The sequence below is a fragment of the Blastococcus sp. OS1-29 genome (genome assembly GCF_057628075.1).
The window spans coordinates 395,595-453,265 of record NZ_JBXXJK010000005.1; the positions used below are offsets into that span (position 1 = coordinate 395,595).

Annotated in this window: 48 protein-coding genes (2 of these 48 cut by a window edge); 19 read left to right on the plus strand and 29 right to left on the minus strand. The window is 72.7% G+C overall.

Annotation, left to right across the window (positions count from 1 at the left end; genetic code table 11):
* The 9 genes from AC2H4J_RS15515 to AC2H4J_RS15555 form a co-directional block, all read right to left on the minus strand.
* Nucleotides 1–1,488, minus strand: the 5' portion of a protein-coding gene (locus AC2H4J_RS15515; protein ID WP_487465769.1) for a glycosyltransferase. The gene continues 1,044 nt to the left of window position 1, outside the view; the window shows 1,488 of its 2,532 coding nt (coding positions 1–1,488); its start codon is at nucleotides 1,486–1,488; the stop codon falls past the left edge of the window.
* Nucleotides 1,488–2,726: an ABC transporter ATP-binding protein gene (locus tag AC2H4J_RS15520; protein ID WP_487465770.1), complete on the minus strand. Its 1,239-nt coding sequence runs from the start codon at nucleotides 2,724–2,726 to the stop codon at nucleotides 1,488–1,490. Before AC2H4J_RS15520 ends, AC2H4J_RS15515 begins: the two co-directional genes overlap by 1 nt.
* Complete coding sequence (locus AC2H4J_RS15525) at nucleotides 2,723–3,556, minus strand: ABC transporter permease (protein WP_487465771.1); 834 nt, start codon at nucleotides 3,554–3,556, stop codon at nucleotides 2,723–2,725. The genes AC2H4J_RS15520 and AC2H4J_RS15525 overlap by 4 nt, the downstream gene beginning before the upstream one ends.
* 88 nt (nucleotides 3,557–3,644) lie before the next feature.
* The gene (locus tag AC2H4J_RS15530; RefSeq protein WP_487465772.1) at nucleotides 3,645–5,588 is read right to left on the minus strand and encodes a class I SAM-dependent methyltransferase; all 1,944 of its coding nucleotides are present in this window, start codon (nucleotides 5,586–5,588) and stop codon (nucleotides 3,645–3,647) included.
* An 83-nt stretch (nucleotides 5,589–5,671) separates the two neighbouring features.
* Nucleotides 5,672–6,793, minus strand: a complete 1,122-nt coding sequence (locus tag AC2H4J_RS15535; protein ID WP_487465773.1) for a glycosyltransferase family 2 protein — start codon at nucleotides 6,791–6,793, stop codon at nucleotides 5,672–5,674.
* Nucleotides 6,794–6,802: 9 nt separating this feature from the next.
* Complete coding sequence (locus tag AC2H4J_RS15540) at nucleotides 6,803–7,768, minus strand: Gfo/Idh/MocA family oxidoreductase (protein ID WP_487465774.1); 966 nt, start codon at nucleotides 7,766–7,768, stop codon at nucleotides 6,803–6,805.
* Nucleotides 7,758–8,861, minus strand: coding sequence for a DegT/DnrJ/EryC1/StrS family aminotransferase (locus tag AC2H4J_RS15545; protein ID WP_487465775.1), 1,104 nt, complete (start codon nucleotides 8,859–8,861; stop codon nucleotides 7,758–7,760). Before AC2H4J_RS15545 ends, AC2H4J_RS15540 begins: the two co-directional genes overlap by 11 nt.
* Nucleotides 8,858–9,409 carry an acyltransferase gene (locus AC2H4J_RS15550; protein WP_487465776.1) on the minus strand — a complete coding sequence of 184 codons (552 nt, stop codon included), beginning with the start codon at nucleotides 9,407–9,409 and terminating at the stop codon, nucleotides 8,858–8,860. The genes AC2H4J_RS15545 and AC2H4J_RS15550 overlap by 4 nt, the downstream gene beginning before the upstream one ends.
* On the minus strand, nucleotides 9,402–9,803 hold the full coding sequence (locus AC2H4J_RS15555; protein ID WP_487465777.1) for a GtrA family protein: 402 nt from the start codon (nucleotides 9,801–9,803) through the stop codon (nucleotides 9,402–9,404). Before AC2H4J_RS15555 ends, AC2H4J_RS15550 begins: the two co-directional genes overlap by 8 nt.
* 375 nt (nucleotides 9,804–10,178) lie before the next feature.
* On the opposite strand from AC2H4J_RS15555, the gene AC2H4J_RS15560 reads away from it, so the two are divergent.
* The 5 genes from AC2H4J_RS15560 (at nucleotide 10,179) to AC2H4J_RS15580 (ending at nucleotide 16,970) form a co-directional block, all read left to right on the plus strand.
* Nucleotides 10,179–10,679, plus strand: a complete 501-nt coding sequence (locus AC2H4J_RS15560; RefSeq protein ID WP_487465778.1) for a hypothetical protein — start codon at nucleotides 10,179–10,181, stop codon at nucleotides 10,677–10,679.
* A complete protein-coding gene (locus AC2H4J_RS15565) occupies nucleotides 10,676–13,273 on the plus strand; it encodes a hypothetical protein (protein ID WP_487465779.1) in 2,598 nt (865 codons plus the stop codon). Before AC2H4J_RS15560 ends, AC2H4J_RS15565 begins: the two co-directional genes overlap by 4 nt.
* A 243-nt stretch (nucleotides 13,274–13,516) precedes the next feature.
* Complete coding sequence (locus AC2H4J_RS15570; RefSeq protein WP_487465780.1) at nucleotides 13,517–15,250, plus strand: LCP family glycopolymer transferase; 1,734 nt, start codon at nucleotides 13,517–13,519, stop codon at nucleotides 15,248–15,250.
* A gap of 65 nt (nucleotides 15,251–15,315) precedes the next feature.
* A complete protein-coding gene (locus AC2H4J_RS15575) occupies nucleotides 15,316–16,122 on the plus strand; it encodes a TIGR03089 family protein (protein ID WP_487465781.1) in 807 nt (268 codons plus the stop codon).
* Nucleotides 16,119–16,970: a DUF1028 domain-containing protein gene (locus tag AC2H4J_RS15580; RefSeq protein WP_487465782.1), complete on the plus strand. Its 852-nt coding sequence runs from the start codon at nucleotides 16,119–16,121 to the stop codon at nucleotides 16,968–16,970. Before AC2H4J_RS15575 ends, AC2H4J_RS15580 begins: the two co-directional genes overlap by 4 nt.
* Here AC2H4J_RS15580 and AC2H4J_RS15585 read toward each other — a convergent pair.
* Nucleotides 16,933–17,526: a DedA family protein gene (locus AC2H4J_RS15585; protein ID WP_487465783.1), complete on the minus strand. Its 594-nt coding sequence runs from the start codon at nucleotides 17,524–17,526 to the stop codon at nucleotides 16,933–16,935. The two genes, AC2H4J_RS15580 and AC2H4J_RS15585, sit on opposite strands and share 38 nt — an antisense overlap.
* Entirely contained in the window at nucleotides 17,523–18,128 is a 606-nt protein-coding gene (locus tag AC2H4J_RS15590) for a phosphatase PAP2 family protein (protein ID WP_487465784.1), read from the minus strand. Before AC2H4J_RS15590 ends, AC2H4J_RS15585 begins: the two co-directional genes overlap by 4 nt.
* 90 nt (nucleotides 18,129–18,218) lie before the next feature.
* On the opposite strand from AC2H4J_RS15590, the gene AC2H4J_RS15595 reads away from it, so the two are divergent.
* A complete protein-coding gene (locus tag AC2H4J_RS15595; RefSeq protein ID WP_487465785.1) occupies nucleotides 18,219–19,454 on the plus strand; it encodes an MFS transporter in 1,236 nt (411 codons plus the stop codon).
* A 16-nt stretch (nucleotides 19,455–19,470) separates the two neighbouring features.
* Here the strand turns inward: AC2H4J_RS15595 and AC2H4J_RS15600 are convergent, their stop codons facing one another.
* Nucleotides 19,471–20,400: a M56 family metallopeptidase gene (locus AC2H4J_RS15600; RefSeq protein WP_487465786.1), complete on the minus strand. Its 930-nt coding sequence runs from the start codon at nucleotides 20,398–20,400 to the stop codon at nucleotides 19,471–19,473.
* Entirely contained in the window at nucleotides 20,397–20,792 is a 396-nt protein-coding gene (locus AC2H4J_RS15605) for a BlaI/MecI/CopY family transcriptional regulator (protein WP_487465787.1), read from the minus strand. The genes AC2H4J_RS15600 and AC2H4J_RS15605 overlap by 4 nt, the downstream gene beginning before the upstream one ends.
* A 101-nt stretch (nucleotides 20,793–20,893) precedes the next feature.
* Between AC2H4J_RS15605 and AC2H4J_RS15610 the strand changes: the two genes are divergently transcribed.
* From AC2H4J_RS15610 to AC2H4J_RS15625, 4 genes are all read left to right on the plus strand, one after another.
* Nucleotides 20,894–21,559 (plus strand): DedA family protein, encoded by a 666-nt coding sequence (locus tag AC2H4J_RS15610; RefSeq protein ID WP_487465788.1) that lies wholly within the window; start codon nucleotides 20,894–20,896, stop codon nucleotides 21,557–21,559.
* A gap of 159 nt (nucleotides 21,560–21,718) precedes the next feature.
* Entirely contained in the window at nucleotides 21,719–21,895 is a 177-nt protein-coding gene (locus tag AC2H4J_RS15615; RefSeq protein WP_487465789.1) for a hypothetical protein, read from the plus strand.
* Entirely contained in the window at nucleotides 21,892–22,554 is a 663-nt protein-coding gene (locus AC2H4J_RS15620) for a cytochrome b N-terminal domain-containing protein (protein ID WP_487465790.1), read from the plus strand. Before AC2H4J_RS15615 ends, AC2H4J_RS15620 begins: the two co-directional genes overlap by 4 nt.
* Nucleotides 22,555–22,559: 5 nt before the next feature.
* A complete protein-coding gene (locus AC2H4J_RS15625) occupies nucleotides 22,560–23,558 on the plus strand; it encodes a hypothetical protein (RefSeq protein ID WP_487465791.1) in 999 nt (332 codons plus the stop codon).
* 22 nt (nucleotides 23,559–23,580) lie between these two features.
* Here the strand turns inward: AC2H4J_RS15625 and AC2H4J_RS15630 are convergent, their stop codons facing one another.
* Genes AC2H4J_RS15630 through AC2H4J_RS15640 form a run of 3 tightly spaced genes read right to left on the minus strand, consistent with a single transcriptional unit; the run spans nucleotide 23,581 to nucleotide 26,509 of the window.
* Nucleotides 23,581–24,735, minus strand: a complete 1,155-nt coding sequence (locus AC2H4J_RS15630; RefSeq protein ID WP_487465792.1) for an acyl-CoA dehydrogenase family protein — start codon at nucleotides 24,733–24,735, stop codon at nucleotides 23,581–23,583.
* Nucleotides 24,736–24,758: 23 nt separating this feature from the next.
* Entirely contained in the window at nucleotides 24,759–25,277 is a 519-nt protein-coding gene (gene purE / locus AC2H4J_RS15635) for a 5-(carboxyamino)imidazole ribonucleotide mutase (RefSeq protein ID WP_487465793.1), read from the minus strand.
* 26 nt (nucleotides 25,278–25,303) lie between these two features.
* Nucleotides 25,304–26,509, minus strand: a complete 1,206-nt coding sequence (locus AC2H4J_RS15640; RefSeq protein WP_487465794.1) for a 5-(carboxyamino)imidazole ribonucleotide synthase — start codon at nucleotides 26,507–26,509, stop codon at nucleotides 25,304–25,306.
* 60 nt (nucleotides 26,510–26,569) lie between these two features.
* On the opposite strand from AC2H4J_RS15640, the gene AC2H4J_RS15645 reads away from it, so the two are divergent.
* Nucleotides 26,570–27,058: a GtrA family protein gene (locus AC2H4J_RS15645; protein WP_487465795.1), complete on the plus strand. Its 489-nt coding sequence runs from the start codon at nucleotides 26,570–26,572 to the stop codon at nucleotides 27,056–27,058.
* A gap of 18 nt (nucleotides 27,059–27,076) precedes the next feature.
* On the opposite strand, the gene AC2H4J_RS15650 is transcribed toward AC2H4J_RS15645, so the two are convergent.
* From AC2H4J_RS15650 to AC2H4J_RS15665, 4 genes are all read right to left on the minus strand, one after another.
* Nucleotides 27,077–30,037, minus strand: coding sequence for an AAA family ATPase (locus AC2H4J_RS15650; RefSeq protein ID WP_487465796.1), 2,961 nt, complete (start codon nucleotides 30,035–30,037; stop codon nucleotides 27,077–27,079).
* The gene (locus AC2H4J_RS15655; RefSeq protein WP_487465797.1) at nucleotides 30,034–31,182 is read right to left on the minus strand and encodes an exonuclease SbcCD subunit D; all 1,149 of its coding nucleotides are present in this window, start codon (nucleotides 31,180–31,182) and stop codon (nucleotides 30,034–30,036) included. The genes AC2H4J_RS15650 and AC2H4J_RS15655 overlap by 4 nt, the downstream gene beginning before the upstream one ends.
* A 79-nt stretch (nucleotides 31,183–31,261) precedes the next feature.
* The gene (locus AC2H4J_RS15660; protein ID WP_487465798.1) at nucleotides 31,262–31,831 is read right to left on the minus strand and encodes a PH domain-containing protein; all 570 of its coding nucleotides are present in this window, start codon (nucleotides 31,829–31,831) and stop codon (nucleotides 31,262–31,264) included.
* Nucleotides 31,832–31,886: 55 nt separating this feature from the next.
* Complete coding sequence (locus AC2H4J_RS15665; RefSeq protein WP_487465799.1) at nucleotides 31,887–32,714, minus strand: biotin--[acetyl-CoA-carboxylase] ligase; 828 nt, start codon at nucleotides 32,712–32,714, stop codon at nucleotides 31,887–31,889.
* Between the two features lie 18 nt (nucleotides 32,715–32,732).
* Between AC2H4J_RS15665 and AC2H4J_RS15670 the strand changes: the two genes are divergently transcribed.
* The 4 genes from AC2H4J_RS15670 to AC2H4J_RS15685 all read left to right on the plus strand — a co-directional run bounded on the left by AC2H4J_RS15670 (nucleotide 32,733) and on the right by AC2H4J_RS15685 (nucleotide 37,077).
* A complete protein-coding gene (locus AC2H4J_RS15670) occupies nucleotides 32,733–34,361 on the plus strand; it encodes an acyl-CoA carboxylase subunit beta (RefSeq protein WP_487465800.1) in 1,629 nt (542 codons plus the stop codon).
* On the plus strand, nucleotides 34,358–34,567 hold the full coding sequence (locus AC2H4J_RS15675; RefSeq protein WP_487465801.1) for an acyl-CoA carboxylase subunit epsilon: 210 nt from the start codon (nucleotides 34,358–34,360) through the stop codon (nucleotides 34,565–34,567). The genes AC2H4J_RS15670 and AC2H4J_RS15675 overlap by 4 nt, the downstream gene beginning before the upstream one ends.
* A gap of 73 nt (nucleotides 34,568–34,640) precedes the next feature.
* On the plus strand, nucleotides 34,641–35,249 hold the full coding sequence (locus AC2H4J_RS15680) for a Maf family protein (RefSeq protein ID WP_487465802.1): 609 nt from the start codon (nucleotides 34,641–34,643) through the stop codon (nucleotides 35,247–35,249).
* A gap of 70 nt (nucleotides 35,250–35,319) precedes the next feature.
* Nucleotides 35,320–37,077 carry an acetyl/propionyl/methylcrotonyl-CoA carboxylase subunit alpha gene (locus tag AC2H4J_RS15685; RefSeq protein ID WP_487465803.1) on the plus strand — a complete coding sequence of 586 codons (1,758 nt, stop codon included), beginning with the start codon at nucleotides 35,320–35,322 and terminating at the stop codon, nucleotides 37,075–37,077.
* Nucleotides 37,078–37,087: 10 nt separating this feature from the next.
* Here the strand turns inward: AC2H4J_RS15685 and AC2H4J_RS15690 are convergent, their stop codons facing one another.
* From AC2H4J_RS15690 to AC2H4J_RS15700, 3 genes are all read right to left on the minus strand, one after another.
* Complete coding sequence (locus AC2H4J_RS15690; RefSeq protein WP_487465804.1) at nucleotides 37,088–41,080, minus strand: hypothetical protein; 3,993 nt, start codon at nucleotides 41,078–41,080, stop codon at nucleotides 37,088–37,090.
* A gap of 89 nt (nucleotides 41,081–41,169) precedes the next feature.
* Nucleotides 41,170–42,816, minus strand: a complete 1,647-nt coding sequence (locus AC2H4J_RS15695; protein ID WP_487465805.1) for a reprolysin-like metallopeptidase — start codon at nucleotides 42,814–42,816, stop codon at nucleotides 41,170–41,172.
* A 109-nt stretch (nucleotides 42,817–42,925) separates the two neighbouring features.
* Entirely contained in the window at nucleotides 42,926–44,332 is a 1,407-nt protein-coding gene (locus AC2H4J_RS15700; protein ID WP_487465806.1) for an NAD(P)H-quinone dehydrogenase, read from the minus strand.
* Nucleotides 44,333–44,458: 126 nt separating this feature from the next.
* Here AC2H4J_RS15700 and AC2H4J_RS15705 point away from each other — a divergent pair, with 126 nt between their 5' ends.
* Together AC2H4J_RS15705 and AC2H4J_RS15710 are read left to right on the plus strand one after the other, a co-directional pair.
* On the plus strand, nucleotides 44,459–44,914 hold the full coding sequence (locus AC2H4J_RS15705) for a gamma-glutamylcyclotransferase (protein ID WP_487465807.1): 456 nt from the start codon (nucleotides 44,459–44,461) through the stop codon (nucleotides 44,912–44,914).
* A 155-nt stretch (nucleotides 44,915–45,069) separates the two neighbouring features.
* On the plus strand, nucleotides 45,070–46,887 hold the full coding sequence (locus tag AC2H4J_RS15710; protein WP_487465808.1) for a CehA/McbA family metallohydrolase domain-containing protein: 1,818 nt from the start codon (nucleotides 45,070–45,072) through the stop codon (nucleotides 46,885–46,887).
* Nucleotides 46,888–46,908: 21 nt separating this feature from the next.
* Here AC2H4J_RS15710 and meaB read toward each other — a convergent pair whose 3' ends face one another.
* From meaB to AC2H4J_RS15740, 6 genes are read right to left on the minus strand one after another with little or no spacing between them, the layout of a single operon-like run.
* Nucleotides 46,909–47,940, minus strand: a complete 1,032-nt coding sequence (gene meaB, locus AC2H4J_RS15715; protein WP_487465809.1) for a methylmalonyl Co-A mutase-associated GTPase MeaB — start codon at nucleotides 47,938–47,940, stop codon at nucleotides 46,909–46,911.
* Complete coding sequence (gene scpA, locus AC2H4J_RS15720) at nucleotides 47,940–50,147, minus strand: methylmalonyl-CoA mutase (protein WP_487465810.1); 2,208 nt, start codon at nucleotides 50,145–50,147, stop codon at nucleotides 47,940–47,942. The genes meaB and scpA overlap by 1 nt, the downstream gene beginning before the upstream one ends.
* Nucleotides 50,144–52,096, minus strand: coding sequence for a methylmalonyl-CoA mutase family protein (locus AC2H4J_RS15725; protein ID WP_487465811.1), 1,953 nt, complete (start codon nucleotides 52,094–52,096; stop codon nucleotides 50,144–50,146). The genes scpA and AC2H4J_RS15725 overlap by 4 nt, the downstream gene beginning before the upstream one ends.
* Nucleotides 52,071–53,360: an amidohydrolase gene (locus tag AC2H4J_RS15730; protein ID WP_487465812.1), complete on the minus strand. Its 1,290-nt coding sequence runs from the start codon at nucleotides 53,358–53,360 to the stop codon at nucleotides 52,071–52,073. Before AC2H4J_RS15730 ends, AC2H4J_RS15725 begins: the two co-directional genes overlap by 26 nt.
* Complete coding sequence (locus AC2H4J_RS15735) at nucleotides 53,357–54,568, minus strand: glutamate--cysteine ligase (RefSeq protein WP_487465813.1); 1,212 nt, start codon at nucleotides 54,566–54,568, stop codon at nucleotides 53,357–53,359. The genes AC2H4J_RS15730 and AC2H4J_RS15735 overlap by 4 nt, the downstream gene beginning before the upstream one ends.
* A 54-nt stretch (nucleotides 54,569–54,622) precedes the next feature.
* Entirely contained in the window at nucleotides 54,623–56,650 is a 2,028-nt protein-coding gene (locus AC2H4J_RS15740) for a BTAD domain-containing putative transcriptional regulator (protein WP_487465814.1), read from the minus strand.
* Nucleotides 56,651–56,689: 39 nt separating this feature from the next.
* Here AC2H4J_RS15740 and AC2H4J_RS15745 point away from each other — a divergent pair, with 39 nt between their 5' ends.
* Nucleotides 56,690–57,499 carry a purine-nucleoside phosphorylase gene (locus tag AC2H4J_RS15745; RefSeq protein WP_487465815.1) on the plus strand — a complete coding sequence of 270 codons (810 nt, stop codon included), beginning with the start codon at nucleotides 56,690–56,692 and terminating at the stop codon, nucleotides 57,497–57,499.
* Nucleotides 57,496–57,671, plus strand: partial view of an NAD-dependent epimerase/dehydratase family protein gene (locus AC2H4J_RS15750; protein WP_487465816.1) — the 5' end (the start) only. Its footprint extends 682 nt past the window's final position; the window shows 176 of its 858 coding nt (coding positions 1–176); it begins with the start codon at nucleotides 57,496–57,498; its stop codon lies off the right edge, out of view. Before AC2H4J_RS15745 ends, AC2H4J_RS15750 begins: the two co-directional genes overlap by 4 nt.

Consider the following 57,671-nt stretch of genomic DNA (forward strand, 5'->3'; position numbering starts at 1 on the left):
TCGGGAACGGCGACCGCTCTCCTGCCCCCGGGTCTGCTCGAGCTGCTCCAGGTGCATCGGGTCGTAGATGTCGCAGACGATGATCTTCTTCGACTTGGCCAGCCACGGCGCCGACGCCATCGCGAAGCCCTGGAAGATGACGATGTCGGCCCACGCCTCGTGCGGTCGGAGCTGGTCGGGACCGCGGACCGCGGAGACCTCGACCCGCGGATGGGTGATGCTCGCTGCGCTGGTGGAGACCAGCCGGACGTCGTGCTCGTTTGACAGGTGCTCGGCGATCGCCCAGGCCCGCATGGCCGGCCCGGCCCGCTTCGCCGCCAGCGGATCACCGGTGATGACCACGATCCGCCGCCGGGTGGCGAACAGGTCGCCGATGCCGAACAGCTTCACCAGCTCCTCGTGCGCCGCCAGGTAGCGCGGCAGCGGGAACGCCGGCTCCAGCGCCTGGCGGAACAGCGGGGCCAGCTCGAGGTCGCTGCGACTGCGCTGCGCCTGCAGCCGTTCCCGCTCGGCCCAGACGCCCGCGACGTCGTCGGCGACGTCGGCGATCGCGAGGACGCCGGCCATCGTCACCTTGGGCACGGGCATCTCGCCGACGTCGTCCCCGCCGGGCGACCGCTTGAGGTCCAGCGCCCCGGGGTCGATCTCGCCGCGCTCGACCGCACGGCGCACCGCCAGCAGCAGCGCGGGGGCCAGGGTGCGGGCCAGCGCGTCGTCGCCGTAGTTCTTGATCATGCTGAACAGGGCGTTGCGCTCCAGGAGGAAGGTCTCCCGGTAGCTGCCGAACTTGTTCATCGAGGCGTGGTGCTTGTGGAACGCCACCGACGCCGGCTCGTACCGGACCCGCCAGCCCAGCAGGTTCAGCCGCCAGCCCAGGTCGACGTCCTCGTAGAACATGAAGAACCGCTCGTCGAACCCGCCGACGGTCTCGTACACGTCCTTGCGGACGAACATCGCCGCTCCGGTGCCGAAGAGCACGTCGCGCGGCGTCTCCCACTCGCCGCTGTCGGGGCGCTCGACCTCTCGCTTGTAGCCCATGCCGAACCAGGTCAGCGAACCGTCGACGTAGTCGATGTGCGTGCCGTCCCAGTCCAGCACCTTGCTCGCGACGGCGGCCACCGAGCGATCCCGCCGGAGGGTGTCGACGGCGGCGCGCACCCACTGCGCCGCCGGCCTCGCGTCGTTGTTGATGAAGCCGACGATCTCGCCCCGTGCATGCCGCACGCCGGTGTTGCAGCCACCGGCGAAACCGCTGTTCTCGCCGGCCTCGACGACGACAGCGCGCGGAACCTCGCGGCGGATCCGCTCGACGTCGTCGCCACCCGAGTCGTTGTCGACGACGATCAGTTCCAGCGCGCCGGCGGGCCAGTCGACGGCGTCGAACGACCGGAGGCACGTGATCGTGTCATCGGCGCCCTTGTAGTTGACGAGGACGACCGACACGAGCGGCTCGGTGGACGAGTCCGCGGTCGGCAGGTCGGTGGGCATCAGACAACGGCCTCCGAGGCAGGGCTGGGGATGTCGGCGGCCCAGCGGCCGCCCAGGGCGACCACTCCACCGGACTCCCTGAGGTCACCGGTCTCGACCACGAACCGGTAGCAGTGCCGGCGGAAGTCGTAGGTGTGCGTCAGGGTGTGGTCGAGGATTCGCGCGCTGAGATCGATCGTGTACGGCTGGAGGGTGAGGGCGGGCACGACCAGGTCGACGTGCCCGGTGCCCTCGATGTACGGCAGTTCGAGTCCGCCGTCGCGGGTGTGGTGCGCCCAGAAGCGCATGCCGTCGACGGTGTCCATGGCCAGAGCGAACGCCGGCCGCTCGACGCGCTCCGTGCACTCGTAGCCAAGGCGGATGGTCACCGGATCGCCGGTGCGGAAGCTGGTGGTCCGCTCCCCCGAGGCGTCGAGCATCTCGACGGTGGTGAGCCGCGCCTCACCCGAGCCCACCCGGACCTGGGCCGGCGCGCCATCCGCCGTGGCGGGCGAGACCTCCTTCTCGTGGCCCTTGTCCACGTAGCGGTCGACGATCGCGTCCGCCCGGCCGATCTCGAGGACGGTGCCGTGGTCGAGCCAGGCGGCCTGGTCGCAGAGGGTGCGCATCGAGCCCATGGCGTGGCTGACGATGACGACGGTCTTGCCGGCGCGGCGGAAGTCGACGAACTTCTCCATGCACTTGTCCTGGAACGCGGCATCGCCGACGGCGAGGACCTCGTCCACGAGCAGGATGTCGGGGTCGACGTTGATCGCCACGGAGAAGCCCAGGCGCATGTACATGCCGGACGAGTAGTTCTTGACGGGCTGGTCGATGAAGGGCTCGATGCCCGCGAAGTCGACGATCTCGTCGAACTTGCGCTCCAGTTCCCGCTTGGTCATCCCCAGGATCGAGCCGTTGAGGAAGACGTTCTCCCGGCCGGAGAGCTCGGGGTGGAAGCCCGAGCCCAGTTCCAGGAGCGCAGCCATCGAGCCGGTCGTGCGGATGCTTCCCTTCTCCGGTTCCAGGATGCGGGCGATGCACTTGAGCAGCGTCGACTTGCCCGAGCCGTTCTCGCCGATCAGCGCGAACGTGGAGCCCTCCGGGATGTCGAACGAGACGCCCTTGAGTGCCCAGTACTCGTCGAAGCTGGCGCGGCCGCCGCGCATGAGGGCGGCCTTGAGGGACTGGTTGCGCTCGCGGTACATCCGGAAGCGCTTCGCGACGCCGTCGATCTCGATGGCGCTCGGGCCGCTCACAGTTCCTCCACGAGACGGTGCTGGCTGCGGGTGAACACGGTGACTCCCAGCAGCAGCGACAGGACGGCGACCACGACGCAGAACAGCATGTCCCCCCAGTGCGGGAAGGCGTTGTCGTAGAGCATCGACCGGAAGACGCTGATGAAGCGCTCCATCGGGTTGAGCCGGTAGAGCGTCTCCAGGGGGAACCCGTTCCCGTTCGCCCGCATGCGGGCCGCCTGGTCCTGGATCAGGGAGTACGGGTACACGATCGGGGTGGCGTAGAACCACAGCTGCATCCCGATGTTGACGAAGTGCTGGGTGTCCCGGAAATAGACGTTCGCGATGGACAGCATCAGCGCGATGCCGAGCGCGAAGACGGTCAGCAGCACCACCGCCAGGATCAGCAGCGGCAACCACGGTAGCGGCATCGAGCCGGCGATCAGCAGCGCCGCCATGAGGACCACGAGCTCGATGGAGAACGTGACGTCCCAGGAGAACACCGACGAGGCGACGAGCACGGGGCGCCAGAAGTAGACCTTGTTCAGCAGGTTCGCGTTGGCGATCAGGGCGCCCATGCCACTGGTGACGGAGTTGCTGAAGAACGTCCACGGCAGCAGGCCGCACGCCAGGTACAGCGGGAAGGTCTGCAGCCCGCTGGGCTCACCGACGGGCACCGGGACGCGGAGCACGAATCCGAAGACCAGTGAGTAGATCAGCAGGACGGCGATCGGGTTGAGCAGCGACCAGCCCTGACCCAGCAGGGTCCGCTTGTACTTGCCCCGCACCTCGCGGAGCGTCAGGTTGACCAGCAGCCCTCGGGAGTCCTTGAGGTCACCGATGACGCTCACGACCGGTTTCCTCGCATCGCTGGCGACTCTACCCGTCTGCGCGTCATCGTCCCGGACGCGAGGACCGTGCTGGACGTGGGTGCCGGGCTCAGCTCCGCCGCCGCGCCCGCAGGCCGTCGCCGGCGCGCTTGTAGAGCGACCGCCGCTGCGTGCCCGCCGGCGCCACCCGCTCGACGAGGTTGTGCAGGCCGATCACCCCGCGGAACACCAGCGAGCGGTGGATGGATCCCAGCTCCTCGTAGGCGTCCGCGAGAGCCTTGTGCGTGCTGGTGATCTCCGCGCGCAAGCGGGTCTGCTGGTGCTCGTTGTCGGCCCGCACCGCCGCCAGTTCCCGTCGCAGCCCTTCGCGCTCGGCCAGGATCGGGCCCACGGCGGCGCGCACGGGACTCACCGGGATCTCCAGGAGGTCGCTGAGCTCCCGCGCGGTGCGCTCCACCTCGTCGGCGTAGCCGTCCTGTCCGGGCCCCCGCCGGAGCAGCTGGACCTGCAGCTCGGCCTCCCGCCGCACGGCCTCGGCGACCCAGTCGCCGTCCGGGCCGAAGTCGGCGAGCTCGGCGAGCTCCGCCAGCAGTGCCCGGCGGGTGGGCCGGCTCAGCCACGGGGACGGTGTGGACGACAACCGCTCGGCCAACCAGATGAGGCCACGTGCGACGACGTCGTCCGGTGCCCATGCCCTGCTGCGCCACTCGTCGTCGATGTAGGTCAGCGAGCCGTCGGGGTCCACGAGCAGGTTGTGCGGCACCAGGTCGATGGCCACGCCGTCGGGGTCCGCGCTCGAGGCGTCCACCATCGCGCGCCACTCGCGCAGCGCGCGGCGGGTGAACGCGGTGTCGCCCCGCGAGATCTCCTCGACGAGCGGACGACCGGGCAGGACGGGTCCGACGTCCAGGCGGTGCGTCGGGCCGCTGTCGTCGCGTCGCTCACCCAGGACGGTGCGGCGGAGGGCGAGCCCCTTCCCGTCACGGACGACGAGGCTCTGGGTGGCCCGCCCGGGACGCCGCTCGGTGGTGAAGAACGCCGCCTGCCGATCGGTCGGCCAGAGGTCATCGGTGCGCCCGTCGGCGCCGGCGACCACGACGAAGGAGTTCGCGTGCTCGGGCCCCTGACCGGCGTCGACCAGCGTCCGCCAGAGGAGCTCCTCGTTGGGACCGAAGTCCCGCGGGGTCTGCCAGTCCGGGCTCGGGAACTTGGGCAGGCGGGCGGCCAGGCCCGAGGGGCCGGTCATCAGCTCCTCCGCCATCACGACCCGGCTGAGCTTGTAGTCGGGGAACGCGCCGAAGAAGGTGGGCGTGAGGCCCGACTCACGGAAGAGGCCGCCCAGCGCGGACCGGTCGAAGGTGCGGGCCGGCGCACCGACCGGGTACCCCTCGAGCGAGTCGTACGCCCGGTCGCTGTGGTCCTCCGGGGCGCCCGCGAGGTACTTGACACCCAGCTTGTTCTCGATGGCCAGCAGCAGGCGGCCGCCGGGCAGCAGCCGGCGTTTGATCTGCTCCAGGAAGTCCAGGTAGGGGGCGCGGTCCTCGGTGCCGCCGCCGACGTACTCCAGGACCCCGATCACGACCACCAGGTCGTAGGACGGCTCGTCGGGCAGGTCGGCGAGCTCGCCGGCGAACACCCGCGCGCCGGGCAGGTCCCGCAGCCGCTGGGCGGCGACGGCCGCCCGGGCGGTAACCGGCTCGAGTGCGTCGACGTTCGTGCAGACCTCGGCCAGGTACCGGCTCATCGTGCCGCAGCCCGCGCCCACCTCGAGGACTCGTTCGATCCCGGAGAGCTCGAACGCCCGAAGCACGTTGGCCCGCGTCCGGTCCAGGTGGTACCGGGTGGGCCAGTCCGTCGCCGCGGAGTGCAGTTCCTCGTTCAGCGAGCCGATGTCGTCGGTCGCCCGCACCATTTCCAGCAGCCGCTCCTCGGCGCCGTCCCGGTAGGTCGACTCCACCGTCCGGAGCAGGGTGTAGCCGTCCGGTCCCGGATCGGGATGGGCGGCGCGGACCGGCGTGGTGACGGTTTCACCCGAGGACGTGCTGAGGGACATGGAGAGGGAGACCTTCTTGTGCAGCCCGGCCGAGCCGGGGATCTGTGGCCGCGCTGCTGCAGGCCTGATGGACGCTGCCGCGGTCAGCGGGCCGACTGGGACTGAACCCCGTTCTCGGCGTGTGCCGACATGTCGGGGGCCGACGCCGGCATGATCGCGCGAGCCTCGGTCGCAGCCCGGTCCGAGGACACCGTCGCCGTCGCCGTCGCCGTCGCCGTCGCCGCAGCCTCGGCCGCCGCCTCCGCCATGCGGCGGTAGTCGATGGTCATGGGGCTGTCCGGGCTCTCCTGGATGTCGAGCATCAAGGCGTAGAGCAGCATCTGGATGCCGACGAGCAGCGGTGCCACGGCCAGCAGCACCGAGCCGGCCGACGCCTCGGGCGGCCCCAGAGTGTTGATCAGTACGAAGATGCCGACACCACTGCCGAACAGGCTCAGGAACAGGCCCATCAGGACGAAGAGGGCGATCGGCGAGAAGGACCAGAGAACGTACTTGAAGAAGAACCGGCGCCAGAAACCGAAGATCAGCAGCCGGATCAGCTCCGGGATCACCCGCTTGAGGCTGATCGTCGATATCTCCGTGCCGTAGACCGCGGGTATGGGCACGTCGATCGCCGGGACCCGCAGGATGTTCAGGTTGATCAGCAGGTCGTTCTCGAACGAGTACCGGTTCGCGATGCGGTCCAGCGGCAGCCTGCGCAGCGTGTCCTGGGTGATCGCCGTGTACCCGTTCTGCGGGTCGAACAGGTGCCAGTAGCCCGAGGCGAGCTTGGTCAGGAACGACAGGATGATGTTGCCGAAGATCCGGTACCGCGGCATGGACTGGAATGACGACAGCGAGAAGAAGCGGTTGGCCTTCGCGAAGCCCAGCCCGCCCTCGATGATCGGCTCCAGCAGATCCGGCAGGTAGCGGGGATCCATCTGGGCGTCGCCCGCCATGACGACGTCGATGTCGGCGCCGAGCTCACCGGCCTTGCGGTGACCGGTGATGATCGCGCCGCCCACCCCCGTGTTGGTCTCGTGCCGGATGACCGTGACCCGAGGGTCCCCCACGGCCTCGGCGACCGCGGAGGTGTTGTCCGGTGAGCAGTCGTCGACGACCACGATGTGGTCGACGTAGTCCGGCATCGTCCTGATGACCGTGCCGATCAGCGCCTCTTCCTTGTAGGCGGGCACGACGGCGGCGATCGTCCTGTTGCGGTACATGCGAGCCCCCTAGCGGATCGGCGCTGCCGCGACGCGCAGAGCGAGGTCCAGCGCCCGGAGACCGTCCTCGCCGGTCACCCGGGGCGTGGCGCGGGTCTCGACGCACTCCGCGAAATGACGCAGCTCGAGGGCCAGCGGTTCGCCGCGGTGCTCCAGGAAGGGCACCTCGACGACGCCCACCTGCCGGTAGCGGCGGCCGTGGTCGGACGAGAACTCCGACTGCTGCACGCGCTGGACCGTGACGTCCTGCCGGAGCAGGTCCAGGCTCACGTAGTTCTCCGCCTGGGTCAGGTCGATCTGGCGGATCTTGTTCTGCCCGACCCGGCTCGCCGTCAGTGACGCCGTGATGCCGTTCTCGAAGGCGATCAGGGCAGAGGCGATGTCCGCGGACGCCGAGCGAGGAGCGCGGACGACCGACATGACCTCCGACGCAGCCCCACCGGAGATCATCGTGACCAGGTCCAGGTCGTGGATCATCAGGTCGATCACCACGTCGTCGCGGATGCGCGGCGAGTAGGAGCTGATCCGTCGCGCGTCGATGTGGATCACCTCGTCCAGCAGCGAGCCCAGCTCGAGCACGGCCGGGTTGAACCGCTCGACGTGTCCGACCATGAGGATGCGGCCGGCGGCGTCCGCGGCGTCGACCAGGCGACGGGCGGTGTCGACGTCCGGCGCGATCGGCTTCTCGACCAGCACGTCGACGCCGGCCTCGAGAAGCTCGTGGGCGATGGGCGCGTGGAACTCCGTCGGCGTCGCGACCACGGCCGCATCCACCATCCCGGCCAGTTCCTTCACGTCCGCGGCCGCGACGGCGCCGAACCCGGCTGCCAGGTTCTGGGACCTGTTGCGGTCGGCGTCGAAGACGGCCACGAGGTCGATCTCGGGCATGCTCGAGGCGACCCGCGCGTGGTTGGTCCCCATGATCCCGGAACCGATCACCCCCAGCCGCAGCGGCGACCTGGGCTCAGTCGGCATCGAGGGCTCCTCGCACAGCGGCGATCACGGTGTCGACGTCCGCCGACGACAGCGCCGGGTGGACCGGCAGGGACAGCACCTCGGCACTGACCCGCTCGGTGACCGGGTGCTCGTCGACGATCACGCCGGGGTGGTCCCGGTAGCAGTCGTAGTCGTAGACCGGGCGCGGGTAGTAGAAGCCCGATCCGACCCCCCGCTCGGTGAGGACGTCGGCCACCTGCTCGCGCGTCTTCCCCGATTCCTCGGTGACGCGAACGGTGTACTGGTGCCAGACGTGCTCACGCCCCTCGGCGACGGCCGGCAGGACGAGGCCGGGAATGCCGGCCAGCCCCTCGCTCAGCCGCGACGCGTTGTCGGCGCGGCGCTTGGTGCCCACCTCGAGGCGGGACAGCTGCGGAAGGGCGACGGCCGCCTGCAGCTCGGTCATCCGGAAGTTGTGGCCGGCGAGCTCGTACTGGTACCGGGCGCGCATGCCCTGGTTGCGGAGCAGGCGCAGCCGGTCGGCGACAGCGTCGTCGTTGGTCGTGATGAGGCCACCCTCACCCGACATCAGGTTCTTCGTCGCGTAGAGGGAGAACGAGCCGACACCGAACGACCCCACTCGCCGGCCGTCGATGCGGGCGCCGTGCGCCTGGGCGGCGTCCTCCACGACTGCGAGGCCGCGGGCCTCCGCCAGCGGCATGAGCCGCGTCATGTCGGCCGCCTGCCCGTAGAGGTGCACCGGCATCATGGCCGACGTCCGCTCGGTCAGCGCCGACTCCACCGATTCGGGCGTCAGCGCGAAGTCCGACGGGTCGATGTCACCGAACCGGACGACGAGTCCGGCCTCGAGGATGGCGTTCACGGTCGCCACGAAGGTGAACGGACTGGTGATCACCTCGGAGCCGCGGGGCAGCTGCAGGGCCTCGAGAGCGGCGACGAGCGAGACGGTGCCGTTGCTGACCGCGACGACGTGCTCCGCGTCGGCCCACTCCCGGAACGACGACTCGAGCTGCTCCACCATGGGTCCCTGGGCGAGCCGGCCCGATCGGAGGACCTGGAGGACGAGTTCCTCCTCCTCGGTACCGATGGACACACTGGAGATGGGGATCATGAGAGCTCCTCCTGCTGATCGATTCCCCCGAATGGCAGCGAGGGCGGACGCTCGGCGTCCCGGCTGACCACCTCGCCGTGGACGTCGACCCAGCCCAGTGTGCGGGCCGGGTTCCCGGCGACGAGTTCGTTGGGACGCACGTCCCGCGTCACGACCGCACCCGCCGCCACCGTGCAGAGCTCACCGAGCTCGATGCCGCAGCGCAGGGTCGCGTTCGCGCCGATGGAGGCGCCCCGGCGGACGACGGTGCGGACCTCCTCCCACGGGCCGAATGCCCGGGGGAACCGGTCGTTGGTGAAGACCGCGCTGGGACCGACGAAGACGTCGTCCTCGAGAACGACGCCGGAGTACACCGAGACGTTGTTCTGGACCTTGCAGCGGGCACCCACCTCCGCGCCGGCATCGACGTAGACGTTCTTCCCGATCACCGAACCGGCGCCGATCACGGCGCCGGAGCGGACATGGGCGTGGTGCCAGATGGACGCACCGTCCCCGATCTGGGCGCCGTCCTCGACGACGGCTGTCGGATGGACGCGGAAGTCACTCACGGAAGACCCACTGTCTGTATGCAAGGAAGTTGAGGATGCTCAGCAGCGCGACGGCGATGACCTTCGCCGGCACTGCGGCAAGCCCTATTGCTACCAGCCCGGTCACGATCCCGAGGTTGGCGAGGTAGTTCAGCCCCACGAGAACGGAGTACCGGACGAGTTGTCGGGCGCCGTGCGCCCGCGCCCCGAACGTGACGTACTTGTTGGCCAGGAAGTTCACCGTGAAGCTCAGCCAGAAGCCCGCAGAGGTCGCCAGCCAGAGGGGCCAGCCCGCGACCTCGTACAGCAACCCCAGCGTGCCCGCGTCCACGACCAGGCTCAGTACGCCGACCCCGACGTAGCGGACAACGGTTCCGGAGACCCGCACCGGGATCGCGGTCTTTGGGGTAGTCACAACGAGGTCACGGTAATGCACGCTCTGGACGCACGCCGACATGGCGGTGCACCCGCGACACAGGGGGCTCTTTCGTCACAGCAGGCACGCGAGAACCCCTCGCGGGGCCTCTACCGAGGGGTCCGTGACGCCCGCCGGCGCGGCACGACCGACGCATGAGCCATTCTCTGGCGTCCCACCCTTTTCAGGGGCTCTATGTCATGCTTCGATCACATGGCGTAGTGGCTGACCCGGCCCACGCGTCTTCAGCTCCCGCCGTCGCGGCGGGTGCCTGCCCGAGAGCGCGCGGCCCACGAGGCCGCAAGAAAACAGCTGCGAGGTCCCGTGTCCCCCACCCGCCGCCCCCGGAAGACCAGGGCCCTCATCCTGACGGTAGTGGCCCTCGCGGTCGTCGCCGCGGGTGCCGCCCTCCTCCTCCGGCCGCAGTCGCAGGCCGACTCCGCGAGCGGCTCGGCCGTCGCCTCGGTGACGGCCGGACCCACGGGTGCCGAGGCCGCCGCAGCGACCTCGTCCGCGCCGTACACGATCAAGCCGGAGCCGAGCGTGGTCGCCACCGACGCGCCGCTCCGGACGACCACGGGCCGGGTGGACGTCGTCCTGACCTACGTCATGTTCGACCAGCCCTCGGGCACGGTGCAGGCGAGCGGCTTCGCTGCCGGTGTCGTGGAGGAGGGCGGCACCTGCACGCTCACGCTCACCCGGGGCGGCGAGAAGGTGACGGCGACCTCGGCGGCGGATGCCGATGCCAAGACCACGTCCTGCGGACTGCTCCAGTCGCCGGCGGGACTCGCCGCCGGGACCTGGGAGGCGGTCCTGACGTACGCCTCCGGGGACGCGCACGGTGAGTCCGCTGCCCAGGAGGTCAGCGTCCGATGACCCGCCGATCCCCCTGGGCCCGCATGGTGCTCACGCTGGCCGTCGCGGTGTGCACGCTCGCGGCCCTGCTGAGCACGTCGTCGGACAAGGCCCCTGAACTCCGTACGGCTGCGGATCTCAACCAGTTCGACCCGGGGAACATCATCAGCGACGCGATGTTCTTCGACCCGAACGCGCTGACCGTCGCGCAGATCGCCTCGTTCATCGCCACGAAGGGCTCGGCGTGCAAGGTGGGGGCCGACGGGTCGCCGTGCCTCAAGAACTACTCGCAGAACACCTTCACCCGGCCCGCGGACGGCATCTGCGACAACGCCTACATCGGCGGGACGAACGAGTCGGCGGCGACGATCATCTGGAAGGTCGGGCAGGCCTGCAACATCAGCCAGAAGGTCCTGCTGGTGCTGCTCCAGAAGGAGCAGGCGTTCATCACCACGACCAACCCGACCGCCCGCAAGTACGAGATCGCGGCCGGCATGGGCTGCCCGGACACTGCGGCGTGCGACTCGCAGTACTACGGCTTCTACAACCAGGTCTACTCGGCCGCTCGCCAGTACCAGCGGTACGCGACCTTCCCGACGAAGTACTTCTACCGGGCCGGCGTCACGAACACGATCCAGTGGTCGCCGGACGCCTCCTGCGGCTCGTCCCAGGTCTACATCGCCAACCAGGCGACGGCCGGCCTCTACATATACACGCCCTACCGCCCGAACACCGCCGCCCTGCGGGCGGGCTACGGCGTCGGTGACGACTGCTCGGCCTACGGCAACCGCAACTTCTGGCTGTACTTCACCGACTGGTTCGGGTCCACGCAGTCCCCCGGCGGCGACGCGCTGCTGGCCGCCTATGCGGCACGCGGCGGCGCATCCGGTCCGCTCGGCCCGTGGATCACGTGGGTCATCTGCGGCCAGGGGGACAACGGCTGCGGCCAGGTGTTCCAGAACGGGACCCTGTACTGGTCGGCGGCGACCGGCGTGCACGCCGTCTCCGAGCCGATCCTCTCGGCATGGGGAGGCTCGCGCGAGAGAGGTCCGCTCGGCTACCCGATCACCGAACAGCTCTGCGGATACCGGGACGGCGGCTGCGGCCAGGTCTTCCAGGGCGGCCGGATCTTCACCAGCCCGGCGACCGGCACGTACGCGCTCACCGGCCCGGTGCAGAACGCCTGGCGCGCCCAGGGCTCCGAGGGCGGCCCCCTCGGGTACCCGACCTCGGCCCTGGTGTGCGGGCTCAAGAACGGCGGCTGCGGCCAGGCGTTCCAGGGCGGCCGCATCTACGACACGGCTGCCACCGGTGCGCACGTCCTGACCGGACCCATCGACGCCGCCTACGTGGCCCAGGGCTGGGAGACCGGCCCGCTCGGCTATGCCACGACCGACATGGTGTGCGGCCTCAAGGACGGCGGCTGCGGCCAGGCGTTCCAGGGCGGCCGGATCTACACCACGCCGACCACCGGAGCACACGTCCTGACCGGACCCATCGACGCCGCCTACGTGGCCCAGGGCTGGGAGACCGGCCCGCTGGGCTACGCCACCGGCGACCGGATCTGCGGACTTGCCGGCGGCGCCTGCAAGCAGGTCTTCCAGGGCGGAACCATCTACAGCAGCCCCGCCACCGGCACCGCTGCGGTCTCCGGCGCCGTCGCCACCGCACACGCCGCGGCCGGAGGTGAGGCAGGTCCGCTGGGCTACCCCATCACCAAGCTGCTCTGCGGTCTGAAGGACGGCGGGTGCGGCCAGGTGTTCCAGGGCGGCCGGATCTACAACACGGCCACCACCGGAGCGCACGCACTGTCCGGTCCCATCGACGCGGCCTACGTGGCCCAGGGCTGGGAGACCGGCCCCCTGGGCTACGCGACGTCGGACGCGTACACGATCCCGGGCGGGACCGCCCAGGACTTCCAGGGCGGCACCATCTACAGCCGCGCCTCCACCGGCACCGCTGCGGTGAGCGGCGCCGTCGCCACCGCACACGCCGCGGCCGGGGGTGAGGCAGGTCCGCTGGGCTACCCCATCACCAAGCTGCTCTGCGGTCTGAAGGACGGCGGGTGCGGCCAGGTGTTCCAGGGCGGCCGGATCTACAACACGGCCACCACCGGAGCGCACGCACTGTCCGGTCCCATCGACGCGGCCTACGTGGCTCAGGGCTGGGAGACCGGCCCGCTGGGTTACGCCACCGGCGACATGGTCTGCGGACTGCCCGGCGGCGGCTGCAAGCAGACGTTCCAGGGCGGGACCATCTACAGCACCCCCGCCACCGGTACCGCTGCCGTGACCGGAGCCGTCGCCACCGCGTATGCCGCAGCCGGAGGTGAGGCAGGTCCGCTGGGCTACCCCATCACCAAGCTGCTCTGCGGATTGAGGAGCGGAGGCTGCGGCCAGGTGTTCCAGGGCGGCCGGATCTACAACACGGCCACCACCGGAGCGCACGCACTGTCCGGTCCCATCGACGCGGCCTACGTGGCGCAGGGCTGGGAGGCCGGTCCCCTGGGCTATGCGACGTCGGACGCGTATGCGGTCCCGGGCGGGCTCGCCCAGAACTTCCAGGGCGGAAAGCTGACCCTCGACACCGCGACGGGCACGGTCACCCGTAGCTGACGGCGCGGCCCCCGGCCCCAGGATGGGAGCCGGGGGCCCGCCACGACGTGCCGCCCGCAGCCCGGCCGCACCCCGTGTGACCGATGCTGCCGCTGGGACTTCCTGTCCCAGGACCTGCCGTGTCGCGCCCACCGAACACCCGGTCGCCGCGCTTACCATCGGATGGCGCCGCATCGACAGCGACGCCCTGCGCCCGGTCAGAGTGGACCGAGAGCCCTCGATCCCCCAACAGTGAGGAAGCCGGTGAGCCGACCACACGACCCGGACGGGGGCATGGTGGGGGCTCGCCCGCTGCCGCCCCGTCTGGATCCCCGCGCCGGCCGGCCGCCGCGCTCGCGCAGCCAGTCCGGCGGTCCCCCGAGCGCCCCCACCCCGACCAGCGCCCCCGGCCGCCGTCCCCGGAACGCCGGAGTCGCCCGGGAGCACGGCGGCGCGACTGTCCGCCGGCCGGGGCCGACCCCCCGCTTCGGCCGGGTCCTCGGCCTGACCACCCTCGGCGCCCTGGTGCCCGGCACCGGCTTCCTCGCCGCCGGGTACAAGAAGATCGGCTGGACCCTGATCGCCGGCTTCGTGCTGCTGATCGGGCTCGGCGCATGGCTGGCCACCAGCGGGAAGCATGTCGGGATCCGCCTCGCGGTCAGCCCGAGCGGTCTGCTCCTGATCATCGCGGCGGCCATCGGTCTGGCTGTCGTCTGGGCCCTCGTCGTGATCGCCCAGTACCGCGTGCTGGCCCCGGACGCGACGTCGACCGGCCAGCACATGGTCGGCAGCCTGCTCGTGGTCCTGCTGGCGCTCGGCGTGGCCGCGCCCGCGTTCGAGGCGGCCCACCTCGCCGCGGTGCAGCGCAACCTCATCACCGGGCTGTTCGGGAAGGACGTCCAGTCGGCCACCGTCCCGGACAGCGCCAAGGCCGACCCCTGGGGCAGCAAGGACCGCGTCAACGTCCTGCTGATCGGCGGTGACGGCGGCTCCGATCGCGAGGGCGTGCGGACCGACAGCGTGATCGTGGCGAGCATCGACACCCACACCGGCGCGACGACGACGTTCAGCCTGCCGCGCAACCTCGAGAACGTGCCCTTCCCGGCGAACAGCCCGCTGCACAAGATCTACCCGAACGGCTTCACCGCCGGATCGGAGAGCGAGAGCCTGCTCAACGCGATCTACCGCAACGGCCCGCGGGACCACCCCAACGTCCTGGGTCCGACCGACAACCCGGGCGCCGACTTCCTCAAGCTGGCCGTCGGAGAGGTGCTCGGCCTCACCATCGACTACTTCGTCATGGTCAACCTCGACGGGTTCAGCCAGCTGATCGACGCCCTGGGCGGCATCACGGTCAACGTCAACTACTGGGTGCCCATCGGTGGCGAGCCGACCCTCAAGTACCTGCCCGACGACTACTTCACCCCGGGGCCGAACCAGCACATGGACGGCTGGCACGCGCTGATGTTCGCCCGCGGTCGGTACGGCCTGACGGACTACCAGCGCATGGACCGCCAGCGCTGCATGATCAACGCCATGGTCAACGCGGCCGACCCGATGACCCTGCTCAGCAGGTACCAGCAGATCGCGGCGTCGACGCAGAACATCGTGACGACCGACATCCCGCAGGCCGTGGTCGGTGACTTCGCCGACCTGGCGCTGAAGGTCAAGGACGCCGGGATCACGAGCGTCGTGTTCGACGCGTCGGTGATCAAGCCGGCCTACCCGGACTACGCCAAGATGCGGAGCCTGGTCGAGGACGCCCTCCACCCGCCGTCCCCCGGCGCGTCCAGCGGCCCGGCGCCCACCGCCCCGACCGGCACGACCGCGGGTGGATCCGGATCCGGATCCGGGTCCGCGGGGGGTTCGGCGGCGGCTCCGTCCGCAGGCGCCTCGGCGTCCCCGGCCGTCAGCGCGACCGACGCGTGCGCCTACGACGCGAAGGGCGCCCAGGCGGAGCTCGCCAAGGGCGAGCCGCCCACCAAGCGCCGCCGCTGAACGTCGATGCCGCCACCTGTCCAGGTGGCGGCATCGACGGTTCGGCGACCTGGGATCCTGGGATCATGCCTCCGATCGGCCCGGCCGGCCTGCTCGCCACCGCCCGCGACCGCGACCCCGCCCGGCCGCTGCTGACCCACTACGACGACGCCACCGGCGAACGCGTCGAGCTGTCGGCGACGACGCTGGACAACTGGGTGGCCAAGACGGCCAACCTGCTCCAGGAGGAGTTCGACGTCGCCCCCGGCAACACCGTCGCCGTGGCACTGCCGGTGCACTGGCAGACCGCAGCCGTGCTGCTCGGGGTCTGGAGCTGCGGCGCCGCGGTGCTCGACAACGCACCGGAGGACGACGGCGGGCTGAGCGGGGTCGACGTCGTCCTCACGTCGCAGGACCGGCTCGCGGCGCTGGAGGAGGACGAGCCGGACGCCGAACTGCTCGGCCTCTCCCTGCACCCGCTGGGCGGCGGCATGACCGGCTACGTGGGGCAGGCCCGTGACTTCGCCCTCGAGGTGCGCACCGCCGGAGACCGCTTCGCGCCGTGGTCCCCGCCGGACCCCGCGGCACCGGGACTGATCGCGGGCGGCCTGGTGCTGACCCTCGGGGGCCTGGCCGAGGCGGCGACGGAACTGGCCGCGCGGCTCGGGATCGGCCCCGACGACCGGGTCCTGGTCGACGCCGAGGTGGCCGCCGAGGCGGGGCCGGTCGCCTGGCTGCTGGCCCCGCTCGCGGCCGGGGCGTCGATCGTGGTCTGCCGGCACCCGTTCGCCGAACGCCTGCCGGAGCGCGCCGCCGCCGAACGGGTCACCGCCAGCCTGGGACGGCAGGTCGACGGCGTCCGCGAACTGGGGAGAACGGCCGCGCAGGGATGACCTTCTCCGTGCTCGGCCGGGACGCCACCACCGGCGACCTCGGCATCGCCGTCTCGTCGTGCATCCTGGCCGTCGGGCGCGCGGTGCCCGCGGCCCGGCCGGGGGTCGGGGTCGTGGCCGTGCAGGCCCGCAGCCGCCGCGGCCTGGGCAACTCCCTGCTCGCCGGCCTCGCGGACGGGCAGGCCCCCGACGTCCTCGTGCGCCGCGCCGCGCACGCCGCCGAGGACGCCGAGCGCCAGATCGCCGTCGTCGGCGCTTCCGGTGCGGTCGCTGCCGACACCGGCCCCGGCTCGTTCCCGGTGTGCGGCCATCTGGTCGGCGAGGGGTTCAGCGTGCAGGGCAACATGCTGGCCGGCGAGGACGTGCTGCCGGCCATGGCGCAGGCCTTCCAGACCGCGCGCGGCGACCTGGCCGATCGGCTGCTGGCCGCGCTCACCGCGGGCCAGGACGCCGGCGGCGACCTGCGTGGCCGGCAGTCCGCCGCCCTGCTGGTGGTCGGCGGCGAACCGGCCGGCGAGGACGACGACGGCGTCCGCACGGACCTGCGCGTGGACGACTCCGGTGACCCCGTGGCCCAGCTGCGCATGCTGCGCAACCTGCAGCGGGCCTACGACGAGGGGGACTACGAGACGCTCGCGGTCTTCGCGCCGGAGGGTGCCCGCGACCTCTATGCGGCCCTGGCGGCGTCCCGCCGCGGCGACCGCGAGGGGGCGCGCGCCGCGCTGGAGGCCATGCGGACCCGCCCCGGGTGGTCGGTCTGGCTGGCCTCGATGGCCGGGGACCAGCGGATGCGGGGCGTCTCGCGGCTGCTCAGCGGCGACGGACCCGCCACACCACCAGCGCAATGACCGCTACCACGAGCACGACGACGGCCGCGTCGCGCCCGACGTACTTCTCGACCTGCGCGTAGGAGGCACCGGCCGCATAGCCGAGCAGGACGACGGTGGCGCCCCAGGCGAGGCCGCCGGCGGCGTTGAACGCGAGGAACCTGCCGTAGGGCATCCTTGCCGTCCCGGCGAGGGCCGGCATGACGGCGCGGAGGAACGCGACCCACCGACCGAGGAACACCGCACTGCCACCGCGGCGGGAGAGGAAGTCCCGGGCGGCGTCGATCCGCCCGCGCCGCTTCGCCAGGAGCCGCAGGTCGAGCATCCGCGGCCCGAGGTGCCGGCCGACCTCGTAGCCGACCGAGTCACCGACGATCGCGGCGATGATCACGACGGCCAGGACCCCCGCCAGCGACACGTGCCCCAGTTTGGCGGCGGCGCCGGCGAGCAGGGCCACCGTCTCCCCCGGGACGACGAAGCCGACGAACACCGCGTCCTCGGCGAACACCACCAGCCCGGTGACCAGCAGAACCAGCCAGCCGGGCAGCCCGAGGACGCGGTCGACCAGACCGCTCATGCCGGGGTCGTCACCGGCCCGAACGCGTTGCGCACACCCGGCTTCCGCCGCAGCCACGCGGTGACGGCGATCAGCGGCCGTCGCAGGAGGAGCCAGCCGAGGACCGCCACGAGGACGCCGAACGCGAGGCCGGCCACGACGTCCCACGGGTAGTGGGCGGCGATGTAGACGCGCGAGAACGCCATCAGCAGCGCTGCCGCGCCCGCGATGGCGCCGAGGGCACGGGAGGCGAGCCACAGCCCGGCAGCGGCCGCCCCGGCCATCACGGCGTGGTCGCTGGGGAACGACGGGTCGCTGCTGTGCGTGGCCAGGACGAGCAGGCCGGGGTGGGTGGCGTACGGGCGGGCCTCACCGAACGCCGCGACCAGCGGCTGGTTCAGCCCGACCGCCAGCAGGGTGGCCAGCGCCGACCAGCCGGCGGCGGCCAGGCCCCGGTCGCTGCCCGTGCGACGGAGGAGCAGGGCGACCAGCATCAGCGCCGCGAAGACGACCAGCCCGTAGGTGGCGTAGCCGAGGATGGGACCGTGCAGCCAGCCGGTGTGGCGGGCGAGGTCGTTGACCTCACCCAGCAGCCGGTCGTCGAGACGGCGCAGGGAATTCATGTCCGGGAGCTCCTGGTTCGGCGGGACTACTACATGAGAATGTAGTAGTCCCCGTGCTGACACGGGCCCGGACGCCTGGAAGGAGGACGCGTGCCCGAGATCCCCGGTGACGCGGACGTCGCGGTCACCGCGCCGGCCGCCTGGTCGCCGTGGCGTGCGGTCGTCGGATTCGGCATGGTCAGCCTGGCCGCCGACATGGTCTACGAGGGCGCCCGCTCGATCACCGGACCGCTGCTCGGGTCGCTGGGCGCCTCGGCCCTGCTCGTCGGCCTCGTGACCGGCGCGGGCGAGGCCCTCGCGCTGGTCCTGCGTCTGGTGTTCGGCCCGCGGGTGGACCGCACCGGCTCCTACTGGTCGATGACGTTGAGCGGGTACGCCCTGACGGCGGTCTGCGTGCCGGCGCTCGCGCTCACGCCCGCCCTCGGCGCCGCCGGTCTCGCGGTCGCCTGCGTACTGGTCCTCGCCGAGCGGACGGGCAAGGCGGTGCGGAGCCCGGCCAAGTCGACGCTGCTGGCCCACGCGGCCGGCCCGGTGGGACTGGGCCGCGGGTTCGGCGTGCACAAGGCGCTGGATCAGATCGGGTCGTTCGCCGGTCCGCTGGTCGTCGCGGGCATCGTGGCCCTGACCGGGTCCCTCTGGCCGGCGATGGCGGCGCTGGCAGTGCCGGGAGCTGCGGCGATCGTCATCCTGCTCCTGGTGCGGCGACGTGTCGGTGACCCCCTGGGCGAGGAGGTCCGGGCATCCGCCCGGCCGCGCGAGTCCCTGACGCGCACCGGCCGGGATCTCCCTCTGCAGTTCTGGCTCTTCGCCGCCTCCGCCGGGCTCACCACAGCCGGGCTGGTCACGTTCGGCGTCATCTCCTACCACCTGGTCCGCGACTCCGTGGTCACCGTGGCGGCCGTTCCGCTCGTCTACGCCGCGGCCATGGCTGCGGCCGCGGTCGCCGCGCTGGCCACCGGCTGGCTGCACGACCGGTCGAAGGGTCGCATCCTGCTCGGTCTCCCCGTCCTCGTCGCGGCCGTCCCGGCGCTGGCGTTCTCCGACGCGTGGCCGGTGGCGCTCGCCGGCGTCCTGGTGTGGGGGGCCGCGGGTGGCGTGCAGGACAGCACGGTCAAGGCGCTGGTCGCCCAACTCGTGCCGGCGACACGGCGAGCGACGGGATACGGGATGTTCGCCGCGGTTCAGGGCGGCGCCGCCGTCGCCGGTGGCGCGCTGGCCGGCGCCCTGTCGGAGACCTCGGTCCCGGCCCTCGTGATCACGGTGGCGGTGCTGCAGGTCGCGGCCCTCGCGCTCCTCGTCCGGACCCTGCGGATGCGGCGGGACTGATCGGCCCAGCGGCCGGTCAGCGACTCGCGGCGTACACGGTCTCCGCGGTCTCGAACCGGGACTCGGTGTCGATGCTGGTCACCAACGACGACGCCGCCACGGTGAGGAGCAGCGCGGTGAGGACACCTGCCAGCGCCCGGCGCCGTGGCGGCGGCCCGGCGAGCAGGGCACGCGCCCGGTCGGCCACCGCGTGCTCGGCCCCCGCGAGCGCGAGCGAGCGGGCGTCCCGACGCCGGCCGGCCCGCGCCAGTCCGGCCCGCGCCAGGGCCCGGGCCGCGAGCGCCCGGTCCCCCACTTCCGCGGCGGCGACCTCGTCGGCCCATCGTTCGACCGCGATCCGGACGGCCCGCGCGGCCGGGCGCAGCAGCGGGTTCGCCGCGGCCGCGACGAACGCCCCTTGCACCCACAGGTGGTGCCGGTGGGCGAGGTGCGCCGCCTCGTGGGCAAGCAGCACGCGGCGCTCGTCGGACGGCAGCGCGCGCAGCATGCCGGTGGAGACGACCACGCGGCCCCCGAGGCCGGGCAGCGCGAAGGCATCGGGACACTCGTCCTCGACCACCACCAGGCCGTCGACGTCGGGGCCGAGCCGCCGGCACGTGCGCGCGGCCCGCACGAGGTCCCGACCCGAGAGAACTGCCCGGCGCAGCGCCGCGAGCAGCAGTCCGCCCGCGGCCAGCGCCGCCGCGCCCCCGACGGCCAGCGGAACCGGCAGCCCGGAGGCGAGGACGCCGGCCGACCAGTGCCCCACGGCGGCGATCGCGGGGATCCGGCCGAGCACCAGCGTGCCGGCGACGGAGAGGACGAACCCGGTCGACAGCGCGGCACCGAGCATCGCCACGGTCAGCAGTCGCACCGCGGTCGCCGGAGGCAGGCGGCGGCCGAGCCACGGCGCGCCGATGCCGAGCAGCGCGCTGCCCAGCGGGGGCACGGCCATCGCGACGATCACGCGCGCAGCTCGCCGTCCTGGGCCCGACCGTCGGCCAGCAGCCCGGCGAGCAGCCGCTCGTCCTCGGGACTCAGGTCGGCCACGAACCGTGCCAGCACGCCCGCCCGGTCGTGCCCGGCGTCCAGCAGGCGCGCCATCCGTCGGGCGGTGACCGATTCCCCCAGCGTGGCGGGGTCGTCGGCGAGGGAGTATGCGAAGGCTCGGCCGCTCGGTTCGCGGCGCAGCGCGCCCTTCGCGTGCAGCCGGGTCATGGCGGTGAGGACCGTGGTGTAGGCGAGCCCCTGGCCGAGATCGGCGAGCACGTCGGCAACCGTGAGGGGACGTCCCGCGACCGCGAGGCAGCTCAGCACCTCCTGCTCGAGGGCGCCACGCCGCCGGCCGTTCGCTGCCATGCCACCTCCTCGTCCGTCCGAACTACTACATTGTGCCGTAGTACTGCCGTGGACCGTCGAGCCAGCGTCCCACGCCCTGACCCCTGCTACGGAGCCATCGCATGCACGCCCTACTCGCCAGCGTCCCGACCGTCGACGTCACCGCCGGCGGCGTCCTCGGGGCGCTGGATCCGCGGTCCCTGCTCTCCGGACTGGGCGCGCTGGGGGTCTTCCTGATCCTGTTCGCCGAGACGGGCCTGCTGGTCGGCTTCTTCCTGCCCGGCGACTCGTTGCTGTTCACCGCGGGCCTGCTCTGCACGACCAGCGCCACCGCGGTGGTGCACCTGTCGCTGCCGGTCGTGCTGGTGGCCGCCGCCGCCGGCGCGCTGCTGGGGGCGCAGGTCGGTTACGAGATCGGCCGGAGGGCCGGCCCGCGACTGCTCGACCGCCCCGACCGGCCGAGACTGCAGGACGCCGTCCAGCGCTCGCGCACCGCGCTGAACCGCTACGGAGCCGGCAAGGCGATCGTGCTCGCGCGGTTCATCCCGCTGGTGCGCACCGTGCTGAACCCGATGGCCGGCACCGTCGGAGTGCCCGTGCGGGTGTTCATGCTGTGGCAGGTGGTCGGCGGCCTCGTCTGGTCGGTCGGGCTGACCCTGGCCGGTTACGCGCTCGGCTCCCGCATCCCGAACGTCGACAAGTACCTGCTGCCGATCGTGGGCCTGATCATCGTCGTGTCGCTGATCCCGGTGGCCCTGGAGGTCCGCCGCTCTCGCGCGCGTCGCTGACCGCACCGCAGGAGGAATCCCTCTCCAGTCCTGCCCGGGGCATCTGGCCCTCCCGATCAGGGACGTTCGCTGCTGGCCGGGCGGTGCGCCACACACCAACGTCTGGAGGTGGCGCCACCGGCGTCGAGCGAGACCTCCACCCCCGGAAGCGGTGAACCCATGGGCGCTCCTGACGTCGTCGCCGAGACCGCGGGCCGGTACGTGCACTGGGGCGTGGTCCACATCTCGGTCACGAACCTCGCCATCGTCGCCGCGATGCTGCTGCTGTTCGTGCTGGCACTGGTGCTCCCATTTCCCGGCCACCACGACGACGACGGACCGAAGAGTCCGCGGTGAGCATCCGCAGCACCGATCTGCTGCTCGGCGAACCGGCAGACCGGTCCAACTGGACGGTGCGGCTGCGGACCCGTCTCCAGCACACCGTGCCGCCCGGGCAGGCGCTCCCCGACCGGCAACCGGTCTACGTCAGTTCGTGGATCTACGTCTTCGGCGCGCTCACGCTGGCGGCCTTCGTCGTCGTCATCGCGACGGGCGGCGTGCTGGCCATCGGCGGGGCAGCGTGGTGGCACACGTCCGGCCTCGGCCATTTCGTCAATTCCCTGCACCTGTGGAGCGTGGAACTGTTCTTCGCCTTCATGGTGGTGCATCTCTGGGGCAAGTTCTGGATGGCGGCCTGGCGCGGGAAGCGCGTGCTGACCTGGATGACCGGCGTGGTGGCGTTCCTGGGCTCGATCGGGACCGCCTTCACCGGCTACCTGTCGCAGTCGAACTTCGATTCGCAGTGGATCGCCGGCCAGGCAAAGGACGGCCTCAACGCCGTCGGCATCGGCGCGTACTTCAACGTCCTCGATCCGGGCCAGATGCTGCTCTGGCACGTGGTCCTGCTGCCGTTCGTCATCGGGGTGCTCATCGTGGCGCACGTGGTCCTGGTGCGGCGCAACGGCGTCGTGCCGCCCATCGACGCGGTCGAGCCGATCGACCCGGTCGAGGAGTGACCGACATGGCCAACAGGACGCCCGCGATGCTCACCCGCCCGGCCACCCCGCCGCCGCGTCCCGGGCCCGACCGGACGCCGGACTCCCACGGCTTCCCGACACGCCAGTACGACCTGGTGAAGGAGTTCGTCGTCGCCCTGGTCGTGGTGACGCTCGCGACGGTGGGGTTGGCTGCGGTCTTCTCCTCGCCGGACGAGACGGCCATCACCATGCGGGACTGGGCGACCGCGGCACCCGCGGACGTCGTCGCGACCGCCACCGGTGAGTTGGCCGGGACCACGACCAGTGCGACCTACGGGCCGCCGTACAACGGCAACTCCGAAGGCCAGAAGCTCGGCCCGCTGCCGCTGCAGAAGTGGGCTGGCGTCCGTCATCCGGTCGACTCCGCGCAGGATCTCGTCGTGACGCCGCTGACCGGGTGGGCCCGCGACCCTGCGCTGCGGCTGGCCCTCGCGACCTGGCAGAGCGCATCGCCCGCACAGCGGGCATCGTGGGCGACCGCCTACGCCGACGCGCTGGCCGCCGCCCCCGACGGAAACCCGGCGCGGGTGGCGTCCGGCGACTACGGGCCGGTTCCGGCCATGGCGGCGGGCTTCCTGAGCCTCGCGGCCAGTGGCGGCCTGGAGGGCACCCTGACCTCGTCGGGCAACTTCTACGGCGGCGACCAGACCCGCTCGCTCCTGCTGCTCAGCGACGGCGCCTATCTCGAGGACCAGGCCCGCGCGCGCCACCTCGGTGGCGACCAGTGGGGGATGATGAACGAGACCGGCAACTACCCAGGCCAGCCGTGGATGTGGTTGTACACGTTCTGGTACCAGGTGCCGCCGTTCTCCACGTCGGACAACGCCGACGCGCTCGTGTGGGGCCTGATGATGGTGCTCAGCGCCGGGCTCCTGCTCGTTCCGTTCGTCCCCGGGCTGCGCTCGCTCCCGCGATGGATCCCCATCCACCGGCTCGTCTGGCGCGACTACTACCGGCGGTACGGCTCGACGCGCACCCGCTGAACTCGGGGCGAGGACCGCCGATCTACTTCAGGAGACTCCGGGCGATCACCATGCGCTGCACCTGGTTGGTGCCCTCGTAGATCTGGGTGATCTTGGCGTCGCGCATCATCCGCTCGACCGGGAAGTCCTGCGTGTAGCCGGCCCCGCCGAACAGCTGGACGGCGTCGGTGGTCACCTGCATGGCGACGTCGGAGGCGAAGGCCTTGGCGGAGGCGGAGACGCGGGTGACGCCGGGGCGGCCGGCCTCCCCCGCGGCGGCGGCGACGTAGACCAGGTGCCGGGCGGCCTCGATCTTCATCTCCATGTCGGCGAGCATGAACTGCACGCCCTGGAAGGAGCCGATCGACGTCCCGAACTGCTTGCGCTCCTTGACGTAGGCGACCGAGGCGTCGAGCGCGCCCTGGGCGACGCCCACCGCCTGCGCGCCGATGGTGGGCCGGGTGAAGTCGAGGGTGCGCAGCGCGGTCTTGAAGCCGGTGCCGGGCTCGCCGATGATCCGGTCGGCCGGGATCGTGCACTCGGTGAAGTAGAGCTCGCAGGTCGGCGAGCCCTTGATGCCCATCTTGCGTTCCTTGGGGCCGACGGCGAAGCCCGGGTCGTCGCGGTGGACGGCGAACGCGGAGATGCCCCTGGCGCCCTTCTCGGGGTCGGTGACCGCCATGACCGTGTACCACTCGGAGATGCCGGAGTTGGTGATCCAGGCCTTGGTGCCGTTGAGCACCCAGGTGTCGCCCTCGAGACGGGCACGGGTCTTCATGGCGGCGGCGTCTGAGCCGGCCTCACGCTCGGAGAGCCCGTAGCTGATCATCGCCTCGCCGGAGGCGATCGAGGGCAGCACCTTCTGCTTCACGTCCTCCGACCCGGACAGGATGATCGGCATCGAACCGAGCTTGTTGACCGCGGGGATGAGCGAGGCGCTCATGTCGACCCGGGCCACCTCCTCGATGACGATGCAGGTCGCGATCGCGTCCGCGCCCTCGCCGCCGTAGGTCTCGGGAATGTGCGTGGCGTGGAAGCCCGCGGCGGTCAGCGCCTTCTGGGCCTCGATCGGGTAGCGCGACTCGGCGTCCACGGCGGCGGCGAACGGGGCGATCTCGCGCTCGGCGATGTCGCGGACCGCCTCCCGGATCGCCTCGTGCTCCTCGGTGAGGGCGTAGAGCCCGGCGTCGTTTCCCACGGGGACGAGGATAGGCCGCAGGCCTACTCGTCGGTCGCGAGGATCTCCTGCAGCGCCGCGTCCCGGGAGACCACGGCGGCCGCCAGGTCGGCCTGGAAACGCTCGACCGACGCGCGCAGACCCCCGTCGGAGGCCGCCAGGATGCGGACGGCGAGCAGGCCCGCGTTGCGCCCGCCGCCGATGCCCACCGTCGCCACGGGCACCCCTGCGGGCATCTGCACGATGGACAGCAGGCTGTCCAGCCCGTCGAGCCGGTCCAGCGGCCGGGGGACGCCGATCACCGGCAGCGGCGTGGCGGCGGCCACCATCCCGGGCAGGTGGGCCGCTCCCCCGGCGCCGGCGATGATCACCCGCAGGCCGCGGCCGGCGGCCGCCTCCGCGTAGTCGAGCATCCGCCGCGGCGTCCGGTGGGCCGACAGGACGTGCGCCTCGTAGGGCACGTCGAACTCCTCGAGGGCGAGCGCGGCCGGCTCCATGACGGGCCAGTCGGAATCACTGCCCATGACGATGCCCACGACGGGATCGCTGCTCGGTCCGCTCATGCCGGGCTCCTCAGTGCTCGATCTCGTCAGTGCTCGGTGTCGAAGGCGAAGGCGTCGTCGACGACGCCGTCGGCCAGGTACCGGGCCGCGGCCACGGCCCGCGCGCGCACCTCGATCACGTCGGTGCCCAGGGCCGTCACGTGGCCGAGCTTGCGGCCCCGTCGCTGCCCCTTCCCGTACCAGTGCAGCTTCACGTCCGGCCAGTGCGCCATGAGGTGGTGGATGCGCTCGTCCAGCGGCGGGCCGGCCCAGTCCTCCTCGGCCGCGGCGCCGCCCAGCACGTTCGCCATGACGACGACGGGCGCGGTCATCGTCGTGTCGCCGAGGGGATAGTCGAGGACGGCGCGCAGGTGCTGCTCGAACTGGCTGGTGCGGGCACCCTCGATCGTCCAGTGCCCGGAGTTGTGCGGGCGCATGGCCAGCTCGTTCACCAGGACGCCGTCCGGGGTCTCGAACAGCTCGACGGCGAGCATGCCGACCACGCCGAGAGAGTCGGCGATCCGGACGGCGAGCTCCTGCGCCTCCGCGGCAAGGCCGTCCCCCAGCTCCGGCGCGGGCGCGTACACCTCGGCACAGACGCCGTCGCGCTGCACGGTCTCCACCACCGGCCACACCGCGACCTGCCCGAAGGGCGAGCGGGCGACCTGAGCGGACAGCTCCCGGACCATCGGCACGCGTTCCTCCACCAGGAGGGTGCCGTGCTCCTCGAGGAGTGCGGCCACCTGGTCGGGGCCCTCGACCACGAAGACCCCCTTGCCGTCGTAGCCGCCGCGGGGGGTCTTGAGCACGACCGGCCAGCCCACGTCGTCGGCGAAGGAAGTGACCGCGTGGACAGTGGCGGCCTCCGCCCAGGCCGGCTGCGGCTCGCCGATCTCGGCGAGGGCCCGGCGGAGCACCAGCTTGTCCTGGGCGTGCACGAGCGCGGCCGGGCCGGGGGCGATCCGGTGTCCTTCTCGCTCGAGGGTGCGCAGGTGCTCGGTCGGCACGTGCTCGTGGTCGAAGGTGACGACGGTGGCGCCCTCGGCCAGGTCGCGGAGGGCGGCGAGGTCCCGGTGGTCGCCGATCCGGACGTCGGCCGCGACGAGCGCAGCCGACTCGGCGGGATCGGTCGCCAGGACGCGCAGCGATTGTCCCAGCGCGATGGCGGCCTGGTGCGTCATCCGGGACAGCTGGCCACCCCCGACCATCGCCACGACGGGCGTGCCGGTGCGGGGATCGAGGGGGGCAGCCATGGCGGCGCGAGACTATCGGGTGCCCACCGAGGGGCCCTCGCCGCCAGTACAGTCGGAGTCGTGGGATGGGCCCGGACGGTCGCCGACCGCATGGGAACGACCTGGCGTCTACTGCTCAAGGAGCTGAGCGCGTTCGGCGTCGTCGGCGCCGTCTGCTTCGTCCTCGACGTCGCGCTGTTCCAGCTCCTGTACGCGCACGCCGGCGTGGGCGCGGTCACCGCGAAGACCCTCTCGACCCTCGCCTCGATGACCGTGGCCTACTTCGCGCATCGCTACTGGTCGTTCTCCCACCGGGCCCGCACCGGGGTCCGGCGCGAGTACGCCCTGTTCGCGGCGATCAACGCGGTCACCCTGCTGCTCAACGTCGGCGTGGTCGCGTTCGTCCGCTACCCCCTGGGCCAGGAGAGCGCCGTCGTGCTCCAGCTCGCGAACGTGGCCAGCATCGCGGTCGGCACGGTCGTCCGCTACCTCTCCTACCGGCGGTGGGTCTTTCCCGCCCTGCCCCCGGCTCCCCCCGCGGTCATGCGCCCAGAGGCGCTCTCCGGCTGAGGTTCCCCTCGGACACCGTCAACCGGCGAGGCGCGAGCCGTTCCGTCCGGCGAGGACCTCGATCCGCGTCGGGATGCGGGTGCGCAGCTCCTCCAGGTGACTGATCACCCCGACCGTTCGGCCGCCGCGGCGGAGCTCGTCGAGCACCGACATGACGGCGTCCAGGGCGCGGGCGTCCAGCGTGCCGAACCCCTCGTCCACGAACAGCGTGTCGATCTGCACCCCGCCGGACTCCGCCGTGACCACGTCGGCCAGCCCGAGGGCGAGCGCCAGCGACGCCATGAAGCTCTCCCCGCCGGACAGCGTCTTGGTGGCCCGAAGGCACCCGGTGTACTCGTCCAGGACGTCGAGGCCGAGACCGCCGCGGGCCCCGTGGCGGCCCTGGGCGTCGCTGTGCCGGAACGTGTACCGGCCGCCGGACATGTCCTGCAGCCGCCGGCTGGCCGCCTCGGCGACCTGCTCGAGCCGGGCGGCGAGGACGAACGACTGCAGCCGCATCTTCAGGGTGTTGGCGCCCCGTCCGTTGACCAGGTCGGCGAGCTCGGCCACCTGCTCGAACGTCGCGCGGCACTGGTCTAGCTCGACCTGCAGCGCGGTCACCTCACCGGCCAGGGAGTGCAGGCCGGTCGAGCAGCGGCGGGCGCGGTCGAGCTCGGCGACGGCCTGCTCGCGCTGCCGGGTCGCCTCGGCGCACCGCTGCGTCCAGGCGTCGAGGTCCGGCCGGGGCGGGAGATCGGCGAGATCGGCGTGGGCGAGGGCGGCCTGCGCCACGGCGACGCGACGGTCGTGTTCGGTGATCCGCCGGTCGAGGGCGGCCAGCCGGCCGGCATCCAGCAGCGCGGCGGCCGCCTCCAGCACATCGGCGAAGCCGGCATCCGCGGCCCGCTTCTCCGCGGTGCCGCGGGCGGTGTCGGCGGTCGCCCGCGCTCGCAGCTCGTCGGTCTGCGCGGCCACCACGGCCTCGCAGCGCTCGGCCTCGTCGACCAGCCGCGCGATCCGCTGCGGCAAGCCGGCGTCCTCGCCCCGGGCGGCGGCCAGCGTGCCGGTGAGCCGGTCGAGCGAGGTGCGGACGGCCAGTGACTCGGCCGTGCGCGCCCGCAGCTCCTCCCGGTCGGCGGCCAGCGCGGCAGCCGCGGCCTCGTGCGCGGTCTGCAGCTCCGCCAGGGCCGACCGCGCCGAGGCCAGCCAGGCCGCCTCGGTGGCGGCGGCCGCGACGGCCGTCTCCAGCTCGTCGAACGCCGCCTGCAGCTCGACGACCGGGCGGTCGCCGGACCTCCCGAGCAGGGCAGCGAGTTCGCGTTCCTGCCGATCGACCTCCGCCGCGGTGGCCGTGTGCGCCGCCTCGGTGCGCTCGACGACCTCCCGGGCGGCCTGTTCGTCGGCTGCGGTGACGCTCGGGCCCTCGTGCTGGGCGGGCCCGGGATGCTCGGTGGCACCGCAGACGGGGCAGTCCGCCCCCGGGACCAACCCCGCGGCCAGCTCGGCGGCCATCCCGTCCAGGCGCTGCCCGCGCAGGGTCAGCCAGTGGTCGCGTGCGTCGTTCCACCGCTCCCGCCGCTGTGCGGCCTGTTGCCGGGCGCCGTCCAGCTGCGCCGCCAGCCGTTCCGCCGCGCGTCCGGCATCGAGGGCGGCCCGCGCGGTGTCCCGCTGGGCCCGCAGCCCGGGAAGGCGGGCGTCGGCGTCCTGGGCACGGGCCAGGAGCGCCTCGTGCTCGGCGATGCGCGCCGGGCGGTCCGCCGCCTCCGCGGCCGCGTCGTCGCAGCGGCGGGTGAGCTCGTCGACAGCCCGGTCGAGGGCGCGCGCCTGTCGGGCCAGGTCCGCCGCGCGGTCGACCTCGGGAAGCAGGGCGCGCAGCCCGGCGGCCTCGTCGCGGAGTGCACGCGCCAGCAGGCCGTCGGCCTCACGGTCCTCGCCCACGGCGATCCAGGCCGTCGTCGCCGCAGCGAGCAGCTCGGCGGCCTGCTCCGCGACGAGCGCGCTGCGGCCGGCGGTCTCCAGGGCATCGCGCAGGGGCTCGGCGCGCCGCCCCTCGTCGCGGCGCAGCCGCAGCGGCGCCAGCTGCGCCTCCTCCCCGGTGAGCATGTCGAGCTCGGCCCGCGCGCGGTTCCGCCGGGCGTGCCGGTCGGCCAGGGCCCGGGCGTCGGCGAAACCTGCGTCGACCTCGGTCGCGCGGGTCGCCGCTTCCTCGGCGGCCTGCGTCGCCCGGGTCAACCGCTCGTCCGCCTGCGCCCGCAGGGTCGCCACCCAGCGCCCGGCGCTGCGGCCGGTGCCGGCGCCGGCGAGCTCGGGCGCCAGCTCCTCGGGGATGTCGGCGTCGGCGACCTGCGCCAGCCGGTTGAGCAGATTGCCCATCGTGTGCCGCACGGCGTCCAGGCGCTCGCGGGCCGTCGTCCGCTCGTCGGCGAGCCACTGCTCGACCACGCCGAACCGCCCGACGTCGAAGAGCGTGCGCAGCAGCCGTCCACGGTCCTCGGGCTCGGCGCGGAGGAACCGGGCGAAATCCCCCTGCGGCAGCAGCACCACCTGGCAGAACTGCTCGGCCGAGAGGCCCAGCCGGGTGCGCAGGTACTCAGAGCCCTCGTCGATACGCGTGCTCACCGGCGCCCAGTCGCCGCCGGTCCAGCGCTGCACGGTCAGCTTCGCCTGCTCGGTGGTCCAGCCCTCCCCGCGCTTCTTGGGGCGCTGCTGCTCGGGACGGCGGATGACGCGCAGCCGCTCGGGGCCGAGGGTGACCTCGCAGGAGACCTCCGTGCGGACGTCGGCGCCCGCGTGGTCGCTGCGCAGCCGCTTCTCCTCGCCCCGCACGCCGGGGACGGTGCCGTAGAAGGCGAACACCACGGCGTCGAGCAGGGTCGTCTTGCCCGCACCGGTGGGCCCCCACAGCAGGAAGAGGCCGTCGCGGCCGGCCTCGTCGAGGTCGACCTCGACCGTGTCCGGGAAGGGGCCGAACGCGGTCAGCGACAGCGAGTGCAGCCTCATCCGTCGGCCTCCGCCCGCGCGGCGGCAGCCAGGGCCCGGCCGAGCAGGGTGCGCTCGGCGGCACTGGCCGGCACGGTGCGCACCCGGCTGACGAACTCGCCGACGACCTCCAGGTCGCTGCGGCCGCGCAGGAGCTCCTGGTAGCTGCGGCGTTCGCTCGGCGCCGCGGTCGCGGCCCACTCCAGGTGCACGCAGTGCGCGAACCGCTCCTGGAGACGGCGCATCGGGTCGGCCGGGCGGACGGCGTCGGTGAGCCGCGCCGAGACGAAGGACTGCTCGGCCGGAGCGTGCCCGGGGTCGGACAGCAGCTCCTCGAGGGTGCCGGTGAGGATCGCCAGCGGCCGCGGGGTGGGCAGCGGCACCGGCCGAGCGTCGGCCAGGCCGGAGGCGTCGAGCTCGACCAGCCAGGCCTGTTTCTGCTGCCCTGCCTCGCCGAACGAGTAGGCCATCGGCGACCCGCTGTAGCGCAGCCGTGGCGTCAGCGTCTGCGGGCGGTGCAGATGACCGAGGGCGACGTAGTCGACGCCGTCGAACACCGGGGCGGGGACGAGATCGACGCCGCCGACGCTGATGTCGCGCTCGCTGTCGCTGGGCTGACCGCCCCCGACGAACGCGTGCGCGAGCACGACCGAGCGCGTGCCCGGCCGCAGGAACAGATCGGCGCGGACCCGGTCCATCGCCTCCGCGAGCACCGCCTCGTGACTGCGCGCGGCCGGCAGCCCGAGCTCGAACCGCGCGATCTCCGGCTCGAGGTAGGGCAGCCCGTAGATCGCGACCTCGCCGTGCTCGTCGGCGAGCAGGACGGGCTCGTCGAGGCGCGGGGTCTCCGCCCGCACGTGCAGACCGCCGGCGGCGAGGAGTTCGGAGAAGGTGCCGAGCCGGCGCGCGGAGTCGTGGTTGCCGGGGGTCATGACCACGGTCGCGCCCGCCCGGCGCAGCCGCGCCACCACCCGGCTCAGCACCGCCTGCGCATCGGCCGACGGGACCGCGCGGTCGTACACGTCGCCGGCCACGAGGACGACGTCCACCGATTCCGCGGCCACGACGTCGGCCAGCCCACCCAGCACGGTCTCCTGCTCGGCGAGCAGGTCGATGCCGTGCAGCGACCGGCCGATGTGCCAGTCGGAGGTGTGCAGCAGCCGCATGGGAGGGACGGTAGGTCGCCCTACCGACAGAACCGGTCCGGACGCGCCGTGACGGACCGGTTCCCCTGCGTCAACCGGGTCACAGCGGCGGCTGGGGGACGGTGCCGCGGTGCCCGCCGTAGTACTCGCCGACGTAGCCCGCGCTCTCCTGCGCGCGCCGGTCGGCGTCCTCCTCGACCATGAGGTTCAGCAGCTGCTGGACGCCCTCGCTGTCCGGGATCTGCTTGAGCACGGTCGCCCCGCCCTCGCCCGCGGACTCGATGGTGAGCGTCCCCGAGTTGATGATCCGCTCCCAGAGGCTCTGCCGGTAGGAGACGTCGGTGATCCGGGACAGCCCGATGTCACGGCCGCGGCGGGACAGGATCCCCTCGCGGAACAGCAGCCGGTGCGTGGTGATGACGTAGTGCGTCGTCCGCCACCGGAGCACCGGCACCAGGACGACGGTCAGCAGGAGCACCAGCGCCGCCGCGAGGAGGACCATCCGGTAGACGCCCTGCTGCCGGCCGGCCGGGATCACCGCCATGCCGAACGACGTGCCGCCGACGACCACGAGGAACCACACGACGGGCCAGAAGAGGGTCAGCCAGTGCGGGTGCAGGTGACGGACGACCTCTTCGTCCTCCGCGAGCACTCGGTCCGGGTAGGGCATGCCACCCAGGATGGCGCAGGATCGGCCGTCCGGTGCGGACCCGGCCTCCGGACGGTCACACCCGACGCACGTGCCGCACGTCTCCCGAGGCGAGCTCCACCGTGCCGGACGGTGTCGCCACCACAAGCCGGCCGTCCCAGTCGATCGCCTGCGCCGTGCCTTCCAGGGTCGTCCCGTCGGGCATGCTCACGGCGACCTCCGACCCTACCGTGGACGACCAGCCCAGGTAGTCCTGCGCCAGGCCCGAGGAGACGGGGTCGCCGAGCGCCTGCGTCCACCGCCGGTACCGCCGCTCGACCGCGCGCAGGAAGGCCAGCAGCACCGGTCCGCGATCGACCGTCGTGCCGAGCACCTGCGACAGCGACGTCCCCGTCTCGGGCAGTTCCTCGGCGGTGGTGTTCACGTTCAGGCCGACGCCGACGACGACCGCCGTCCCGGTGCTCTCGGCCAGGATCCCGGCGAGCTTCCGCCCGTCCACCGCCAGGAGGTCGTTGGGCCACTTCAGCGAGGACCGGACGCCGGTGACCTCGCCGACGGCCTCGGCCAGGGCGACGCCCGTCAGCAGCGGCAACCATCCCCGCCGGGCGGCCGGGACGTCGGGGCGCAGCAGGAACGAGACGGTGAGACCGGCCCGCGGCGGCGAGGTCCAGACCCGGTCCAGCCGGCCCCGGCCGGCGACCTGGTGCTCGGCGACGAGCACCGCGCCCTCGTCGCCGTCGTCACCCGCGGCGGCCGCGAGCGCGGCGTTGGTGGACCCGATCTCCTCGACCACCTCGAGGCCCCGCCACAGCGTGCTGTCCCGCGTCAGGGCGGCCTGGAGGTTCGCTCCGTCGAGGGACGGACGGTCGAGATCCGACCAGCGGGATGAGGGGAGATCGGGCACTCCCTTACGCTACGGCCCGTGAGCGCCGCCGAGCTGTCGAGCGCCGGGGAGTCCGTCCCCGACGACGTCGACATCCACACCACTGCCGGAAAGCTGGCCGACTTCGAGCGTCGCGTGCAGGAGGCCACCCACGCGGGGTCCGAGCGCGCCGTCGAGAAGCAGCACGCCGCGGGGAAGATGACCGCGCGCGAGCGGATCGAGGCGCTGCTGGACCCGGGCTCGTTCACCGAGTTCGACGAGTTCGCCCGCCATCGGTCCACGAACTTCGGCATGGACTCCAAGCGCCCGTTCGGGGACGGCGTGGTCACCGGCTACGGGACCGTCGACGGCCGGCCGGTCGCGATCTTCAGCCAGGACGTGACCGTGTTCGGCGGCAGCCTCGGCGAGGTCTACGGCGAGAAGATCGTCAAGGTCATCGACTTCGCGATCACCAACGGCTGCCCCATCGTCGGGATCAACGAGGGCGGTGGCGCCCGCATCCAGGAGGGCGTGGTCTCCCTCGGCCTGTACGGCGAGATCTTCAAGCGCAACGTGCACGCCTCGGGCGTCATCCCGCAGATCTCGCTGGTGATGGGCCCCGCGGCCGGCGGGCACGTCTACTCCCCTGCCCTCACCGACTTCGTGGTCATGGTCGACAAGACCAGCCAGATGTTCATCACCGGGCCCGACGTGGTGAAGACCGTCACCGGCGAGGAGGTGACCCTCGAGGAGCTCGGCGGTGCGCGCACGCACAACACCAAGTCCGGCGTGGCCCACTACCTCGGCGAGGACGAGGCGGACGCCCTCGACTACGTCAAGGCGCTGCTGTCCTACCTGCCCAGCAACAACCTCGACCCGCTGCCGGCGCTCGACGTGGCCCCGGTCGACGTCGTCCTCCCGGACGCGCTGACCGACTCCGACCTCGAGCTCGACACGTTTATCCCCGACTCGGCGAACACGCCGTACGACATGCACACCGTGATCGAGCACGTCGTCGACGACGGCGAGTTCCTCGAGGTGCAGCCCCTGTTCGCGCCCAACATCCTGATCGGGTTCGGCCGCGTCGAGGGCCGGCCGGTGGGCATCGTGGCCAACCAGCCCACCCAGTTCGCCGGCACCCTCGACATCGACGCCAGCGAGAAGGCCGCGCGCTTCGTGCGCACCTGCGACGCCTTCAACCTCCCGGTGCTCACGTTCGTCGACGTGCCCGGGTTCCTGCCCGGCACGTCGCAGGAGTGGGAGGGGATCATCCGCCGGGGCGCCAAGCTGATCTACGCCTACGCCGAGGCCACCGTCCCGCTGGTCACCGTGATCACCCGCAAGGCCTACGGCGGCGCCTACGACGTGATGGGCTCCAAGCACCTCGGCGCGGACATCAACCTCGCGTGGCCCAGCGCGCAGATCGCCGTCGTGGGGGCCCAGGGCGCGGTCGGGATCCTCTACCGCAAGGAACTGGCCGCGGCCGACGACCCGGACGCCCGCCGTGCGGAGCTCATCTCCGAGTACGAGGACACCCTCGCCAACCCCTACATCGCCGCCGACCGTGGGTACGTGGACGCGGTCATCCCACCCTCGCACACCCGGGTGCAGGTCACCAAGGCGCTGCGGGTGCTGGCCAACAAGCGCCAGACGCTGCCGCCCAAGAAGCACGGGAACATCCCGTTGTGAGTGAGCAGCCGCTGCTCCGGATCGTCCGCGGCGAACCGACCGCCGAGGAGGTCGCGGCGCTGACCGTGGTCGTCGCCGCCATGTCGCAGCGCCGCGAGCGACGCCGTCCGACGCCGGTCGGCACGTGGGCGTCGCACGCCGACGGTCACCGGCCCGCGCTGCAGCACGGGCCCGGCGGCTGGCGGGCATCGGGGCGGTTCGCATGAGCGAGCGTGCCAGCTCATGGGACAAGAGTGCGGGGCCGCGGACGCGGCCGACAAGCGCCAGCGAGGAGGACGCGTGACGAGCGACCGCAGGCTGGTCCTGGCGTCGGCCTCGCCCGCTCGGCTCTCCCTGCTCCGGCAGGCGGGTCTCGCGCCCGAGGTCGTCGTGAGCCAGGTCGACGAGTCGTCGGTGCAGGCGCCACGCGTGGCCGAGACCGTGGCCCTGCTCGCCGCGGCCAAGGCGGCTGCCGTCGCCAAGCAGGAGACCGACGCCTTCGTCATCGGCTGCGACTCGCTGCTGGAGTTCCACGGCAAGCCCCTGGGCAAGCCCGCCGACGCCGCGGAGGCCCGCGACCGGTGGCAGCGCATGGCCGGACGCTCGGGCGTGCTGCACACCGGGCAGGCGCTGTTCGACGTGCAGGACGGCGCGGTCGTCGCCCGGGACATCGCCGTGGCGTCCACCGTCGTCTACTTCGCCAGCCCCACCCCGCAGGAACTCGAGGCCTACGTCGCGACCGGCGAGCCCATGGCGGTGGCGGGGGCGTTCACCCTCGACGGCCTGGGCGCGCCGTTCGTGCGCCGGGTCGAGGGCGACCCGGCCGCCGTCGTGGGCCTGTCCCTCACGGTGCTGCGGATCCAGCTCGCCAAGCGCGGGCTGGCCATCACCGACCTCTGGCGCCGCTGAGCGCCCGCCGCGCAGCGGCTACCGCCCGGTAGTTACAGTCCGAGCGGTTCAGACGAGAAGGAGTGCAACGGTGCAGAAGGTCCTGATCGCCAACCGCGGCGAGATCGCGGTTCGGGTGGCACGTGCGTGCAAGGACGCAGGCCTGACCAGTGTGGCCGTCTACGCCGAGCCCGACCGGGACGCGCTGCACGTGCGCGAGGCCGACGAGGCGTTCGCCCTCGGGGGGACGACCCCCGGCGACTCCTACCTGGTGATCGACAAGATCATCGACGCCGCCAAGCAGTCCGGCGCCGACGCCGTCCACCCGGGCTACGGCTTCCTCTCGGAGAACGCCGACTTCGCCCAGGCGGTCATCGACGCCGGGCTGACCTGGATCGGCCCCTCGCCCGAGGCGATCATCGCCCTGGGCGACAAGGTGCAGGCCCGGCACATCGCGACCAAGGTCGGAGCGCCCCTCGTCCCCGGCACCACGGAGCCGGTCAAGGACGCCGACGAGGTCATCGCGTTCGCCGAGGAGCACGGCATGCCGATCGCCATCAAGGCGGCGTTCGGCGGTGGCGGCCGCGGTCTGAAGGTGGTCCGGGACAAGAAGGAGATCCCCGAGCAGTTCGACTCGGCGGTCCGCGAGGCCGTGTCGGCGTTCGGCCGCGGCGAGTGCTTCGTCGAGAAGTTCCTCGACAAGCCCCGGCACGTCGAGGCCCAAGTGCTCGCCGACAGCCACGGCAACGTGGTCGTCGTCGGCACGCGCGACTGCTCGCTGCAGCGCCGCAACCAGAAGCTGGTCGAGGAGGCGCCCGCTCCGTTCCTCACCGACGAGCAGCGGGACCGCATCCACTCCTCCGCCAAGGCGATCTGCAAGGAGGCCGGCTACCACGGCGCGGGCACCGTCGAGTACCTGGTCGGCGCGGACGGGTCGATCTCGTTCCTCGAGGTCAACACCCGCCTGCAGGTCGAGCACCCGGTGTCGGAGGAGACCTCCGGCATCGACCTGGTGCGCCAGCAGTTCCGCATCGCCGACGGCGAGAAGCTCTCGATCACCGAGGACCCGACACCGCGCGGGCACGCCATCGAGTTCCGGATCAACGCCGAGGACGCCGGCCGCAACTTCATGCCCGCGCCTGGACCGGTCACCCGGCTGGAGATCCCGCAGGGCCCGGGCGTGCGCTGGGACTCCGGTGTGGAGACCGGCGGCGAGGTCGCGGGGGCGTTCGACTCCATGCTGGCCAAGCTCATCGTGTACGGGGCCAGCCGGCAGGAGGCGCTCGAGCGCTCCCGCCGGGCCCTGGACGAGCTGGTGGTCGAGGGCATGCCCACGGTCATCCCGTTCCACCGTGCCGTCGTCCGCGACGAGGCCTTCACCAGCGAGCCGTTCACCGTGCACACCCGCTGGATCGAGACCGAGTGGGACAACCAGGTGCCGCCCTACGACGCCGCCCCGGCCGAGGGCGAGGAGTCCGCGCCCCGGCAGACCGTGGTCGTCGAGGTCGGCGGACGCCGGCTCGAGGTGTCGCTGCCGGCGGGTCTGGCCGCCGGCGGCGCTGCGCCGGGCGCCGCCGCGAAGCCTCGCAAGCGCGGAGGCGGCAGCGGCGGCTCGGCCGCCTCGGGCGACAGCCTCACCTCGCCGATGCAGGGCACCATCGTCCAGGTCGCCGTCGAGGACGGCGCCACCGTCGAGGCCGGTGACCTGGTCGTCGTCCTGGAGGCGATGAAGATGGAGCAGCCGGTCACCGCGCACAAGGCCGGCACGATCTCCGGTCTGTCCGCCGAGGTCGGTGCGGCCGTGACCAGCGGCGCGGTCATCTGCACCATCGCCGACGCCGCCGAGTAGAGCGAGTCACTCAGCCGCGGGTGACCAGTCCGGTGCCGTCGTCCACGGTCAGCCTGCCGCCCTGGAAGTCCTGAGCGGTTCCCCCGGTGACCGGAGTCGGATCCGACGTCGGATAGCCGAGGGAACCGCTCTCCCAGCCCTGCGCGCCCCAGGCGCTGAGGATGGGCCCGGCGACGACGTGGGTGCCGGTGGCCGCGGTGCTGTAGACCTTCCCGCCCTGGAACACCTGCCCGCAGCCGCTCTGCTTCATCCCGCAGATCAGCCCGGTCGTCGGGTACCCGAGCGCACCGCCCTCGGCACCGGCCGCGGCCCACGCGGTCGCGATCGCGCCGGACACGGCGCGAGCGCCGGTGGACGAACTCCAGTGGATGGTGCCGCCCTGGAACGCCTGGCTGCAGCCCCCGCCGGCCAGCCCGCACACCTGGTCCCCCGTCGGGTAGCCCAGCGGGCCGACCTCCCAGCCCTGCGCCCCCCACGTGGCGAGGATCGGCCCGGTCAGCACCCGGGTGCCGGTCGTCGGCGTGCTGTAGATCTTCCCGCCCTGGAACACCTGCCCGCAGCCGCTCTGCTTCATCCCGCAGATCAGCCCGGTCGTCGGGTAGCCCAGCGCACCGCCCTCGGCACCGGCCGCCGCCCACGCGGTCGCGACCGCCCCGGACACGGCGCGAGCACCGGTGGACGAACTCCAGTGGATGGTGCCGCCCTGGAACGCCTGGCTGCAGCCCCCGCCGGCCAGCCCGCACACCTGGTCCCCCGTCGGGTAGCCCAGCGGGCCGCCCTCCCAGCCCTGCGCGATCCACGCGGCCTGGATCGGCCCGCTCACGGCATGGGCACCGGTGGCGGACGTGGAGTAGATGCGGCCGCCCTGGAACACCTGCCCGCAGCCGCTCTCCTTCATCCCGCAGATCAGCCCGCTGGTCGGGTAGCCCAGTGGGCCGACCTCCCAGCCCTGCGCACCCCACGCGGTGAGGATCGGCCCGGTCAGCACCCGGGTTCCGGTCGCCGCGGTGCTGTAGATCTTTCCGCCCTGGAACACCTGCCCGCAGCCGCTCTGCCTCATCCCGCAGATCAGCCCGGTCGTCGGATAGCCCAGCGCACCGCCCTCGGCACCGGCCGCCGCCCACGCGGTGGCCATCGCTCCCGAGACCGACTTCGTCCCCTCCGTCGGGTGGGAGTACAGCGTGCCGCCCTGGAACGCCTGCTTGCAGCCCCCATCGGCCAGGCCGCACACCTGGTCCTCGGTCGGGTAGCCCAGCGGGCCGACCTCCCAGCCCTGCGCACCCCACGCGGTGAGGATCGGCCCGGTGAGCACCCGGGTGCCGGTGGCCGAGGTGCTGTAGATCTTCCCGCGCTGGAACACCTGCCCGCAGCCGCTCTGCTTCATCCCGCAGATCAGCCCGGTCGTCGGATAGCCCAGCGCACCGCCCTCGGCACCGGCCGCCGTCCACGCGGTGGCCATCGCTCCCGAGACCGACTTCGTCCCCGCCGTCGGGTGGGAGTACAGCGTGCCGCCCTGGAACGCCTGCTTGCAGCCGCCATCGGCCAGCCCGCACACCTGGTCCCCGGTCGGGTAGCCCAGGGGGCCGACCTCCCAACCCTGCGCCCCCCACGTGGCGAGGATCGGCCCGGTCAGCACCCGCGTGCCGGTGGCCGCGGTGCTGTAGATCTTCCCGCCCTGGAACACCTGCCCGCAGCCGCTCTGCTTCATCCCGCAGATCAGCCCGGTCGTCGGGTAGCCCAGCGCACCGCCCTCCGCACCGGCCGCCGCCCACGCGGTCGCGATCGCCCCGGACACGGCCCGGGCACCGGTGGACGAACTCCAGTAGATGGCGCCGCCCTGGAACGCCTGGCTGCAGCCCCCGCCGGCCAAGCCGCACACCTGGTCCCCCGCGGGGTAGCCCAGCGGGCCGCCCTCCCAGCCCTGCGCAATCCACGCGGCCTGGATCGCCCCGGTGAGAGCGTGCGTGCCCGCCCCGGGAGCTGAGTAGATGCGCCCACGCTGGAACACCTGACCGCAGCCACCGCTGCGCAGGCCACAGATCAGTCCGGTGGTCGGAAGACCCAGCGAGCCGGACTCGTGACCCTGTGCCCCCCACACGGTGGCGATGTCGCCGGGAACCAGACGCGTGCCCGTCGCAGGGTCGTCGACCAGTGTCCCGCCCTGGAAATCCTGTCGACAGATGCCGGCAGCGCAGACCTCGGCGGCCGTCGGGTAGCCGATGATCCCCGACTCCTCTCCGATGCTGCGATAGGCGTCGAGCAGGGCACCGTCGCGCACCCCCACTGCGCCGGTCGTGGGCGACCAGTACAGGTTGCCGCGGGAGAACGACTGCTGGCAACCGTCGGCCGTCAGGCCGCAGTCGGCGTCCGCCATGGGGATGCCCCACGTGCCGAACGCACCGCCGCCCGCGGCCCAGGCGGTGAAGATGTCGGCGGACACCAGGTGAGCGCCATAGAGCACGGTCCAGGAGCCCGCGCCGTTGGCGAAACGTTGCTCGCAGTAGCGCACCATGTCCCACCAGCCGCAGGCCTCCGCCCCGATCGCGGCACCCAGCGGTCCGTCGGGGCCGCCCGATGCCTCGTAGGCCACGGTGATGGCGCTCTTCGGCGTGACCTGCACGGTGGCGGCCGAGGGCGACGTGCTGACCACGGTGATGTCGAACGCCCCGCCGCCGCGGGACGAGTCCTCGATGCGCACAGGACTGCCCACCGGCAGCGCGGTGGAGAGGTCCCCGTCCCAGTCCGCCTCCCCCGACGGCGTGCCGTCCAGGAGCAGGGAGCTGTCGTCACCACCGGTCTCCTGGCGGAGCAGGACGCCGGGTTGCAGGCCGAACCGGTTCGCCGTCGTGCCCAGCCAGGCATCCCGGCCGCTGGCCGGGCGGTACTCGAGCCAGTACTTGATGCCGTCGGTGTCACGGAGCATGACACCGCGCAGACCCGCGCGCTGTGACACCGGTGTGAGAGTCACCGTCCCGGGCGGACTGTTGACCTCGAAGGTCTGACCCTGGATCCGCACCAGCCGGGCCGCCTGTGCGAGGCCGAGGGATCCGACCTGGCTCCAGGAGGCACCCATCACGTCGTACAGGTCGTAGTAGGGCGTGGTCTGGCAGAACTCGCGGTTGGTGCCGGCGTCGCACTGCCGCAGCGAGGAATGCCCCAGGCCGAAGTTGTGGCCGAGTTCGTGCGCGATCACCGAGGTGGCGACGTCGGTGACGTACAGTTTCCCGCCGGCGGTCACCGAGCTGCCGACCTGCGCCAGCCCGTAGGCGCACCCCTTGCTGCCGCGCGGCAGGTAGACCAGCAAGTGCTTGCCGAAGCCTGCCGTCCAGTGCGCGTGCGCGGCCGCCTGCGCCCAGAGGCCGTAGGGATCCGAGCAGTCGACCGTCGCCCGCACCCACGCGGGGTCGTTCCCGGCTGCCGTGGCGATCCGGATCTTGTCGTCGGACTGCTCCGACCAGAAGTCGGCGACCGGGCCGTTCACGGCCGCTTCCACCTGAACGAGCGTCCGTCCCGCTTCCGGCGCTCCCCCGGCCGGGACCACCATCACGACGGTCACATCGTCGGTCGGCGCGGCCGCGGACAGCGGCGCCTCCGCCGGCGCCGGGGTCACGACCGCCGCCGAGAGAACCTGGAGCGCCGGGTCCAGGCCCGCGTCGGTGGCCGGGTCGTTCGCGGCCTCGCCTCCCACGACCACCGAGACGGTGGCACCGACCGGGACGTCGGTGCCCGGCAGCGTGCGCGCGAGGTCCTCGGTGGAGACGCGGACGGCATCACCCGACGCCGTCTCGATCCAGCTCAACGGCCCCTCGTCGGCCCGCGCGACGGCCTCGTCGGGGTTCTTGTGCTCCGGCCACGCCTGCACCAGCTCGCCGACGACCCGGTCACCGCTCGACGGCTGGTCGTCTGCCGCGGCCACCGCCGGGACGAACATCGGCACCAGCACGGCGCTCGCCAGCACGGCGAGCAGGGAGCGCCGTGGGAGCGCGGGGCGGGACAGGGGCACGGAGGGCTCCAGGACGCGGAGGGGTTCCCTTCTCCATCGGCTCCACGGCGCCGGAGTGAAGCGAAGGTAGGAAACTCGGCCGCCCACTCTCAGGAGCGCCTGAGCACTGACCTGCGCAGGGCCGGAACGCCGAGGAGAGCCGTCCCGGCCAGCGCGACGCCGATCAGCGTCACGAGGAAGCCGGTGCCGCCAGAGCTGTCGGCGGCCGCGGACAGCGCCGGCGCCGCGGGCAGGACGTCCGGGGCCACGGACGTCGGCTCCTGGTAGCCGGCGATGGTCCCCGCCGGAGGGACGGCGACGTCGGTGTTCCCGCGCATCACCGTGCCCGGAACAGGAGCGGCCGGTCGCGGGGCCTTCGCCGTCGGCGCCGTGGGCGGCGCCGGGGTGACGCTCAGGACGGCGCCATCGGCGTCCGCGCTCTGCACGACGACGCTGAAGTCGCCGCCCGACACGGGGACCGCCGTGCCGACCGGCAGCGCCTCCTGGAGGTCACTCGCCCAGCCGGCCGCCGCCGACGGGGTGCCGTCGAGCAGCAGCGAGGTGTCTGGCAGCCCGCCGGCCTTGCGCAGCAGGACACCGGTCTGCAGGTGGTACCGGTTCTCCGTCGTCGCCAGCCAGGCGTCGCGGGCGGTCGCCGTCCGGTACTCCAGCCAGTAGTCGACGCCCTCGGCGTCGGTGAGCCGCAGGGCGCGCGTGCCGGCCCGGCCGGCGAACGGCGCGAGGGTGACCGTGGTCGCTCCGCTGTGCACCGTGAGCTGCGTCTGCTGCGCAACCGGCAGGACGCCGAGCTGGGCGGCCTGGGCGGCGTTGAGCGAGCCGAGCCGCGCCCACGAGACACCCATGACGTCGTAGTAGTCGCGGTAGGCGCTGGTCCGGCAGGTGGCGGACTCGACGGCGCCGTCGCACTGCTGCGCCGAGGAGTGGCCGAGACCGAAGTTGTGGCCCAGCTCGTGGGCGATGACCGAGCTGAGCGTGTCGCGGACATAGAGACGGCCGCCGGACGCGGGTGCGGAGCCGACCTCGCCCAGGGCGTAGCTGCACGCCGTCGCGGCGCGGCTCACGTACAGCATCAGGTGCTTCCCCGGGCCCGGGGTGAAGCCGACCGAGGCGGCGACCTCGTTCCACATCGCCGTCGGGTCGGCGCAGCCCTTGACGGGGGCGACCCAGCCGGGGACGGCGCGCGTGACGCCGACGGAGATGGTGCCGTTGCTCTGTTCCGACCAGAAGTCGGCGACCGTCGTGTCCACGACGTCCACGAGCTGCGCGACGGTGACGTCGTCCTGGGCCGCACCGTCGGGGTTCACCCGGACGACGGTGACCTGGTTGGTGAGCCCGGCGGGGCCGCGGAGCACCGGCGCGGGCGGGGCCGGCTGCACGATCGTGGTGTCGGTGACGTCGTACAGCGGGTCCTCGGCGTTGCCGTCGTGCGGGCCGTCGCCGGCGGGGTCGACCGTGAGCTGGAGCGTCGTCCCGGGGTCGATGCCCTCGACCTGGTCGGTCGGGATGCGGAAGGCGTCCCCGTCGGCGTTCTGCACCCAGCTGATCGGCTGCACGGCCCCATCGGAGGCGTCCCGGCTCTCCGGCCAGGCCTGCAGCAGCGTGCCGACGACCGTCGTGCCGGCGGACTCGGCAGCCGCAGCGGTACCCACCGGCACCACCGCGGTGGCGATCAGCGCGGAACCGACCGCCAGCGAGCGCAGCAGGGTGGGGACGAGGGCGACCCGGGCAGAAGACATCTCCTCCTGCATCGGCGGCCCACGCGCGCGTCGGCACCGGATCGGCGGAGTTGAGCGGAAACTGCCGTCACATCCGCCGCAGCGGTCGCCGGGCGCCCCGGCGGCCCCGTCAGGAGAGCTCGTCGACGCCCATCAGCCGGCGCCCGGCCTCGGTGATCGAGCCGGAGAGGGACGGGTAGATGGAGAAGGTCTGCGCGAGGTCCGCCGCGGTGAGCCCCTTCGTCACCGCGAGGGCGATCGGCAGGATCAGCTCCGAGGCTCCGGGGGCCACCACCACACCGCCGATGACCACGCCGGTCGAACGGCGGGTGAACAGCTTGACGAACCCGTCGCGCAGGTCGCTCATCTTCGCGCGGGCGTTGGTCGCCAGAGGCAGCCGGACGACGTCGATGTCCTGATCGCCGGAGATCGACTTCTGCTGGACCCCGACCGTGGCGATCTCGGGATGGGTGAAGACGTTGGCCGCGACCGTCTTCAGCTTGATCGGCGCCACCGCCTCGCCGAGCGCGTGCCACATGGCGATCCGGCCCTGCATGGCCGCGACGGACGCGAGCTGGAAGACGCCGGTCACGTCGCCGGCGGCGTAGACGCCGGGCACGCTCGTCCGGGAGACGCGGTCGACGACGATGTGCCCGGCCTGCGTCAGCTCGACCCCGCACTGCTCGAGGTTGAGGCCGGCGGTGTTCGGCACGGTGCCGACGGTCATCAGGGCGTGCGAGCCCTCGACGGTGCGTCCATCGGTGAGCTCGACGAGCACGCCCTTCTCGGTGCGCCTCACCGCGGCCGCCCGGCCACGTTCGGCGATTCTCCCGCCCCGGGACTGGAAGACCTCTTCGAGCACCTCGGCGGCGTCGGCGTCCTCGCCGGGCAGCACCTGGTCGCGCGAGGAGACCAGCGTCACCGGCACCCCCGCCTCCAGATAGCCGGAGGCGAACTCCGCTCCGGTGACCCCGGAGCCGACCACCACCAGGTGCTCGGGCATCTCCTCGAGGTCGTACACGTCGCGCCAGTCGAGGATCCGGTCGCCGTCGGGCTCGGCGCCGGCCAGCACGCGCGGGTCCGCGCCCGTCGCGATGAGGACCACGTCGCTCTCCAGCTCCTCGGTGACCGCGCCCGCGCCGTCCAGGATCTCCACGCGGTGCGCCGCGAGCCCGCGGATCTCGTCGGAGAGCCGGCCCTGCCCGGCGACGATCCGCACGCCCTCGCTCGTGAGCCGGGCGTGGATGTCGGCGGACTGCGCCATCGCCAGCCCCTTGACCCGGTGGTTGACCGACGCGAGGTCGAGGCTGACGGTGGCGAGCTCGGCGCCCTGCAGGCCGAGGACGGCGGAGTCGCGGACCGAGGTCATCGTGCCGGCGGCGGCGATCAGGGTCTTGGACGGGACGCAGTCGGTGAGCACGCTGGCGCCCCCGATGCCGTCCCGCTCGATGACGGTGACCTGCGCACCGAGTTGCGCGGCGACCAGGGCGGCCTCGTAGCCGGCCGGTCCGCCGCCGATGATCACGATGCGGGTCATGGATGCTTCTCCGGTTGGTTCTGCGGGGTGCCGCGGGCGGGGATTGCCACCATTCTCCCCGGTGGCCTCCTCGGGCGCTGCGACCGGCGTGCTCCGGCCCGGCGCACCGGTCGTACTGTCGGCCGAATGGGCCTCTACGCCGCCTACGGGTCGAACATGGATCCCGCGCAGATGCTGCGCCGATGTCCCTCCTCCCCGCACACCGACACCGGATGGATCCGCGGCTGGCGGCTCACGTTCGGCGCCGAGGAGTACGGCTGGGAGGGCGCATTGGCCACGCTCGTGCCCGACGAGGACACCGGCCCGGGCGTCTTCGTGGCCCTCTACGACCTCACCGAGGCCGACGAGCGGGCCCTCGACGCGTGGGAGGGCGCCGACCAGGGCCTCTACCGCAGGCTGCACCTGCGGGTGCACACGCTGACCGGCGACGAGGTGGCCTACGTCTACGTCCTGGACGCCTTCGAGGGTGGCCTGCCCTCGGCCCGGTACCTGGGCGCGATGGCCGACGCGGCCGAGGCCGCGGGAGCACCCACCGACTACGTGACCGCCCTGCGGTCCCGGGAGTGCCGGTCATCTTTTTGATTCATCCCGAAGAGTGTTTACCATGGTGATCGCGATGCGTAGGGTCCCCGATCTCATCCGCGAGCGGGGGCCAGGAGCACAGCATGTGTGACGACCATTCCCCGGGTACGGACACCGGCCAACGATTGGTCACCCGTCGTCGGGCTCTCCAGGGATTGGTCAGCCTGGCCGGGCTCGCGGCTCTCCCATCGGGAACCCGATCGGTGACGCACACGCGGTCCGCACGGCAATCCCCGGTTGCGAGCCACCTTTCGGCATTCAAGCTCGCGATGCATCTGCACGCCTCCGGCTCCGAGGGCGTGGGCAGCATGCAGTCGCACCTGTTCGAGGCCGCGACCAATGGTTTCGACGTCGCGTGGTTCACCGAACACGACTATTTCCGGCGAGGAATGCTGCACCGTTCCAGCTATCACTTCCTGCCCGAGGACAGAGCTCTCGGGGGCGTGTGGCGGCTTCCCGCGCTGCCTCCGCTGGGTTCGCTGCAACCCGGCAGTGGCGGCGAACTGGTCTCGGATCCGACGAGCCCGAACGACCGGGCCCTGACCAAGGGCTCGCTGAAGCTGACCGCGGTCAGCACGGGCGCCGATCCCGCGATGGTCAGCCATCGGATCGACAGCAACGACTTGTCGCGCCCCATCATCCGGGGTCGCATCCTGGGGCGCCGGGTTCTGGTCGACGTCCTGCCCGTCAGCACCGGCCCGGACGCCTGGGGCGAGATCCGCATTTTCCTCTCGCACCATCCGGCCGCGGGCGGACGAGAAGCCGGCATCGTGTCCTTGCTTTATCGATTCCGTCCGGATATCACGGATCGGCGGATCACCGAGAACGGTACGACGGCACTCATCGACATCCCTGTGTCGAACGGAAGATGGCAGTCGGTCGCTCTCGACCTCAGCCACGACGTCCACGCCGCGTGGCCCGACATGCAGTCGAACGACAACTCATTGTGCGATCTCGAATTCCGCGCCGTGAGCCGACAAATGGCACCGGCCGAGATGTTCTTCAGCTTCCTGCGTTTCGATGAAATGCGTTTCGACGGGGTGGGGGTCGAGCGCGAACTCGCCGCCGCGTATGCCGAGGAGGACCCGGGCGTGCTCGGCCTGATCGGCACCGAGTACTCGCTGGGGCCGCACATCAACGGGTACGGCGGCGCGCAGCGTCCCTACGACTACGGACCGGGCGTGGACCTCGACTTCCGGACCGGAGAGATCCGCCGTCCGCTCGTGGACTTCATCCACCGCCACGGCGGTCTCGCGTCGATCAACCACCCGTTCCTGCCCACCGAACCGTGGACGGCGACGACCCCCTCCGGGGTCGCGCACGACCTGCTCTCGATCGACGCAGGGGGCGCAGACATCCTCGAGGTCGGCTACGGGACCCCGGTGACGATGCACGACAACTTCGCCGTCTGGGACACCATGAGCCGCAACGGCCTGTTCCTCACGGGCAACGGAGTCACCGACGACCATTCCGGGCAGAACTGGGCGACCCGCGCAGAGGGCCGCTTCTACACGTCCGCGTGGGCGCACGACGTCACCGAGACGAGCCTGCTGGCCGCGCTGGCGAGCGGCCGGACGTTCGTCGGATACCTCGGATCCTTTGCGGGCGTCATCGACATGACCATGGACGGCGAGGTCCCGATGGGTGCGGTCTCGGTCGACGCGGCGACCTCTCGCTCGCTGCGCATCGACGCCACCGGCCTCCCCGCGGGCGGAGCCGTGGAGGTCGTGCGGGGCGACGTCGACTTCGCCGGGATCGACGACCCGAACCCGGCCACCACCGTCGTGGCGACGCTCGGTCCGAGCGACCTGGAGGCACGCACCGCGGTCCCGATCGACACCTCGGACGACTGCTTCGTCCGCATGCAGGTGGTCGACGGAAACGGGACGGTCGTCGGCTTCGGCCAGCCGATCTGGACGCTCAAGACCCCGTCGCCCGGCGGGATCCCGCCGGCCCGCCGGGTGCGCAGCTGATCGGGGGCAGCGCTCCGGCTGCTAGCTGAACGTCGCGTCACCGGCGACGTCGGGAGCGGCCTCCCCGGGGGCGGCGAGGAACGTGTCCCTGATCTGTCGCGCCGCGAGGGCAGGGGTGAGCTCGCCGGCGAGCACGGCCTTCTCCAGGTCCGGTGCCAGCGCGCGGACGCCGGGGTGGTGGCGCAGCGCCGACTCCAGCCCGTCACGCACGAGCTGCCAGGTCCACCGCACCTGCTGCGTGCGGCGTCGCTCCTCGAACTCCCCCGACGCCTTCGCGCGGTCCTGGTGCTCGACCAGCTTCGCCCAGACCTCGTCCAGGCCCTCGCCGGTCAGCCCAGCGCAGGTCAGAACGGGCACGTCCCAGCCGTCGTCGGCGTGGCCCCGCAGCATCCGGATCGCCCCGGCCAGCTCCCGCGCTGCCTTCCGCGCATCGCCGGCGGCCGGGCCGTCGGCCTTGTTGACCGCGATGACGTCGGCGATCTCGAGTATGCCGCGCTTGATGCCCTGCAGCTGGTCGCCGGTGCGCGCGATGGTCAGGAAGAGGAACGAGTCGACCATCTCGGCGACGGTGATCTCCGACTGCCCGACGCCGACGGTCTCGACCAGGACGACGTCATAGCCGGCCGCCTCCACGACGACCATCGACTCGCGGGTCGCCTGAGCGACCCCGCCGAGCGTCCCGGACGTGGGCGAGGGCCGGATGAACGCGTTCGGGTCGACCGCGAGCCGGGCCATCCTGGTCTTGTCGCCGAGGATCGAGCCGCCCGACCGCGCGGACGACGGGTCGACGGCGAGCACGGCGACCTTCGAGCCCCGGGCGGTCAGGTCGACGCCGAGCTGGTCGATGAACGTCGACTTGCCGACACCCGGGACCCCGCTGATGCCGACCCGGCGCGCTCCCCCCGCGTGCGGGAGCAGCTCGACGAGCAGTTCCTGCGCCCGCTCGCGGTGGTCGGCGCGGCGTGACTCGACCAGCGTGATGGCGCGCGCCACCGCCCGCCGGTCCCCCGCCCGGACCCCCTCGACGAGCGGGGCGACCTCTCGAGCCGCCATCAGTGGCCGAGACGCGACGACAGCTGACTGAGCAGGTCCTGCGCTGCCTCCGCGATCACCGTGCCGGGCAGGAACACCGCGGCCGCGCCCATCTCCTTCAGGGTGGGGACGTCGTCGGGCGGGATCACGCCGCCGACGACGATCATCACGTCGTCCGCACCGAGCTCGGCCAGCGCGTCCTTCAACGCCGGCACGAGGGTGAGGTGGCCGGCGGCCAGCGACGAGACGCCGACGATGTGCACGTCGGCCTCGACCGCCTGGCGCGCGACCTCCTCCGGCGTCTGGAACAGCGGGCCCACGTCGACGTCGAAGCCGAGGTCGGCGAAGGCGGTCGCGATGACCTTCTGGCCGCGGTCGTGGCCGTCCTGGCCCATCTTGGCGACGAGGATCCGCGGGCGCCGTCCCTCGGCCTCCTCGAACGCCTCGGCCATGCTGCGCGTCTCGTCCAACGGTGCGGAGCTCCCTGCTTCCTCGCGGTACACGCCCGAGATGGTGCGCACCTGGCCGGAGTGACGCCCGTAGACCTCCTCCAGCGCGTCGGAGATCTCGCCGACGGTCGCCTTCGCGCGGGCGCCGTCGACGGCCAGCTTGAGCAGGTTCTGGTCGAGACCGCTCCCCCGCGTGCCGTCGGCGGCCGCGCGCGCGGCGTCCGTCAGCCGCGACAACGCGTCCTCGACGGCCGACGCATCGCGGGAGGACCGGAGCTCCTCGAGCTTGGCCTTCTGCTGGGCCAGCACGTCGGCGTTGTCGACGCGCAACACCTCGATCGCCTCGTCGGCCTCGACCCGGTACTTGTTGACGCCGATCACCGGCTGCCGGCCGGAGTCGATGCGCGCCTGGGTGCGGGCCGCGGCCTCCTCGATGCGCAGCTTCGGGATGCCGTCGTCGATCGCCTGCGCCATGCCGCCGTGCTCGGCGACCTCCTCGATGTGCGCCCACGCGCGGCGGGCCAGGTCGTAGGTCAGCTTCTCGACGTACGCCGAGCCGCCCCACGGGTCGATGACCCGCGTCGTCCCCGACTCCTGCTGCAGCAGCAGCTGGGTGTTGCGGGCGATCCGGGCGGAGAAGTCGGTCGGCAGGGCGAGCGCCTCGTCCAGCGCATTGGTGTGCAGCGACTGCGTGTGCCCCTGGGTCGCGGCCATCGCCTCCAGGCAGGTGCGGACGACGTTGTTGTAGACATCCTGCGCGGTGAGCGACCAGCCCGAGGTCTGCGAGTGGGTGCGCAGCGAGAGCGACTTCGCGTTCTTCGCCCCGGCCTCCTTCACCAGCTTCGCCCACAGCAGCCGGCCGGCGCGGAGCTTGGCGACCTCCATGAAGAAGTTCATGCCGATGCCCCAGAAGAAGGAGAGGCGTGGCGCGAACGTGTCGACGTCCATGCCGCCGGCCTGGCCCGCCTTGATGTACTCGACGCCGTCGGCGAGCGTGTACGCGAGCTCCAGGTCGGCCGTCGCCCCGGCCTCCTGGATGTGGTAGCCGGAGATCGAGATCGAGTTGAACCGCGGCATCTCCTGCGAGGTGAACGCGAAGATGTCGCTGATGATCTGCATCGAGGGCTTGGGCGGATAGATGTAGGTGTTCCGCACCATGAACTCTTTGAGGATGTCGTTCTGGATGGTGCCGGTCAGCTGCTCCGGCTTCACCCCCTGCTCCTCCGCCGCGACGATGTAGAGCGCGAGGACCGGCAGGACCGCGCCGTTCATCGTCATCGACACCGACATCTTGTCCAGCGGGATGCCGTCGAACAGCTGCCGCATGTCGAGGATCGAGTCGATCGCCACGCCCGCCATGCCCACGTCGCCGACGACCCGCGGGTGGTCGGAGTCGTAGCCGCGGTGGGTGGGCAGGTCGAAGGCGACCGACAGCCCCTTCTGCCCGGCGGCGAGGTTGCGCCGGTAGAACGCGTTGGACTCCGCCGCGGTGGAGAACCCGGCGTACTGCCGGACCGTCCACGGCTGGGTCGTGTACATCGTCGGGTACGGGCCGCGCAGATAGGGCGCGATGCCCGGGTAGGTGCCGAGGAAGTCCAGCCCGTCCAGGTCGGCCGGGGTGAACAGCGGTGGGACGGCGATGCCCTCCGGCGTCTCCCACGTCGACTCCTCGACGCCGCGGCCGGTCGCCTCCTTGAACGCCTTGGCCCAGTCGTCGGCGGTCGCGGACGGCGCCGGCCGGCCCAGCCCGACGGAACCGAAGTCGGGGATCGTGCTCACGACTCCTCCTCGCTGGCGCTCGTCGTCCCTGTTCGCACGTGGGTGGCTCTGCTCTTCTGTTCGCTCGCAAGCTCGCTCACTGCCGTGACTCCCAGCTGCTCGTGCGCGGTGCGCAGCACGTCGAGCGCGTCGCACCCGGTGAAGACGTAGCCGTCCACCCCGTCGATCTCCAGGTCGGGTTTCCCGGCCAGCCAGACCGAGGTGGCGCCGGCGGCCCGGAGCTCCTTGGCCAGCGCCGCGGCGGACCCGGCGTAGTCCTTGTCGGTGCCGCAGATGCAGGCGACCGTCGTCGATGCCGCAGCGAAGCCCTCGACGCCGTCACCCGACGGCGTCTCCAGGCCCCCGGCCTGGAACAGGTTGCCGGCGAACGAGGCGCGGGCGGTGTGCCTGGCGACGGGCCCGATCGTGGCCAGGTAGACCTTCTTGCCGGCACCCGCGTCGCGCAGCTCCTCGAACGCCTGGGCGGCCCGCACGCGGGGCAGTCCCCCGCCGGCGACGGGCTCGGTGAGCGGCCGGCGCTCCGGCAGCTTCTCCGCCAGGTTGGGGAACTCGCTCACGCCGGTGATCGGGTCGGTGCGATGGGCGATCCGGCTCGAGCGCTCCGCCCAGGCCGCCACGATCCGGTCGGCGACCAGCCCCGAGTCGAGTGCCGCGACCAGCCCGCCGGCGCGCTCGATCTCGGTGAACCAGTCCCACGCCGCCCGCGCCAGCTGGTCGGTCAGCGACTCCACGTACCAGGAGCCACCGGCCGGGTCGAGCACGCGGGCCAGGTGCCCCTCCTCCACCAGGAGGCTCTGGGTGTTGCGGGCGATCCGGCGGGAGAAGGCGTCGGGCAGTCCCAGCGCGGCGTCGAACGGCTGCACCGTGACGACGTCGGCCCCGCCCACACCCGCGGCGAAGCAGGCGAGCGTCGTCCGCAGCATGTTCACCCACGGGTCGCGCTTCGTCGTCATCACCGAGGAGGTGACGGCGTGCTGCCGCTGGCCGCGGACCTCGGGCGACGCGCCGCTGACCTCGCCGACCCGGTCCCATAGCCGGCGCGCCGCGCGCAGCGCCGCGATGGTCGTGAACTGGTCGGCGCCGGCGCTGTAGCGGAACTCCAGCTGCCCGAACGCCTGGTCGACCGACAGGCCTCCGTCGGTGAGCGCGCGCAGGTAGGCGGTGCCGGCAGCGAGCGAGCAGCCGAGCTCCTCCACGGCGGAGGCGCCGGCGTCGGCGAACACCGTGGCGTCCACGACGACCGTCCGCAGCCCCTCGTGCGCGGCGGCCCGGCGAGCGAGGTCGGCCAGGCCGGACAGGTCCTGCGTCTCCCCGGTCGCGGCCTGCCGGCCCAGCGGGTCCAGCCCGAGCGAGCTGCCGGCGGCGAGATCGGTGCGGCCCTCGACGAGGTCGAGGAACGCCTCCGCCGCGGCAGGGCCGCCCTGCACGGTCACCGGCGCCAGGTCGAGCAGCACGTCGGAGAGCACCTGGCCGAGGGAGTCGACTCCGATCGCACCCTCGCCCAGCACGAGCCAGAGCGAGGTGACCCCGTTCTCCAGGTCGGCCGCGATGGCCTCCTTGGTGGCGGCCACATCGGGGTCGGCGTGCCGCTGCCGGACATCCCAGCCGCCCGGGACGGCGGGGTCGCCACCGGCCCGCGCACCCCGGACGAACGGGGCGACGCCGGGGACGCCGACCGCGGACGGCAGATCGCCCGCGTCCTCGGCCGTGTACAGCGGCTCGACGCTGACACCGGTGGCGACGCGGACGGCGAGGGCCTCCTCGACGGGGTCGGGCAGGTCCTCGCGGCCGGCCTTGCGCAGGACGGCGGCCACCAGCTCGCGCCACTGCCCGCGGGTCGCGGCGTCGAACTCGGCCGCGAGCGCCAGGTCGTCGGGCACCTCGTGCTCGGCCGGCACCTCCGCGTCGGCCGGCGCGGGGCCGTCAGCCTGCTGGTCGGTGGAACTCATCGTCGGGTTCCCGCCTCTCCTCCACTGATCGTCGCGGTGAAGTGTCCCCAGGAGCTCGCGGGCCGGAGCGCGGGGGTCCCGCATCGGCCTCCAGCGCGTGCAGCGCGGTGCGCGCCATCAGCCGGACACCGATGCCGATGGCCCGCTCGTCGACGTCGAACGTGCCGCGGTGCAGGTCCAGCGGCGCTCCGCCCCCGTGGGTGCCCAGCCGGGCCAGCGCGATGGGCATGACGTCGGCGAACCAGCCGAAGTCCTCCCCGCCCATGCTCTGCTGGGACAGCACGACCTGCTCACCGCCGACGGTCTCCAGCGCCGCGGCGCGCAGGAGGGCGACGGCGCGCGGATCGTTGACGACCGGGGGCAGGCCACGGACGTAGTCGACGTCGCACTCGGCCCCGGTCGTGGCCGTGACCCGCTCGACGAGCGAGCGCATGAGCTCCTCGGCGTGCTTCCACAGGTCGCGGTCGAGCACGCGGACGGTGCCGCGCAGCGAGCCGCGCTGCGGGATGGCGTTGGCCGCCACGCCGGCGTTGACCGCACCCCAGACCAGGGACATGCCCGACCGCGGATCCACCTGACGGGAGAGCAGCCCGGGCAGGTCGGTGATCAGCCGGCCCAGCGCGTCGACGAGGTCGACGGTCAGCTGCGGCCGCGCGGTGTGCCCGCCCGGGCCGGTGAGGGTGATGTCGATCCGGTCGCAGGCCGCGGTGATCGCGCCGGTGCGCAGGCCGATCTTCCCGGCCGGCACCGACGGGTCGCAGTGCAGCGCGAACGCACGCGACGCGCCGTCCAGGACGCCGGAGGCGACCACCTCGCTGGCGCCGCCCGGAATGGTCTCCTCCGCGGGCTGGAAGACGCCGCGGACGGTGCCGGGCAGGCCGTCGAGCGAGGAGAGGGCGATCAGCACGCCGAGGAGGACGGTCGTGTGCACGTCGTGGCCGCAGGCGTGGCACAGCCCCTCCCGCGTGGAGGCGTAGGGAACGTCCTTCAGATCCGGCAGCGGGAGCGCGTCGATGTCGGCGCGCAGGACCACGACCGGCTCCCCCGAGCCGACCTCGCAGACGAGCCCGGTGCCGGTGGGCAGCCGCCGCGGTGCGAGTCCGTGCGCCCGCAGCCGCTGCTCGAGGAACGCCGTGGTCTCGAACTCGGCGAACGCGAGCTCCGGGTGGGCATGCAGGTGCCGCCGGGTCGAGACGAGTTGGGCGTGGTGGGCGGCCACCCAGTCGTCGACGGCGGAGCCGAGTTTCTCGACGACCGGGGTCATACCGTGCGGCCCCCCGCGGCGCCGACCGCCGGGCGACCGGCCGGGCCGTCGGCCGGCAGGCCGTCGCGCATCTCCGCGAGCAGGCTGTCCACGACGGCGCGGAGGTCGCCGCCGTTGGCGGCGGCCACCGCGCGCTGCCGCTGGTAGGAGGCCCCGACGGCGAGGATCCGCTCGACGTCGGCGAGCTCGGTCGCGCAGTCGAGCCGCTTCGCCGTCGGCATGAGGTCCTCGACCAGGTCGAGCAGGGCCTGGCGGACCGGCCGGACCGTCCCCTTCTCGTCGACCACGATGTCGGCGTCCAGGCCGTAGCGGGCGGCCCGCCACTTGTTCTCCTGCAGCACCCACCGGGCCGGCGTCGGCAGCGTGTAGCCCCGGTCGAGCTGGGTGTCGAACTGCTCGACCAGGCACTGGGAGAGCGCGGCCACGGCGCCGATCTCGTCGAGGGTGGGCAGCCCGTCGGAGATGCGCAGCTCGACGGTGCCGAAGTCCGGGTGCGGCCGGATGTCCCACCACACCTCGCGCACGCTCTCGATCGCGTGGGTGGAGATCTGGGTCGCCATGTAGCTCTCGAACTCGTCCCACCCGGAGAGCTGGTAGGGCAGCCCCGCCGTCGGCATGCCCTCGAAGATCTTGGTCCGGGCCGACGCCAGACCCGTGTCGGCGCCGACCCAGTACGGCGAGGACGCCGACAGCGCCAGGATGTGCGGCAGGTACTGGCACAGCGCGTTGACCACCGGGATCGCCTTCTCCGGCGCGCGCACGCCCACGTGGACGTGCACGCCGAAGATCTGCAGCCGGCGCGCCGGCCACTGCATCTGCTCGACCAGCCGCAGGTAGCGCTCCTTCGGGGAGATCAGCTGCGTCTGCCAGTCGCTGAACGGGTGCGTGCCGGCGCACATCAGGCCCAGGCCTCGGCGATCGGCGGCGGCGCCGACCTCGGCCAGGGTGCCGGCGAGGTCGGCCTTGGCCTCCGCGACCGTGGAGCAGATGCCGGTGATGATCTCGACGGTCGACTGGAGGAGCTCGTGCTTGGCCTTGGGATGCTCCGCGGCCCCCTCGGGTCGCAGCTCCTCGAGGATCTCGATCGCGCCCGCCGTCAGTTCCCGGGTCTCCCGGTCGATGAGCTGCAGCTCCCACTCCACGCCCAGGCTGGCGCGGGTGGAGGACTGGAAGGGGATCTGCACCTCGGCGAGTCTAGGTTCGATCACGGTCGGCCACCCCCCGGTGGAGCATGATCACCCGGCCGTGGACAGCGGCCGGGCTCAGTTCAGGTCGCTGCACGTGGGCTGCCACGGCCGGTCCGGGAGAACCCGGCGCCACTCGATGGGCGTGAGGTCGCGGCCCGCGATCGAACACGCCAGCTCCAGGCGGACCTCCGGATCGGCGGGGCCCTCTCCCCGCCGCGGGCTCTGGTCGCTCATGTCCCAGGTGATCGCCGTGTGGTCGACCGAGACCGTCGCGAGCAGCCGTCCCGCCGCGTCCACCTCGACGCTCACCACGTCGCCGGTATGGCCGCGGAGGGGATGTCTGCCGTACCAGCGGCCCGTCGCGGGATCGATCTCCCAGGTGAGCACCTCGCCGTCCTTGCCCCCGGTCACTGCCCACCGCATGTCCGGCGCGACGGCGACGTCGAGCACGGGCCGGCCGGCGACGACTTCCTGGACGATGTGCCCGTCCCGGTCGAAGAGCGTGATCCCGCCGTCGTCCCAGAGCTGGACGACCCCTCCGGCGTAGGCGTGGAAGCCGCGGCTCCCCCGGGTGCCCGGCTCCACGGGCAGCGGGACCTGCCGGCCGTCGGCCAGCTGGACGAGCGTGCCGGACGGCGACAGGGTGTCGTCGTCCCACACGACGAACGACCCGGCGTCCTCGGCGAAATCGGCGCCCACCCGGTCGACCGGCGAACCGACGACGCCCTGGATCGCGGTGTCGCGGACGGCGCCGTCGCCGGCGTCGACGTCGACCAGCTGCCAGCGCGAGGTGCGCTCGTCGATGTTCTCCGGCCGCGCCACGATCAGGTGCAGTGTCCGGCCGTCCGCGCTCACCGCCCCCGCCACCGGCTGGCCGGGGATCGCGTTCCCCTCGACGAGGAGCCGCGTGGTCTCGTCGGAGCCGGAGATCCGGCGCACCCACGCGCCGTTCCGGCCCATCCCGGCGCCGAGCACGACGTCGTCGACGGGTGAGGGAGCCGCGACGAGCCAGTCGGCCCACGGCCCGGGGGTCGGCATGATCTCGCGCGGTACGGTCCCCGGGCCGACCGGCCAGCCGACCACCGACACCCCGACGCCGAAGGTCAGCGTGCGGCCGCCGGAGAGGACCGCGTCCTGCGGCACGCCGTAGAAGGAGACGGCCCGCTGCACGCGCTCGTGCCCCTCGAGCACCCGGGCCAGCGCGTCGCGGGTCGCGGGGGTGTCGGCGAGCCGGAACGCCTGCGCGGCCAGGAGCAGCGAGACGTCGAGCTGGGTCTGCGCCCCGGACAGGGAAGCCAGCTCGTCCGCGTCGGCCACCGCCGCGGCCTGCGCGGTGCGCTGATCGGAGCGTCCCGACAGCCGGGCGACCGACATCGCCACGACGAGCAGCACGACCAGCGCCGCCACCAGCACGAGCGGTCGTCCGCTCCTGGGCCGGTCGGCGGAGACCGTCGCCTCGGGAGCTCGCGGCTCCGGCGGTACGGGCGCGACCGGGAGCCGGGCGGGCGGTTCCAGCCGCTGGGCGGGTACCGGCTCCGCCTGGCGCGCGACGGCGACGGCCATCCGGCGAGGGGTGACCACCGGGGTCGCGGTTCGGGTCGCGGTTCGGGCGTCGCGGAGGTCGGCCTCGGCGCGGCCGCGGAGCTCGGCCAGCCGCCGCCGCTCCGCCTCCGCAAAGGGCGCGTCCGGCCACTCACCGTACGGCTCGGCCCGCCACAGGCCCAGGGCGGTCGCGAGCAACCACTCCGCGTCCCCCGGGTCCTGCGGGAGCCGGGCGTGCCCGCGGGTCGCGAGGTCGGTGAAGCGCGCCGCGTCGACGTCCGTCCGCGGTACGACGAGGGCGTAGCCACGACCGCGGCGGAGGACGAACTGACCGCTGGAGCGCTCCGGCAGTCGGGGTTCGAGTGCGGTCCGCAACCCGCGGACGGCGGCCTGCAGCACCTCGTCGTCCCCGAGGATCTCGACGAGCCGGTCGGCCGGCACGACCTCCGGCGCCTGCGCGGCGAGGACGGCGAGGAGCAGCCGTTCGTGCGCACCCGGCACGTGCACGGGGGCGGAGTCGTTCGCCGTGACCACCAACGGTCCGAGGACCGCGACGCGCATCCCCCGAGGGTAAGCGCGAGCGTGGGTTAGCGTCCCTGCGTGAGCCAGCCTGCCGCAGACAACCCCGCCACCCTCGCCGCCGAGGCGGCCGACGCCCTCACCGCCGCCGTCGGTGACGGCCACGACGTCGCCGTCGTCATGGGCTCGGGATGGGCGCCCGCCGCCGACGCCTTCGGCGACGCCGCGGCGTCGATCGGGATCGGCGCGCTGCCCGGCTTCGCCGCCCCCACAGCCGTCGGGCACGGCGGCGAGGTGCGCTCCGTGCGCGTCGGTGACCGGAGGGTGCTGCTCTTCCTGGGCCGGACCCACCTGTACGAGGGCCGGGGCGTCGAACCGGTGGTCCACGGCGTGCGCACCGCGGCGGCGGCCGGGGTGAAGACGGTCATCCTCACCAACGCGGCCGGTGGCGTGAACCCGGCCTACGGGGTCGGGCAGCCGGTCCTGTTGTCCGACCACATCAACCTCACCGCGACGTCACCGCTGGTCGGCGCCAACTTCGTCGATCTCACCGACCTCTACTCCTCGCGGCTGCGGGCCCTGGCCCGGGAGATCGACCCGACGCTGCCGGAGGGCGTGTACGCGGCGTTCCCCGGTCCGCACTACGAGACCCCGGCCGAGATCCGGATGTGCGCCACGTTGGGCGCCGACGTCGTGGGCATGTCCACCGCGCTCGAGGCGATCGCTGCGCGCGCCGCCGGGCTCGAGGTCTTCGGGCTGTCGCTGGTGACCAACGCGGCGGCCGGCGTGACCGGCGAGAAGCTGGACGGCGCCGAGGTCGTTGCTGCAGGAAAGGCCGCGGCGGGGCGGCTCGGCGAGTTCCTGGTCGAGTTCATCGGGCGGCTGCCGTGAGCGGTCGCGTCCTGATCACCGGCGCGGCCGGCCGGATCGGCACGTGGCTGCGCGGCGGGCTGCCCGAGCGCGGCTGGGCGGTGCGCTGCCTGGACGTCGTGCCCGTAACCGACGAGCGGCCGGGCGAGGAGCAGGTCGTCGCCGACGTCACCGACCTGGCCGCGATGGTCGA

Bases quoted from the DNA above. Each gene is read 5' to 3' on its own strand.
- AC2H4J_RS15530 (WP_487465772.1), bottom strand. From the start codon at position 5,588: ATGTCCCTCAGCACGTCCTCGGGTGAAACCGTCACCACGCCGGTCCGC.
- AC2H4J_RS15535 (WP_487465773.1), bottom strand. From the start codon at position 6,793: ATGTACCGCAACAGGACGATCGCCGCCGTCGTGCCCGCCTACAAGGAA.
- AC2H4J_RS15540 (WP_487465774.1), bottom strand. From the start codon at position 7,768: ATGCCGACTGAGCCCAGGTCGCCGCTGCGGCTGGGGGTGATCGGTTCC.
- AC2H4J_RS15545 (WP_487465775.1), bottom strand. From the start codon at position 8,861: ATGATCCCCATCTCCAGTGTGTCCATCGGTACCGAGGAGGAGGAACTC.
- AC2H4J_RS15565 (WP_487465779.1), top strand. From the start codon at position 10,676: ATGACCCGCCGATCCCCCTGGGCCCGCATGGTGCTCACGCTGGCCGTC.
- AC2H4J_RS15575 (WP_487465781.1), top strand. From the start codon at position 15,316: ATGCCTCCGATCGGCCCGGCCGGCCTGCTCGCCACCGCCCGCGACCGC.
- AC2H4J_RS15580 (WP_487465782.1), top strand. From the start codon at position 16,119: ATGACCTTCTCCGTGCTCGGCCGGGACGCCACCACCGGCGACCTCGGC.
- AC2H4J_RS15585 (WP_487465783.1), bottom strand. From the start codon at position 17,526: ATGAGCGGTCTGGTCGACCGCGTCCTCGGGCTGCCCGGCTGGCTGGTT.
- AC2H4J_RS15590 (WP_487465784.1), bottom strand. From the start codon at position 18,128: ATGAATTCCCTGCGCCGTCTCGACGACCGGCTGCTGGGTGAGGTCAAC.
- AC2H4J_RS15605 (WP_487465787.1), bottom strand. From the start codon at position 20,792: ATGGCAGCGAACGGCCGGCGGCGTGGCGCCCTCGAGCAGGAGGTGCTG.
- AC2H4J_RS15610 (WP_487465788.1), top strand. From the start codon at position 20,894: ATGCACGCCCTACTCGCCAGCGTCCCGACCGTCGACGTCACCGCCGGC.
- AC2H4J_RS15615 (WP_487465789.1), top strand. From the start codon at position 21,719: ATGGGCGCTCCTGACGTCGTCGCCGAGACCGCGGGCCGGTACGTGCAC.
- AC2H4J_RS15625 (WP_487465791.1), top strand. From the start codon at position 22,560: ATGGCCAACAGGACGCCCGCGATGCTCACCCGCCCGGCCACCCCGCCG.
- purE (WP_487465793.1), bottom strand. From the start codon at position 25,277: ATGAGCGGACCGAGCAGCGATCCCGTCGTGGGCATCGTCATGGGCAGT.
- AC2H4J_RS15640 (WP_487465794.1), bottom strand. From the start codon at position 26,509: ATGGCTGCCCCCCTCGATCCCCGCACCGGCACGCCCGTCGTGGCGATG.
- AC2H4J_RS15650 (WP_487465796.1), bottom strand. From the start codon at position 30,037: ATGAGGCTGCACTCGCTGTCGCTGACCGCGTTCGGCCCCTTCCCGGAC.
- AC2H4J_RS15655 (WP_487465797.1), bottom strand. From the start codon at position 31,182: ATGCGGCTGCTGCACACCTCCGACTGGCACATCGGCCGGTCGCTGCAC.
- AC2H4J_RS15660 (WP_487465798.1), bottom strand. From the start codon at position 31,831: ATGCCCTACCCGGACCGAGTGCTCGCGGAGGACGAAGAGGTCGTCCGT.
- AC2H4J_RS15695 (WP_487465805.1), bottom strand. From the start codon at position 42,816: ATGTCTTCTGCCCGGGTCGCCCTCGTCCCCACCCTGCTGCGCTCGCTG.
- AC2H4J_RS15700 (WP_487465806.1), bottom strand. From the start codon at position 44,332: ATGACCCGCATCGTGATCATCGGCGGCGGACCGGCCGGCTACGAGGCC.
- AC2H4J_RS15705 (WP_487465807.1), top strand. From the start codon at position 44,459: ATGGGCCTCTACGCCGCCTACGGGTCGAACATGGATCCCGCGCAGATG.
- meaB (WP_487465809.1), bottom strand. From the start codon at position 47,940: ATGGCGGCTCGAGAGGTCGCCCCGCTCGTCGAGGGGGTCCGGGCGGGG.
- AC2H4J_RS15725 (WP_487465811.1), bottom strand. From the start codon at position 52,096: ATGAGTTCCACCGACCAGCAGGCTGACGGCCCCGCGCCGGCCGACGCG.
- AC2H4J_RS15730 (WP_487465812.1), bottom strand. From the start codon at position 53,360: ATGACCCCGGTCGTCGAGAAACTCGGCTCCGCCGTCGACGACTGGGTG.
- AC2H4J_RS15740 (WP_487465814.1), bottom strand. From the start codon at position 56,650: ATGCGCGTCGCGGTCCTCGGACCGTTGGTGGTCACGGCGAACGACTCC.